A 54,436-nucleotide genomic window follows, 5' to 3' on the forward strand; every position below is an offset into this window, starting at 1 on the left:
CTCGTCGTTCGAGAACGTCCGTAGCGCGACCGGCCCCAGCTCGACGCCGAGCTCCGCCGCGATGGCGCCGGCCAGGGCCGGGTTGGCGCGGCCGGCGAAGAGCATGAGGCGCTTGTGGTACTCCACCGCCATGCTCGTCGTGCCGTGGTTCCCGGGATCACCCACCGTCGGCGTGGTCGTCGAGACGCTCATGAGGGCCGGCTCTCCGTGGTGGTGAGGGCAGCGCCGGCCGCCGGTGGCGGGCCGACCCGCGGTCGGTCCGCCACCGGCGGCGCGCTCGCCGCGCGGCGTCAGGCGGGGACGGTGACCGCGGTCTCCGACGAGACCGTGCGCATCGGGCCCACGTGGTCGATGTAGTAGGCCTCGGGGACCTCGCGCTCGCTGTTGGCGATCAGCTCGGTGAAGTCCCACTTCTTGAGCAGCTTGCCGTCGCGGAAGACGGGCTGGAGCACGTTCTCCGACTCGGGGATCGAACCCTTGGGCACGGTGGTGTAGACCCCGTCCTCGTGCTTGAGGGCCAGCCGGCCCCGCTTGGATGCCTTGAACGACGCCCCTGTCGGGGCCTTCGCGATGTCGCGCCACTCGCCGTCGACCATCACCGCGTTGGCCTTCTGGCCGAAGTTCATGGTGTCGCGGTTCCAATGCTGCAGCAGGCCGCCACCCATGCCGAAGACGGCGTTGTCCGCGGCCAGGCCACGGCGCTCCATCTCCATGTAGACCTCGGGCAGGCTGTCGAAGGTCACGCCGTCGCCCTGCACCACGCGGATGAACGGCGGGAGGACCTTGAAGCCCTTGCTGTTGACCTCGTAGCCGAAGGCGTCCATCAGCCACTCGGTGGTGTCCGAGGTGACCTTGACGATGTCGCCGGAGTCGGGTCGCGCACCGACCAGGCCGGGGAAGTTCTGGATCTGTTCCTTCAGCTCCCCGCCCAGGATGTGCTTGATGCAATGCTCGTGGTTGTAGGTGTCGGTGAGCAGCAGCATCGCGCCTTCCTCGGCGTAGGTGTCCAGCGCGTTGCGCAGCGCGTCCACCTCGTGCTCGCGGCCCCAGGCACAGAACCCCGCGTGCTCGGCGTTCGGCGCCGAGTTCGACACCTTGCCGGCGTTGTAGAAGTACTTGGCGGCGAGGATGCCGGGCACCGTGTCGCTCTGGTCGAAGTTCACCAGGTGAGCCAGGCCGCCGAGCGCCGCGGACTGCTGGGAGCTCACGCCCCGCGCGCCGTAGTCGTGCAGGGTGTTGCGAACGAGCTCGGGGTGGTCCGAGGTCCGGGCCAGGGCTTCCTTGATGACCTGCTTGGACAGCCACGAGACCGTGCCGATCGTGGTTGGGTACCAGACGGCGCGCAGCAGGGCGGTCTCGAAGAAGCTGGTCGCCCAGTAGTACTTCGGGTCGGTGTTGATCACCTGGACCAGCACGTTGCGGGCCGGCAGGACCGTCCCCTCGGGCACGGCCTCGATCTCGACGGGCAGGAAGCCGTCGTGGTCGTTGAGGATGCCGAGCCAGTTCTCGCGGTTGAAGTGCATGCCCTGCTCGCGGACCACGAACTCGGCCTGGTCGATGTCCTCGAGGGTGATCGGACGCATCAGGTACTCCCGCAGGAACGCCTGGAGGCCGACGAACTGCGTGACCGGCCACCGGCCGCCGCGGGACTCGATGTAGCTCGAGACGTACTCCGTCCCGGGCGGGTAGAGCGGGTAGTGGCAGTGCTTGTAGTTGTCGGTGTTGATGATCAGGTTGTCCAGGTAGCCCATGACTGGTCACCTTCCGCGAGAGTCGTTTCTACCCAGCAGCCGCGTCAGCACGCGCTCCGACAGTGGTGCTCCGTGCGGGACCCCGGTGGGAGGTCCGGGCGGGGAGGGCACCAGCGTCACCCACCAAGGGAGCGACCCTCTACGGCTCGGACGACCTGGCAACAGGATATTAACGTTTCTAGCAGATTGGATCCGTGATGCGCGGCGCTCGGGCCACGCGTTCTCGCCGCCTTCCCACGCCCGGGGCCTCGCAGCATGGCCGGCCGCGCCGAGCGTCCGGTCGCGAGCACCAGCCTCTGGAGGGGCCCGTGACGACCGACCCTCGGCCGCTCTCCGGACAGGGTAGAAAGCTTTGGCGCATGTGAGCGCCGACACGAGGAGTCAACGCGTCTCGACTCCGGACTCCGGGTTGAGGTGCGCGGTGGCCGAGACCCTGGCACGACCACGCGGTGCTCCGAGCGAAGGTGGGGCACGTCGAGAGGCACCAGGGCGGACCTCGGTGAGGTGGTGCCGCCTTCGGTTGACCGGGTCGGTGCCCGCGTGGACACGCACCCGCAGCGCGCCGCTCGGGAGCGTCTCGATCTCACCGCGCGGCCGGCGGCGACCCCTTAGCTAGGCTTCGTGACCATGGAGCCGAGCTCGTGCCGCATTGGTCAGGGTTGGCCGGCCTGGTGCCGACGCCGCAGGAGGGGTGCGCCGGCGAGGTCCTCCTCGTTGCAGAGGATCTTTACCTCGAAGTACGGCGAGCCGGCCCGATTGTCGTAGTCGAGATGGATCGCGGACACGTCTATGGCCTCGCCGAGCCACGCTTCAGCGCTGCGTAGCCAACTCGCCGAGCGCTCCAGGGCCGATGCCAGGTCGTTGTCCCGGAAGCCGACCGCGCGGTAAGGCACGTCCGCGATCTGATCAACATCTGAGACGGGGCGCGGGAGTCCGACAGCGACACCCGAGTCGTCCAGCTGCAACTCGTTCGACAGCTCACTCACGCCGCTAGCTTCTCGCGATCACCGGGGCCGCGGCAACTCGTGGTGGGGCCAGCCGCATGAAGGGGCAACCTCGCCCCTCTGTCCCAGCCCGGTTCGGAACCGCCGGCGACATCGTATGCGCCGATGGGACTCATGTGGCCTGGGAGTGACTGATCGACCGATGGATCTCGATCTGCGAACGCATCCTGATGATGCCGATCGGCCGCATCGTCCGCGGCCATGGTCCTGGACGGCGGTGTGCCCGACCGCACCGCCGGCGCCGGCGATCAGCAACCACTGGCCCGCTGCAGCGCGAGCCGGGTCGGCGCGGCCCCGAGCAGATCGAGGACCCCATCGCGGTCCAGACGCGGCCGAGCAGGCGTTCCAGGGCGGGGCGGCACCTGTCGGTGGTATCCGCGTCGCGGTGAAGTCGCGTTCGACCAGGTCCGGGGAGGGGTCGCTCGTGGGTCCGGCCGGGTCGAGGGCACCCGCGAGCGCTTGCGCAGGTAGGCGCCCTGCAGGCCGGCGGCGCGCATGAGCTGTTCGGCGCGCTTGCGCGAGACCCGCCGGCCGCGGCGGCGCAGGGTGGCGTGCACGCGCGGGGCGCCGTAGGTCTGCCCGGACCGGTCGTGCACCTGGTGGATCTGGGCGAGGACCTCGGCATCCTCGCGACGGCGCGCCGACGGATCGCGGTCCTGGGCGAGCCAGCCGGAGAAGGTTGAGGGCGCGATATCAAGCTGGCACAGGATCGGCTCTACTCCGAACTCCTCGCAACGGGCGTGCACGAACGCTACGACAGTCTCCTTGTCCGGTCGATCTCCTGGGGCGAGAAAGCGCACGCCGCCTTCAGGATTTCGTTGAGCCCAGTGCGCATCGCCCCGTGATGGACGCCCAGCTGCTCGGCGAGCTGGCGGAACGTCGAAGCCGTCGACGGCGAGTTCACGGACCAGCGGACATACTACTTTGGGAGGACGTTCTCCCGGGCGAAGTAGGCCGCGGCACGCTTGAGGGTTTCGTTCTCGACCTCGAGACGGCGCTTGTCTTTGCGTAGCTCGGCGAGCTCGGCACGTTCCTTGCTCGACAGTCGCTCGCCGCCGACGCCGCCCACTGCGCTGTCATCGACGGTCGGCCTGAGCCATCCGGTTCCGCAAACACGACTCGGAGATGCGCAGGCTCGTCGCAATGTCCGCGATCGGTTGCTTGCGTTCGCGGGCGAGATCGACCCCGCGCTGCCGAAACTCCGGCGGGTGAGGTGCGGGCACGAACGACATCCTCCCGGCGGACCGGGTCCAGCTCAGACGAGGTGTCCGGTGCGGGGGGCCGACCTCACCCTCGAGCGTGGCGCACCGGCAGCTCGCTGGTAGCGCCCTCCGTCCTACGCCATGGGGTCTGGTGGCGGCCGGTTGATCGTCCTGGTCACGACCACGGTGTTCCTGCTCTGTGGCTCGTGCGCTACTCCCCTCCTCCCTCGAGCATGGGCTGCTGGCCGGCTGGGCCAGCCGATCCGACGGGTCCGCGCCTCGGACTACATCCGGACAACCCTCTCGTGGCGAACGTCTCCGAGAGCTGCTTAGAGCAAATGATTGTCGTTATCGTTATGCCTGTCCGGCCGCATCACCTCGTCCTGGTCGGGCGCCCCACACCGAGCGGAGGAACGCGTGCGCTGTGCCTCGATCCTGGACGCGATCGGCGGGACGCCCCTCGTCCGCCTGAATCGGCTCGGCGCCCCGGCGGACGCCACGGTGTGGGTCAAGCTCGAGGGCGCCAACCCCAGCGGTAGCGTCAAGGTGCGCCCCGCACAGGGCATGGTCACCCAAGCACTCCGGGACGGACACCTCGCCGCGGACGGGACGCTGATCGAGGCGACGTCGGGCAACCTCGGGATCGCCCTGGCCATGGTCGGAGCAACGCTCGGGCACCCCGTGAAGATCATGGTCGACCCGCGCACCCCGCGGTTCAGCGTCCGCGCCATCGCGGCGTACGGCGCCGACCTCGTGCAGGTCGACGAGCCCGATGAGCACGGCAAGTACCAGGTACCCCGCATCCGTGCGGCCGAGGCCGAAGTCGCTGGCACACCGGGGGCGTTCATGCCCGACCAGTGGAACAACCCGGCGAACCCGGCCACCCACCACGACACGACGGCCGCCGAGATCATCTCCGACCTCGAGGGCCGGGTGGACGCGGTCGTGTGCACGACGTCGAGCTGCGGGCAGATCACCGGTATTGGCCGTGCGTTGCGCGAGACCCACCCCGACTGCCTGCTCGTCGCCGTCGACGGGCGCGGGTCCACCGCGATCGGTGGCCCCATGGGCAACCACCTGCTCGTCGGGCTCGGCTCCGGGTTCACCCCGGCCAACTTCGACGGCGACGTGATCGACCACGCGTACTGGTGCGGTGATGCCGAGGCGTTCAGCACCTGCCGGCTGCTCGCGACCGAGGAGGGCATGCTGCTCGGCGGCTCGTCGGGTGCGGCGGTGTTCGCCGCGCTGCGGGTCGCCCGCGACCTCGGCCCCGAGGCCCACGTCGTCGCCGTGGCCTGCGACGGCGGCGACCGCTACCTCGACACGATCTACGACGACGACTGGTGGACGGAGAAGGGTCTCACCCGCTACGCCACCCGCGAGACACTCCGGGCGCGTCTCGACCATTACCAGCCGACACCCGGCGAGGCGCTCGACCCGTGGCGACGCTACCCCGACCGGCTCGACGCCACCCAGCCGGAGCATTTCGACCCCGCGGTCGAGCGCGCCTTCGCGGCCGAGCGCGCTGCTGGCGGGTCGGGGGCCTCGTGACGGTGCACGACCCGCTCCGCGCCGCCCGGCCCTCCCCCACGAGCCCGCCCGCCGCAGTCACGTCACCGCCCGCACCCCTGCAGAACGCCGCAGGGCTGATCGGGAACACACCGCTCCTACAGGCGAGCTCTCTGCTGGGTGAGACGGTCGGCATCTCCTTCTGGGCCAAGCTCGAGGGCGGGAACCCCGGCGGGCTCAAGGCCCGTGCGGCGCTCGCGATGGTGCTGGGCGCCGAACGACGCGGCGAGCTGCGCCCCGGCGGCACGATCGTCGAATCCACCAGCGGGACGCTCGGCCTCGCGCTCGCCTTCATCGGGGTGATCCGCCACTACCAGGTGGTGCTCGTCGGGGATCCGGGGCTCGAGCCGATGGTCCGCACCATGCTGCGGGCCCAGGGAGTCGAGCTCGAGGTGGTCACCGAACCCGAACCGGTCGGTGGCTGGCAGGAAGCCCGGCGTCGGCGGGTGGCGGAGATCTGCCGCACCCGTCCGGGCACGTTCTGGCCGGACCAGTACCACAACCCCGACAATCCCTCGGGCTACGCCGGCCTGGCCGCCGAGCTCGGCGCCCAGCTGGAGCGGCTCGACGTGCTGGTCTGCAGCGTGGGCACCGGCGGGCACAGCCGTGGGCTCTCGCGTGCGCTGCGCGAGCGGTGGCCGGGGCTCCGGTTGGTCGGGGTCGACTCGGTGCGATCGACCCTGTTCGGCCAGCCCGCCGGTCCTCGCCTGATGCGGGGGCTCGGCTCGAGCTTCCACCCCAGCAACGTCGACCACGACGCGTTCGACGAGGTGCATTGGGTCAGCGCTCCCGAGAGCGTCTGGGCGTGCCGGGCGTTGGCGCGCCGCGCCGGGGTCACCGGAGGCTGGAGCACCGGTGCCGTCGCTCTGGTCGCGAGTTGGGTCGCCGAGCAGACGCGCCCCACCTCCGTACCCGGCACCCCGGTCGTCGCCGCCGTCTTCCCCGACGGTCCCGAGCGCTACTGGGACACCGTCTTCGACGACGACTTCTGCACTCGCCACGGCCTGCAGGACGCCCCACCCCCGACGGAGCCGGAAACGATCCACGACCCCGACGAGCACGTGATCACCAGCTGGACGCGCACCACTGCCGACCCGGGGTGGCCGCAGTGACCGCCGTGCACTGGGTGGGTCATTCGCTCTGGGACGGCGCGTCGAGCGACGCGGACCTCGACGACCGGAACTCGGGCTGCTCGCGCGCCGCGGCGCGCGGGGTCGGTGCGCCGGTGGTCCCCACTCGCCTCGGCCCGCCGCCCCCGCGCCCGGCGCCGCGGCCGCCGCCGGGGCTCGGAGCCATGTGGCGATGGGCTGCGCACCTGGTGCCGGTCGGGCGGCCCGCCAGCCTCGGTGAGGGCGGGACACCGTTGGTGGACCTGCGGTGCCCGGAGGTGCCCGGCCGGGTCCTCGTGAAGGACGAGCGCGCCAACCCGACGGGCTCGTTCAAGGACCGGCTGGCCGCCGCTGCGGTGTCACGCGCCCGCCACCTCGGCGCGACGACGGTCGCCGCCGCCAGCAGCGGGAACACCGGGCTGGCGGTCGCGGCGGCCGCGGCGGCCGCGGGGTTGCGCGCCGTCGTCCTCGTGACCGGCTCGCCGCCGGCGCCGACCGCCGCCGAGCTCGCCGCGACGGGCGCCATCGTGGTCGCCGTCGACCGGCCCGAGGACCGGTGGCGGGCGCTGCGCACCGGGGTGCACGAACTCGGGTGGTTCCCCGTCAGCAACCACGCTGAGCCGCCGGTAGCGAGCCACCCGGCCGGCGTGCACGCCTATCGCACCATCGCCTACGAGATCATCGAAGCGCTCGACGGGCGCGCGCCCGGGCACGTCGTGCTGCCGGTCTCGCGCGGCGACGGCCTGTTCGGGGTGTGGGCGGGGTTCGTCGAGCTCGCCGAGCTCGGGTGGGCCGACGCGGTCCCGCGGATGGTCGCCGTCGAGCGGCATCCAAGCCTTGGGCGCGCCCTGGCGGCCGCAGACGTGACGCCCCGCCCCGTCGACGGGACGTCCGAGCCCGCCGTGTCCCGCTCGATCGGCGACCCCTGCGGCACGTTCATGGCCCTCGAGACCCTGCGCGGCAGCGACGGGATCGCGGTCACCGTCGACGACGACAACCTGCGCGACGCCGCGGCCGGCCTCGCACGTACCGGGCTCGTGCTGGAGAGCTCGTCGGCCGCGGTCCTGCCGGGGTTGCACAGACTCGCGGCCGACGGCTTCCTCGATCCCGACGGCACCACCGTGCTCGTGGCGACCGCCGGGGCCCGCGCGCAGGCGACCCTGCCCGCTCCCCCGGCTCCGAGGACCCTGTCCGACCCCAGCGACGCCGAGGCGTTGCTGGCCCTCACCGACGAGAGGAGACCCTCGTGAGCGACCTGACCGCCGGCACCGACGCCGTCCTCGAAGCGCTGCCCCCGATGCTCACCCCCGGCGAGATTCGAGCGGCGAACGCCCGCCACGTCGACCCGCAGACCGTGCGTCCGTTCTCGTTCGAAGGCTGGGATTTCGCTGCGCCGCCCGGCGTCCACCTGCCCGGCAAGGCTAGCGTCTCGGTGTTCGAGCGGCTGCACGACGGGCGCATCGCGGTGGCTGGGCGCCGCTACGGCACGGTCGGCTGCGGGCTCGGCGTGGAGGCCGTCGTCGCCGCGCACGCCGGCGCGGCGGAGATCCTGGTCTGCGACGTCCACGCCCCCAGCGTCGAGGCCGCGGCCGAGCACCTTCACCGGCACGCCGGCGGGCGCATCGAGCGCGGGGACCTGGTCGTCCGGTCCGTCGTGTCCGACGTACTTGCCGACATCCCCGCCGACGTGCGCCTCGACGTCGTCACCTTCAACGCCCCCACCATCGCGGTACCCGTCTCCGAGGACCCCGACGTGGTGCGCAGCGTGTCGGTGGGCGACGGCGTCGCCGAGCGCTTCTTCCGCCAGCTCGCCGAGCGCAGGCTGCTAGCCCCCGGAGGTGAGGTCTTCCTGCTCGCGTCGAACACCTCCGACCTCGCCGCCATCGTGCGCCACGGCGCGGCCGCGGGATTCCGACCCGAGATCGTCCACGTCCGGCGGCGCCCCGACATCAAGCTCGAGGGTCACCTGTTCCGTTTCACCCCCGAGGACGGCTGAGCGGGCGTGCTCGCCTCGTTCCGTGCCCTGTCCGCCGCCAGCCGGCTGCTGGTGATCAACCAGCTCGGTGTCAACCTCGGCTTCTACCTGGTCCTGCCGTTCCTCGCCACCTACATGGGGTCGCTGGGGTACGCCGCGGCGACCATCGGTCTCGTCCTCGCCCTGCGCAACCTCTCCCAGCAGGGGCTCTTCCTCATCGGCGGGTCGGCCGCCGACCGGCTCGGCTGCCGGCCGGTGATCACCCTGGGCTGCTCGCTGCGGGTCGTCGCGTTCGGGTTGTTCGCGGTGTTCCAGACGCTGCCCGGGCTCGTCGCCGCGGCGGTGCTCACCGGCCTGGCCGGCGCGATCTTCAACCCCGCCGTCCGCGCCTACCTGATGCAGGACGCCGGTGACCGGCGCGCCGAGGTGTTCTCGGTCTTCCAGGTCTTCGGCCACGTCGGCGCCCTCACCGGGCCGCTGCTGGGCGCGCTGCTGCTCTCGGTCGACTTCCGCCTCGTCGCGGTGGTCGCCTGCGCGGTGTTCGCTGTGCTCACCGTTGCCCAGATCGCGGTCCTGCCCGCCAATACGGCCACCGCCGACAGCTCGGTCGGTGTGCTGCGCAGCTGGTGGGAGGTCGCGCGGAACCGACGTTTCCTCGCGTTCGCGCTCGGAGGCTCGGGCTACTTCGTCCTGTTCAACCAGCTCTACCTGATCCTGCCGGTCGAGGCCGAGCGCGTCACCGGTGCCGCCGCGGCGGTCAGTGCCGTGTTCGTGGTGTCGACCGTGATCGGCATCGGCGCCCAGGTCCGCCTCACCGCCTGGTGCCGGGCCCAGTGGTCGGCCGGCACCACGATGGCGGTCGGGCTCGTCGCGATGGGCACCGGTTTCGTGCCGGTCGCGGTGGCCGCACCGCTCCTGCCGACCGCGGCGCCAGGTAGCTCGCTGCTCGCGGCCGCGCCCGCCGTGCTCCCGGTCCTCGCCGGCACGGCCATGTTCACCATCGGGATGGCCATGGTCAACCCGTTCTCGATGGTGCTCATGCCGGTGGTCGGCTCGCCGCGCCTGGCCGGCACCTACTACGGCTTCTACTTCATGGTCGCCGCGGTCGTCGTGGCGATGACCAACACCGCGATCGGCGCGCTCCTCGACGCTGCCGACACCCCCGCCACGCGGTGGCTGCCGGCGACCGCACTCGTGGCGGTCGGGCTCGCCGCGGCGGCCGTGATCGCCACGCTGGAGCGCCGCGGCCTCCTCGACGGCGAGGGGACCGCGCCGACACCACCGGCTCCACCGGCTCCACCGACACCACCCGCCCCCGATCACCGATCCGACCAGGAGGCGTCGCGATGACCCCGGACCCCGGTTCCCTCACGCCCGCGACGGCGGCCCGACGGGCCTTGAGCCGGCGCGGGTTCCTCGTCGGGGCGGCCGCCACCACGGGCGCACTCACGCTCGCCGCCTGCGCCGGCGGCGGCGGAGGTGGCGGCGGTGAACGGCTGCGCGTCGCGTTCACCGGCGGCGGCAGCAGGGAGAACCTCGACCCGCACGTCGCGGCACAGTTCATCAACCAGGCGCGGTCGAAGGCCGTGTACGACACCCTCGTCGGCTGGTCCCAGGAGATCACGGCACAGCCGCGCCTGGCGCAGTCCTGGGAGTCCGACCCGACGGGTACCCGCTGGCGCATCCGGCTGCGGGAGGCGCGCTTCCACGACGGGCGTCCGGTCACCGCCGACGACGTGCTGGCCTCCTTCCGCCGCATCGCCGATCCCGCCACGGGAGCGACCGCCGCGGCCTCGTACGCCGGGATCGACTTCGCGGCCAGCCGTGCTGTCTCGCCGACCGAGCTCGAAGTCGTCCTCGGCGCCCCGAACCAGTTCTTCCCGCTGTCGTGGGGCTCGGCAGGATCGGAGATCGTGCCGCAGGGCTTCTTGCCCGACGCGCCGCCGAACGGCAGCGGGCCGTTCCGCTTCGTGTCCTTCACCCCGGGCGGGCCGGCGCTCTACCGGGCCCACGACGCGTACTGGGACGGGCGCCCGCCGTCGGACGAGCTCGAGATCGTGCCGATCAACGAGGACACTCCCCGACTCGGCGCTCTGCTGTCGGGGCAGGTGGCCTACGCCCACGACCTGCGGGCAACGAGCGCGCAGCAGCTCGAGGGCGACAGCCGAGTGCGGCTGCTCGCGGCGCACGCCGCCAACCACCAGTTCGTCAACCTGCGGGTCGACCGGCCACCGTTCGACGACCCACGGCTGCTCGAGGCCTTCCGGCTCGGCATCGACCGTGAGGCGCTGGTGCGCGTCGCGCTGCTCGGCCGCGGCACACCCGGCGGGGACGTGTTCGGCGTCGGCCAGGAGTACTTCCCCGCCGACCTTGCGGCAGTCCCCCGCGACGTGGCGCGCGCCAGTGCGCTCGTCATCGAGGCCGGGGCGCGCGGCCGCGCGGTCGAGCTACTGACCTCCACCACGGACGCGGCGTTCCAGCCCGCCGCTCAGCTCATGGCCCAGCAACTCGAGGAGATCGGCCTGCGCCTGACACCTCGCGCGTTGCCCTCGGCGAACTACTACACGGAGGTCCGCGAGGCGCAGCTGGCGTCCCAGAGCCGCTCCGGCCCGATGCCGATCCCGGAGTTCGTCGGCCGGCGATTGGTCACCGCCGGCTCCCCGAACTACACCGGCTACCGCGATCCCGCCGTCGACACGTTGTTGGCCACGGCGCGGGCCGCCACCGACCCGGCCGTGCGGGCCGCGAGCATCCGCGACGTCCAGCAGCGAGTGCAACGCGCATCCGGTTACGTCGTCTGGGCGGCCGGGGCGCTCAACGTCGGGTTGGCCGCCGAGCTGCGGGGCCTCGAAGCGGCCCGGACCAACACCGACGCGTGGGCGCGGTTCGACCGGGCCGTGGTGGGCTGATCGTGGCCCACACGGACCCGACCGGCCCGACCACTGCGCTCCACCCTGCGCGCGATCCGGACGTGGGCGGTCCCGCAGTACGCGGACCGCGGCGCGGACCATCGGTCCCGTGGCGCGTCGCGGTCGCACTGGTCCAGCTCGCTGCGGTGTCGGTGCTCGTGTTCGCGCTGACCAGCCTGCTACCGGGCGACACCGCCACCGCGATCGCAGGGCCCGACGCCTCCGACGCCCAGATCGAGGCGCTGCGCACCCAGCTCGGCCTCGACCGTCCGCCCCTGGAGCGCTTCCTGGACTGGGCGGGCGGCCTGCTCACCGGCGACCTCGGCACCTCGCTCGTGAGCGAACGCCCGGTGAGCGAGATCCTCGCCGACGAGGCCGGCGCCACCGGGCTCCTCGCCGCCTGTACGGCCGTGGTCCTGGTGCCGCTCGCCGTCGGCCTCGGGGTCGTGGGTGGGCGCCGCCCGGGCTCGGTGCCTGACCGGGCCCTCACCCTGGTCATGGTCGTCGGGCAAGCCGTCCCGGAGTTCGCCCTCGGCGTCGCCCTCGTCACGGTGTTCGCGCTGCAGTTGAGCCTCCTGCCGGCGACCGCGGCCGGTGCCGGCGGGCTCGACCCGACCCTGCTGGTCCTGCCGGTAGCGGTCATCGTCCTGGCACAGCTCGGGCGCCTGGCCCGCCAGGTCCGCATCGGCGTGGTCGAGAACGACCGGGCCGAGCACGTGGTGCACCTGCGCCGGTTGGGGATGCCCGAGCCGGTGGTGCTGTGGCGTCACGTGGTACCCGGTGCGGTCGCGCCGGCCGTACAGCAGCTCGCCCGCGTCGTCGACGGCTTCGTCGGCGGCATCGTCGTCGTCGAGGCGCTGTTCGCGATCTCGGGAATCGGCTCGGGGTTCGTCGCCGCCGTACAGGAACGCGACCTGCCACTCGTCCAGGCCTACGCCCTCGTCCTCGCCGTCTCCACGATCGGCGTCAACCTCTTCGCCGACCTGGTGACCGCGCGCCTCGTCCCGCAACGGGAGGACCGATGAGACCACTCACGGTCGTCGCCGCCGTCCTCACTGCCGTACCGCTGGCCGCCGCGCTCCTCGGCCCCCTCGCGGCCCCCGTGGCGCCGCCGGGCACACCCGCGCTCCTCCCCCCCGGCCGGGAGTTCCTGCTCGGCACCGACGCGCTGGGCAGGGATCTGCTCGGGCTGCTGCTGACCGGCGGCTCCTCGGTGGTGCTGCTCGCGGTGGCAGCCCTGCTCGTGACCACGGCGGTCGGCGTTCCCTTGGGGCTGCTGCTGGCCGCCACCCGCAGCCGGCTGCTCGACACCGTCGCCCTGCGGACCCTTGACGTGATCCTGGTGCTGCCCTCGCTACTCGTCCTGCTCGTGCTCGCCTCGACCGGACGTCGGGGGCTGGGATGGCTGATCGTCGCGATCGCGATCGCCCAGCTGCCCGCCCTGGTCCGCCTCGTACGCAGCGCGGCCTCGGCGCCCGCGTGCCGCACGGCCCTCGAGGCGATGACGATGGCGGGCGAGCCCTGGTGGCGGGTACACCTCGTCGAGACCGGGCGGCGCGCGACCGGCCCGGTCGTGGTCGACGCGGCAACGCGCGTCGTGCTCGTCATCGGCCTGGTCAGCACCGCGAACTTCCTCGGGGTCGGGCTACCGCCCGAGGCCGTGGACTGGGCGGTGCTCGTCCAGCAGAACCAGACAGCGCTGTTCCTGGCCCCCCTCACCGTCATCGCGCCGGTGGTGCTCATCGCCTCACTGTGCGTAGGCATCACGTTGCTCGCCGACACCCTGCTCGAACGGAGGGCCACGACATGAGCGCCGCCGTGAACGCCACCGCACCGCTCGCCCTGCGCGTGCACGCCCTGCGTGCCGTGACCGGTGAACAGGCGTTGCTCCGCGACGTCGACGTCGACCTTGCTCCCGGGCGTGTCCTCGCCGTCCTCGGCGCCTCGGGCGCGGGCAAGAGCACCTTCGGGCTCGCCGTCCTCGGCGAGAGCGCACCCGGGGTGACGCTGTCCGGGCAGGTCACCGTGACCGGGGACGACCTGCTGCCCGCACGCAGCACGCACCCCTCGGCAGGACGGGTCGCGTACGTCCCCCAGCATCCGGGCGGCGCCCTCGACCCGGTCCGCCGGGTCGGTGCCGTTCTCGACGAGCTCGCGGCGACACGGCGCGGCACCGGGCGGTCGGCGCGAGCCGCGCGCGCGGAGGCGGTCGCGAGTGCGCTGGACGCGGCCCGGCTCGAGCCCGGCCTGGTCCGCCGCTTCCCCCACGAGCTCTCGGGCGGCCAGCAGCAGCGCCTCGCCCTCGCGCTCTCGCTGGTCGTGGCGCCTGCGGTCGTCGTGCTCGACGAGCCGACGACCGGCCTCGACCCCGTCACCACCGCGGAGGTCGTACGTACCTTCGCCGACGTGGCCGCTGGTGGCACGGCGCTCATCGTGCTCACCCACGACCTCGACGTCGCCCGGACGCTGGCTCACGACGTGCTGGTCCTCGACCGCGGGGCAGTCGTCTCGCGGGCACTGCCCCGCGAGGGGGTCGACACCGCCGACACGCAAGGGACTGACGACGACCCGCCCGGTATGGCGCCGCACGAGCGGTTGACCGTCACCGGGGTCGGCGTCACCGTGCCGGGTGCCACGCTGCTTGACGGCGTGGACGTCACCGCGGGGGCCGGCAGCTGCCTGGCCGTCGTGGGTCGCTCGGGGGCCGGGAAGACATCGTTCGCGCGGGCGCTCGTCGGTCTGCGCGCGCCCACCCGCGGTCAGGTCCTGGTCGACGGGCAGGAGCTCCCACCCGCGTTGGGCTCGCGCGACCGCGAGCAGCGGCGCCTCGTCCAGTACGTGCACCAGGACCCACGGGCGTCATTCCTCGAGCACGTGACGGTGCGCGCCCAGGTCGCCCGCCCCGGGGTCCTGCTGCGCGGGCTCGACCGCGCGACCGCACAGGCCGAGGCCGACTCCCTGCTCTTGCGCCTCGGACTCGACCACGCAACCTGCGGACGGCGCCCGGACGGGCTCTCGGGCGGCCAGCTGCAGCGCGCGGCGCTCGCCCGCGCCCTCATGGCGCGGCCGGCGGTCCTCGTCGGCGACGAGATCACGTCGGCGCTCGACGCCGATCACCGAGCCGGTCTGCTCGACGCCCTCGACCGGGTGCGACGGGAGGAAGACACGACAGTGGTGCTGGTCAGCCACGACCTCGCGCTGGTCTCCCGGGTGGCCGACACCGTGGCCGTGCTCGAGGCGGGCCGGCTGGTCGAGCATGCGAGCGTCGTCGACCTGTGGCGGCGTCCCGCCTCGGAGGCAGGACGGCGTCTCGTGGCGACCTCGCGCGAACCGATGACCGCCTCGTGAGCGGCACCACGACCGACGGCCGGACGACACGACGGCCCCCGACGGAGCCGGCGCCCGGGCGGGCACACGCACCGATCCGGGACCTGGGAGGAGCAGCATGACCGAGGACACGACAGACGGGGGTCCCGGGTCGCTCTCCATCGTCGGACTGGCCTATGCCCTCGACGCGGTCCCGCAGGCGAACTTCGACCGTTTGCGCGAGGCCGACCTCGTAGTCGGCCACCACGGCTTCCTCGAGCTGGTCGCACCGCTGCTCGCTCCGACGACCGAGACCGCCGACCCGCCACGCGGACCCGAGGACGCCGGCGACTTCCGCGCCCCCCGCGTGCGACGAGCCCTCGCGGCGGCGGCAGCGGGCCGCCGTGTCGTCATCGTGTCCGACGGCGACCCCGGCATCTGGGGCATGGCGTCGTACGTCTTCCGTCACCTCGGCGAGCAGCCCGCGCTGTACGGGCCTCCCGGCGCCGTCCCCGTACACGTCCTGCCGGCGGTGTCGGCGCTGCAGCTCGCGGCGGCCGCGGCGGGAGCCCCGCTCAACAACGGGTTCGTGACGTGCTCGCTCTGTGACGACATCACGCCGGTCGAGACCGTCGACCGCCGGCTCGAGGCCGCGGCGTCGAGCGGGATGGCCACCGTCGTCTACAAGCCCCGCTTCAACGCCGAGATCGCCCCCGAGCGCTACCCGGAGCACGACTACCCCTGGTTCCATCCGCCCCGCGAACGCTCCGACGAGCGGCTCGCGCAGCTGCTCGACCGTTTCCTGCGCCACCGCCCCGCCGGCACGCCGACGGTGCTGACCCAGCACCTCGGGACACCGGAGGAGAGCACGACGATTCCCTCGCTCGGCGAGCTGCGCAGGAACATCGACCTGGTGTCCTACTACTCGGTGATCGTCATCTGTAGCGAGGAGACCGTGCGCGTCGGGACCTACGTGACCGTCGACCGCTGACACAGGACGTCGGGTGAGCACGCCGACCCACGTCGCCCTTCCCCCGCTGCCCTCGAACCATCACTCGTCGAGAGCGTGGCCCGCGACCACGATGGCGGTCGTCCACGTCGTTCCAGAAGACCGGCTTGCGCAACCGAGATTCTTGGGCTATTGCAGGATAATGGCATCGAGGGCAGAGAGCGTCGCCCGGACGTGGTCACGGCGGTCGGCGGCCTACGAGCGCTTCTACGCCGGGTTCGCCGCGGACCGGCGGGCCGACTGGCTCGCCGCCACGGAGCGGTGGCTCGGTCGGGCACCACTGCGCGTCCTCGACGTGGGGACGGGGACAGGGTTCCTCGCCGCCGTCCTCGCCGAGCTGGGGCACGAGGTCGTGGGCGTCGACCTGGCGGCGGGAATGCTGCCCCGTGCCGCAGCCGAGGCTCGCCGACGCGGGGTGTCGGTGACGTTGTACCGTGGCGGTGCCGACGAGGTCGCCGAGCTGGGTCCGTTCGACGCCGTCACCGCGCGGTTCGTCCTCTGGACGCTGCCGGCACCCGCCGCCGCGCTCGCGTCGTGGCGCGCGGCCTTACGGCCAGGAGGGGCGCTGCTCGTCGCCGACGGCGTCTGGCGACCGCGTCGGTGGCGAGGCGCTCGCGCGGCCGTGCGGCTCGGGCTTGACCGAGTCGCGCTCGGTCGGCACCTGCCCCACTGGCGCGGCCTGGAGCCGCGCACGGCCTCCCACCTGCTGACCGCAGCCGGGTTCGCCACGCCCGCCCGGGTCGAGAACGTCCTGCCCCGCGGAGCCTGGCCTGCGGCCGACCCTTTCTTCGCCCTCAGGACGAGCCGACCAGCTGGGCCGGGCCGCGCAGGGCCGGCACCGGTGAAGGTCGGCGTGAACCCGACGAGCACACGGTCTCCGACCGGTGTGACCTGCCGCGAAGGGACGGTCAGGTCGTCGACCACGGCCAGGAACCTCTGGCGCCCATGACGTGGACGTCCACTGACCGGGCTCCCGAGCGGATCGCCCACCACGTTCCGCCGGGTCGCCGGCAAGCACTTCGGTTTCGTCTGAGCGACTGACCGAGCCACCCCCACGTCACCACCCGACCAGCCGGCCCGGCGATTGGGCCGAGCCCGGCGGGCGGTCCCGCTCGTGACTCTGGTTGACCGGCCCTAATCGCACGCTCATCGCACGCGCGGGTTCGTGGTGTGGTCGTCGGATGGCGCATCCAGCGCGACTCTCGCCGCGGTTGAGTTCTATGTATGGTGTACTCGATCCTAATTAAGTACTAGGAGGTTGGATGCTGCTGGTCGGGAAGAACGCCGTGATCTACGGCGGTGCGGGCATCATCGGGGCCGCCGCAGCTCAGGCGTTCGCACGCGAGGGGGCGAGCGTCTACCTCGCAGGTCGGACCGCGGAGCCGGTCGAGCGGGTCGCCTCGAAGATCACGGCACAAGGTGGTCGGGCCTTCGCCGCCACGGCCGACGCGACCAATGAGGTCGCCGTTGAAGGCCACGTCCGCGATGTCGTCGAACGCGCCGGAACCGTGGACATCGTCCTCAACGCCGTGACCTACGCCGACGTCCAAGGCACCCCCCTCCTCGACCTGCCGACGAGCGTCATGGCGGATGCCCTCGTGACAGCGGTGCGTGCGCAGACGATCACCACGCGCGCCGCTGCGAAACGGATGGTTGCCCAGGGATCGGGCGTCGTCCTAACCATCGTCGGTCACGGACCACCGTTCCCCGGCATGGGGACTACAGCCGTCAGTTGGCAGACGATTGAGGCACTGAATCGCCAGTGGTCGGCGGAGCTCGGTCCACACGGCATCCGGGTCGCCTGGGTCCGGATCGGCGGCACCGTCGAGGGCATCACCGATGCGCCCGACTATGGCACCAGCTACGCTGGCAACGCTGGGGCTCACGACGTGCTCGCCGAGCTGGAAGCGGGCACGATGCTCGGGCGCCTCCCCGCGGCGGGAGAGATCGGCGACGCTGCAGCGTTCCTGGCGAGCGACTACGGCCGCTCGATCACGTCCGGCGCGCTCAATCTCACTGCTGGAGCGGTCTCTGATTGAGAGTCGTTGTACCTTGTTCACAGCGCGTCGCGGTACACCTCTGTGCTCCCGTTCCCGTGCTGTTCCTGGCGCTCGATGGCCGCGAGGTGGTCCCGGCGGGCCTGCTCGCCGCTGACGCCGGTTGCCTACCCAGCCTCCTTCCAAGTCGCTCCGGCGACGCGGAGGAATCGTCAAGAGTTGTGGATGGCGTGTCCTGGGTTGATTGCGCGGCGGTCTTCTCTGGCTCGGTGTTGACGGCCTCGGTGGTCTTGGTGGGCCGTTCGACGAGTAATCCCTTCTCGAAGGTGGCGCCGGCACGGACCAGCGCGACCAGGTGGGGTCCGTTGACCGCGCGCCAGCGGGTTTCGGCGGCTTCGAGCAGCTTGAACGCCATCGCCAGGCTCGCGGCGCGGCTGCCAGGGCCTTTGGTGACCTTGGTGCGCAGCCGCACGGTGGCGAAGGTGCTCTCGATCGGGTTGGTGGCTTGAGGTGGATCCAGTGCTCGGCGGGGAAGTCGTAGAACGCCAGCAACGCCTCCTGATCCTTGACGATCTTCTCGACCGCCTTGGGGTACTTCGCGTTGTAGTCGCGTTCGAAGGCCGCGATGGCGGTCTCGGCGTGACCGCGCTCTTCGGCGTCACGGATCTCGGCCAGCGCGCGGCGGGCGGCGGGCTGGGCGGACTTGGGCAGGCAGTTGACCACGTTGGCCGCTTTGTGAACCCAGCAGCGCTGCTCGCGGGTCTCGGGAAACACCTTCCGCAGCGCGGCCCAGAACCCCAGCGCGCCGTCACCGACGGCCAGCGCTGGGGCGCGCATCCCGCGGCGGCGCGCGTCGCGCAGCAGGTCGGCCCACGATTCGGTGGACTCGCGGTGTCCGTCGGCCCGGGTGATCAGCTCTTGCGGCCGTCAGCGCGGACCCCGACCAGCACCAGCAGGCACAGCCGGGCCTCATCGAGCCGGACGGCGACATGGATGCCATCGGCCCCCAGACGTAGACGGAGTCGACCTCGCAGAGGTCGCGGTCGGCGAAGGCGCGCGCCTCGTCCTGCCACTGGCGGGTCAGCCGGGTCACCACCGAGGCCGACAGACCCGCCGCGGAGCCGAAGAACCCCTCCAGCGCCGGGGCGAAGTCGCCCGAACTCATGCCGTGTAGTAGAGCAGCGGCAACACCTCGGTGACCTTCGGGCTCTTGCGGCACCACGGCGGCCCGATCTCCGACCGGAACGTGTACTTCTGGCCGGTGGCCTCATCGACGCGGCGGTCGTCGACCCGCGGCACCGCGACCTCGACTTCACCTGCGGCGGTGGTGACCGTGCGCGGGCGGGCGTGCCCGTTGCGGCGCACCAGCCGCCGGCCGGACTCGTCGACCTCGCCGGCCAGGGCCTCGATCACCGCGGCCACCTCAGCCTCCAAGGCCTGCGCGAGCATCCGCCGCGCGCCCTCGCGCACGATCTCGTCCAACCCGGCGGCCAGGTCCTGCCGCACGTCGTCATGGTCGGGGACTACGCTCAACATCGGCGTCCTTCCTCACCGGCGTTGGCCCGCCGGCATCCTCAGTGTGATCACCGAGGAAGGTACGCCGCGCCCAAGATCAGGTCCCGCATCCACAACTCCTGGTCATACCTCGCGCCTGGGACGGTACCGCCCACCGACCGCACCAGGTGGTCGGCACCGGCGACATCGCCGCCCACGCGGTCCTGCTCGAGGACCTGGTGGCCGAGATGGACCGCCGGCTGGAGACCATCCCGCCGCGTCGGGACACGATCGAACCCACGACGGCCACGCCGACCGTGGTCGTCACCCTGGAGGAGTTCCCCGGCCTGCTCCGCGCCGCGGATGCGCTGCCGAAGCCCACGCGCGGTGAGGGCGTGCCGGTCGGCGATCGCATCCGCTCCGCCGTCCTGCGGCTCCTCAGTGAGGGACGCAAGGCGGCGTTCCGGGTCTTGATGCTGGCCCAGCGGTTCGAGGCCACCGCCGTCGGCGGCGGCTACGCCCGCGACCAGTTCGCCCTGCGCCTGTCGTTCCGGGTGCCGGCGGACTCGCTGGAGATGCTGCACGGCGCCGACGCCCGGCACCTGGGCCAGGAGCACGCCAACGCCGCACCGGGCGTCGCCTACCTGTCCGGGCTCGGCCGCGACTGCGAACGCATCCGCGTCCCTTACCTCGGCGAGTACGTCGACCGCATCCAGGCCCACGAACGGCGGGCCGAGTCGTGAATCTCATCGCCATGGTCGTCATCGCCGGCCTCGTCACCGGCCTGCTGATCAAGAGCCACCGCGCCGCACCGGCGCTCGTGTCCGGCGTCGTGACCCTCGTCCTGCTCTTCGCCGCCTTCCCGACCCTCGGACCCGCCGTGTCGAGCAGCGCCGGCGAGTTCGCCCGCCAGCTCGGCGCCGCCACCGACCGCGCCGCCGACGTCCCGGAGCACACCCGATGATCACCATCTCCCAGCACCTCGACGCCGCCGCAGAGAACGTCCGGCAGGCCAACCACGCCAGCCGCGGACCGGTGATCGGTCCCGACGCCTACGCGGTCGTCGGCTCCCTGGCCGAGCTCGTCCACCGGCTCCCGCAACTCCTCGACTACCTCGCCCGCGGCCTGCGGCGAGCCGACCCCGCCGAGCACTACGACGACCGCGGCCACGACCCGATCCGCGCCCTGTTCGCCGTCCAGGACGACCTCCGAGACGCCGACACGGCCGCGCGGGCCCTCGCCGGCCATCTCGACCACGCCCACAACCACCTCGCCCACCTCGGCCGACACGTCACGGAGGACTGAACGATGGGACCGCACGATCACCAGGAGTGGTTCTCGACCAACGAACTCGCCGGCTTCCTCGGCGTCGATCCCTCGTCGCTGCGCCGGTGGCGGACGGCCAGGCCACCCCAAGGCCCGCCGTGGGTGAAGGTCTCCGACCGCGTCACGGTCTACCGGCGGGCCGACGTGGACGCCTAGCTCCGGAGCCGGCGCACCGATCCGGAGGCGGCGTGCTGAACCAGATCATGCCACCGCACGGGGTCAAGCTCACCGAGGACGTCGAGCACCGGCCGGGTGCCGGCAACGGCGGTCACCGGGCACATGTGCGCTGGCTCGACCCGACGTCGGGGAAGCGTCGGTCCAAGTCGGACAGCTTCGCCACGGCAGCGGAAGCGCTCGCCTGGATCGAACCGCATGAGGGGCTACGCCGCCCGCGGTATCGACCCCGCGGCCGCGAACCAGACTCTCGCCGCCTACGGCACGGCCAACATGCGCCTGGTCCTGCGCGGTCTGGAGGCCAAGACCACCGACCCGTACCTCGCCGGCTGGCGCAAGCGCGTCGTTCCCTCGCTGGGCCACCTCGCCGTCCGGATGATCACCTACGGCGCTGCGGACAGGGTTGTCTCCGGCTGGATCGCCGACGGCGTGAGTCGGTCGACGGTGAAGAACAGCCTCGCGATGCTCGTGCGGGTCATGGAGCAGGCCGTCCGCGACGGGATCATCGACCGCAACCCGGCCCGGATCACTGGCTGGCAGGACGAGTTCCGACGAGTGGAAGACGAACTCGACGATCCACGGTCACTGGCGCTCCAGGATTCGGCCACGCTGACCCGCCTCGCCGACGCCCTCGTGGCGCGCTCGCACCAGCAGTTCGCCGGCTGGGGCCACGTCGTCACCTTCGCCGGCGCGACCGCGGCCCGGATCGGCGAGGTGTCGGGGCTGCCGCGCCCACGACATCGACACGACCACGTGGACCTGGAACGTCCGCCGGCAGACCACCCCCTCCCCCGGCGGCCTCGTCAACAAGGCCACGAAGGGCAAGCGCGCCCGGCTCGTCCCGCTGATCGAGGAAGTCCGGCCGATGGTCGCCGAGCTGGTGGCTCGCTCCTCGGTCACCGACGGCCGGCTGTTCGTCGGCCCTCGTGGCGGGCGCATCAGCACCGCCGTCCTGCGCGATGCCACGCACTGGGACGAGGTCGTGGAGTCCATCGGGCTCGGCTACCTGCGCCACCACGACCTCCGGCACACCGGGCTTACGTGGATGGCCGACGCCGGCGTCCCGTCCACATCCTGCGCAAGATCGCCGGGCACGGCTCGCTGTCAACGACGCAGCGCTACCTGCACCCGAACCACGACGCCGTCCTCGGCGCCGGCGAGCTGCTGACCAACTACCTGCGCGGGTCCCACCAGGGCTCCGTACTACGTGCCGTCTAGTACTCCAGCCGTAGATCGTTATCTGCGTGCGAGGGCGTTGTCCTGGCGTTGGTAGTGGCTGGTATGGGCGCGGTGTTGGTGGCGTCGTCGCCAGCGTGACCAGCGCAGGGGGCAGGCCTGGCGGCGGGCGGGGTCGATGACGAGGATCGTGAACAGTCGGCGGATCTCGTTGCAGGTCAGCGCGATCAGTCCGTCGGGTCCGGGTCGGTGGGTGTGCTCGGCGACGGCAATGACTGCGAGCAGGGCGTGGGCTGCCATGGCGAGCAAGGTCCAGCACTGCCAGGAGATCCAGCGGCGGACCTGGTGTTCGTCGAGCCCGGCCAGACTCTTACCGGCCTGGAAGGACTCCTCGATCGTCCAGCGCCTGCCTGCGATGCGGACCAGCTCGCGCAGCGGCGCCACCTCGGGTGCGTAGCAGCGGTAGAACGCCAGCTCGCCGGTGTGTCGGTGGCGCCGCACGAGTAGCCACCAGCACTGCGGGTCGCTTGGATCGGAGCCGCCGGTGGGGTCGGGGTGGGCGATCAGCGCCCAGTCGTAGTAGCGCAGTCCCTTCGCTCCCGACCCAGCGCAGAGCCGCTGCCAGGCCCGTCGCGGCAGGGTCTTGGTGATCTCGTCGGCGCGCACCAATCCGGCCGCGGTCGGGATACGGCGGTCGCAGCCGATGGCCAGCACGTAGCCGACCCGGCGCGCCTCCAGCTCGGCGCGCAGGGCGGGTCGGCGCCGTAGACCTCGTCGCCGGCACCCACCGAGCCTCGACGCCGGCGTTCAGGGCGCGGGTGACATCCCGGTGGCCAGGGCGGGCTTGGTGGCGAACTCGATCTCGGCGGGGACTCCGGCCTCGTCGAGCCGGTCGGGATCGCTGGTCCAGGAGCGCGGCAGGTAGAGCTCGCGGTCGATCATCGCGTGCCCGGCGGCACCGGCGTAGGTCAGATACACCGCGACCTGGGCGTTCTCGATCCGTCCGGCGGTGCCGGTGTACTGGCGCTGCACCCCGACCGTGTGGAACCCCTTCTTCAGGTCCCCGGTCTCGTCGACCACCAGCACCGCGTCGGGGTCGCGCAGCGCGGAGGTGACGTAGTCGCGCAGATCGTCGCGGACTCCCTCGGTGTCCCAGCTCGCCCGGGCCAGCAGGTGCTGCATGCCGTGCGGGTCCGGGTCGCCGGCGTGTTCGGCGATCGACCAGCAGGTCTTACGCGGAAGATCGGCCAGCAGCCCGAGCACGAACCCCCGGACCCGCCGGCGAGTCTCGACCCGGGCAAACCGACCGGCCATCCAGTCGAGCAGCCTGTCGGTCTCGGCCTCCCAGCGAGCTGGCTCTACCCTGTGGCCCACGGCCACCGCTTGATCTTCTGATGTCGACACAACTGATGATCATCAAGCGGTGGCCGTCTCACCTCCGGGACCGCCACGCCAGCAAGATCACGATCTACGGCTGGAGCACTAGGGAGTGGACGGAAGACAGGGCTTGTCAAAGACGATTCGTGAGCCTTCGGCAGGCACCAAAGGCTTCTTGCGAAGCTCAGCTACGCGACCCACGGGTACGCAACCTGTCCGACTGACAATGTCATCAGACCTCATATAGATAATTGTTCTGTCCTCCTCTCGTAATACGATGTGCCAATTGACATCCTGCTGAAGAGTGTAGCCAACTTGCAAGACGCCGGATTTCAGGAGAATCTCCTCGGGCGGCAGCCACGGTCGCCTGCCAATTTCGGAGACAATACTGTAGTTGAAGGGGACTTGGTAGGTCACGTAGACCGCCAACGTCAGAAATGCGGAAGCGGAGGCCACGATGGCCAGGTACGGCAACCCAGCCAAAAGGCGGAGAACGAAGCCTACAGTGGTCCGGCTCGCGTTGAGGAGACTTGGCGCCACGAGGAAAAGTACCCCTACTCCAACACCTGCCGAGAGGGTAGCTGCAGGATAGGTCGCCCAAATTTCTTCGAATTGCTCGGCTCTGAGCATGGAAACGAGCGACTTGACTTGCCTATACGTCTCATCCCACGACACCCGTAAACCGGGCAAGTATGCCGGCGAGAGAACCAGCGCCGCAGCCAGGAGGATAACGGATAACACCCACTGCCGAAAAACTGCCGCCACAATGGCAGCGACCGGGAGATAGGGAGGGATAAGCGGAATGAGCGTCCCTAGGAGAGTCCCACTAATGCCAACTTCTGACGCTATTGTCGACGCGTTCGTAGTGCTGTAATCCGTAATCAGCAGCAATCTGGTCGCAGAAGCCAATAGGACGATTGCCGGCGAGAATAGAAGCGCTCTAGTTCTTCTCGCCCTTCGATGGACAAAGCTGTTCTCTGCCCCATCTGCCACGTGTGCCCCCCTTGATCAGGAGACACATCGGTGGCAGCTGTTTGTCCGTTACGAGCTCCGTGGTGCGCACAGCCCAGTCCCGGCTCCGCGAGGAGGTTGGAGTGGGTCAGTGCCCAGCCTGGTCCCAAAGTGGTCCCAACGATCGGCAGGGAGAACTACTCGATGATCGAGCCAGACAGACGAGAACCCCGTTGACCTGGGCTCTACCCTGGTCAACGGGGTTCTGGTCCTCCGTCGGGACGACAGGATTTGAACCTGCGACCCCTTGACCCCCAGTCAAGTGCGCTACCAAGCTGCGCCACGTCCCGCACCGTCGCCTCGTGCCCGCGACGTGACCACGGTACCCGACCGGCCCGGCGCCGCGGTGTCCGGGGAGGCACTCGCCCGGCCCCCTCCCCATGATCGCTCCCGCTGCTCCGTCCACCCGACGTGACCAGGCGGGAGGAGCACCCGGAGCGATCTTCACCGTCGAGTCTGCTGCATCAACCCCGTGGTCCACGTCATAGTGGGCCTCGTGGCTGCGACGACGCTGACGGCGACGAACCTGACGCAACTGCCCGCGGAGGTCCCGGGCCCGACCTACGACCGCAGCGCGGTGTCGGTCGGGATCGTGCACTTCGGAGTGGGCGGCTTCCACCGGGCGCACCAGGCGATGTACCTCGACGACCTGATGCAGCAGGGCAAGGCCCTGGACTGGGGGATCTGCGGGGTCGGCGTGCTCGAGGCCGACCGGCGGATGGCCGAGGTCACCGAGGCCCAGGACGACCTCTACACGCTCGTGCTCAAGCACGCCGACGGGCGGCGCGAGGCGCGCGTCATCGGCTCGATCGTCGACTTCCTCTTCGCCCCCGAGGATCCCGACGCCGTCCTGGACCGCATGACCGACCCGGCCACGCGGATCGTCAGCCTCACCGTCACCGAGGGCGGCTACCACAAGAACGCGAGCACCGGGGAGTTCGACGACCGCGACCCCGCCATCCGCGCGGACATCGACGCCCGCGCGGGCACCCCGCCGACGACCACCTTCGGCTACATCGTCGAGGCGCTGCGCCGGCGCCGCGACGAGGGCACGGGCCCGTTCACGGTCATGTCCTGCGACAACATCCAGGGCAACGGGCACGTCGCCCACGCGATGATCACGGCGTACGCGCGGCGGCGCGACCCCGAGCTCGCCGACTGGATCGAGGCGAACGTCCCCTTCCCCAACTCGATGGTCGACCGGATCACCCCGCGCACCACCGACGAGGACCGCCAGGAGCTCGAGGCCAGCACCGGCGTCGTCGACGCCTGGCCGGTCGTCTGCGAGCCCTTCACCCAGTGGGTACTCGAGGACGGGTTCGCCGCCGGGCGCCCGCCCTTCGAGGACGTCGGCGTCCAGGTCGTCGCGGACGTCGAGCCCTACGAGCTGATGAAGCTGCGCCTGCTCAACGCGAGCCACCAGGCGATCGCCTACCTCGGCTACCTCGCGGGCTACCGCTACGCCCACGAGGTCGCGGGCGACGAGCTGTTCGCGGGCTTCACCCGCGCCTACATGGACCGCGAGGGCACCCCGACCCTCCAGCCCGTGCCCGGCGTCGACCTCGACGACTACAAGGCGACGCTGATCGAGCGGTTCGCCAACCCCGCGATCCGCGACACCCTCGCCCGCCTCGCGGCCGAGAGCTCCGACCGCATCCCGACCTGGCTCGTACCGGTCATCCGCATCAATCTGGAGAACGGCGGGGAGATCGACCGCTCGGCCCTGGTCGTCGCCTCCTGGGCCCGCTACGCGGAGGGCGTCGACGAGAGCGGCGACCCGATCGAGGTCGTCGACACCGGCCGCGCCGAGGACCGCCTCGCCGCCGCCCGCCGCTACCCCGACGAGCCACTGGCGTTCCTGGCCGACCGCGACCTGTTCGGCGACCTGATCGACGACGAGCGATTCACCACGGCCTACCGCGCCCACCTCGACGCGCTCCACGAGCAGGGCGCGCGGGCCACCGTCACCGACGCGGAGTCGCGACTCCCCCGTTGAGCAGGCCCTGGCTTCACACATTCAGGTCTATTGGGGCAGACTTTTCGGGCTCACCATCTCCGTCCCCGGAGGGACCGCGGTGCCCGACCCGAGCCCTGGACCGGCTCGGTCCTGGCCGTTCACCGGCCGCGACGTCGAGCTCCGGGCCGTCGCGGCGGGGCTCGCCCGCGACGGTGTCGTGGTCGTCGCCGGCCCGGCCGGTGTCGGCAAGAGCCGCCTGGCGCGCGAGTTCGCCGCCAGGAGCGGCGCCGCCGCCAGGGCCGTGACGGCGTCGGCCTCCTCCGCCGACATCCCGCTGGGGGCGTTCGCGCCGTGGCTGCGCCTCGACGGCGACGAGCCGGTCACGGCGCTCGCGCAGGTGGGCGCGGCGCTGCGGGCCGCCGGCCCCGAGGCGCTGCTGCTGGTCGACGACGCGCACCAGCTCGACACCGTCTCGGCGACGCTCGTCCACCAGCTCGCGGTCGAGCACGCGCTGCGCCTGGTGCTGACGGTGCGCACCGGCGAGCCGTGTCCCGAGGCGATCACGGCAGTGTGGAAGGACGGGCTCGGCGAGCGGGTCGAGATCGAGCCGCTGGGTCCCGACGCGGGGGGCGCCCTACTGGGCGCGGTGCTGGGCGGTCCGGTGGACGCGCAGGCGTTGCGGCGCCTGCACGACACCACCCGCGGCAACGTCCTCTGGCTGCGGCACCTCGTGGACGGGGAGCGCGCGGCCGGCCGGCTCGTGGTCGTCGACGGACGCTGGGAGTGGCGCGGGCCGGCCCGCCTCTCCCCCGCGCTGGAGCACCTGCTCGCCGAACGGATCGGCACCCTCGACGACGACGAGGCGCACGCACTGGAGCTCGTCGCGCTCGGCGAGCCGGTCGGGCTCGGGCTGCTCATCGGGCTGGCGCCCGAGTCCGCCGTCGAGCGGCTCGCCGAACGCGGGCTGGTGCGCCTCGTCGAGGACGGGGCACGCGAGGAGGTGCACCTCGGGCACCCGCTCTACGGCGAGGTGACGCGCGCTCGCCTGAGCCTGCCGCGCGCCCGCCGCCGGCGTGGCGAGCTGTCGGCGGCGCTCCGGACGGCCGGCAGTCGCCGGGCCGGCGACGACCTGCGGCGCGCCGTGCTCGACCTCGGCAGCGACAGCCCGCCGGACGCGACCCTGCTGGTGCTCGCCGCCGAGCAGGCGATGAACATGACCGACTTCGCCCTCGCCGAACGCCTCCTGCGGGCCGCCGTCGCGGCGGGTGGCGGCTTCGAGGCGCGGCTCGGCCTGGGGTTCATGCTGGGCTGGCTCATGCGCCCCGACGAGGCCGAGACCGAGCTCGCCGAGGCGACCGCGGCGGCGACCACGCAGGCCGACCGGGCGCGGGCCCTGCTCGCCCGGTTCCACGTCCTGGTGTTCATCCTCGACCGACCCGAGGACGGTCGGGCACTCGTCGAGCGCGAGGGCGTCGACGCGGCGGGCGAGCCGTTCCCAGAGATGACCGCGCTGGACGCGACGCTCGAGGTGGCGAGCGGTGACGTTGTCGTGGGCCTCGGGACCGCGAGGTCCGTGCTGGCCCGACCCGGCGTGTCCTCGCAGGCGACGACGTGGGCGGCGTGGGCGGCGGCCTACGGCACCGCGTTCCGGGGCGACGACCGCGTCCGCGAGCTGGTCGCGCGCGGGATGGACGCGGCCCGCCAGGCGCCGGAGACGGTGGCGATGCTGGGCAACCTCGGGTTCGCCGACATCCTCGAGGCGGGGTTCCGCGGCGCTCCCGAGGACGCGCGGACGCGGCTCGACTGGGTCGAGGCCCTGCCGGGCGGGCACGGGGCCACCTGGTCGGCGCTGTACCACGGGCGGCTCGCCCTGGAGGCCGGTCAGGTGGCGACCGCGGCACGCTTGCTCGACAGCATCCTGCCGTCGTTCCCGGGGCACGGCGGCGGCTGGACCGCCTGGTTCCACGGGATGATCGCGCAGGCGCTGGCGGCGGCGGGCGACACCGCCGCGGCGACCGCCGCGCTCGAGGCCGCCGAGGCCGCGCGACACCCGGTGATCCGCGCCGGCGACAGCGACGTCGAGGTCGCGCGCGCCTGGATCGCGGCCTCGCGGGGGGCCGACGACGAGGCCGTCTCGCTGGCGCGGCAACTGGCCGGCGACGCGCGGGCGCGCGGACAGCGGGTCCTCGAGATGACCGCCCGGCACGCCGCCGTCCGCTTCGGCGACCGCGACCAGGCGGAGGCGCTCACTGAGCTGGCGCGCGTGCTCGACACCCCCCGCTCCCGGGCCGCCGCGCGACACGCCTCCGGGCTGGCCGCGCGCGACCCGGACGCCCTCGTCGGCGCGGCCGACGAGCTCGAGGCCGCCGGGCAGTTCCTCGCCGCCGCCGACGCCGCGGCCCATGCCGCCGTCGCGGCCCGCGACCGGGGCCGGCTCGCTGACGCGACCGCCGCCGCGGAGAGGGCCGTCGCCATCGCGCGCCGGCGGTGCGAGGACGCGTCGACGCCCGCCCTCGACCTGGCCCGTGCCCCGCTGCCCGTGAGCACCCGGGAGCGCGAGGTCGCCGTCCTGGCCGCCGAGGGGCTGACCAACCGCCAGATCGCGGCGCGGCTCCACGTCTCGGTGCGCACGGTCGAGAGCCACATCTACCGCGCCTGCACCCGCCTCGGACTACCCGACCGCGCCGCCCTCGCCGCCGCCGTGGCACCTCGTCACACCGCGCGCTGACCGTCCCGTGTCACGGACGGGCGCGCCCGCTCGTCACCGGGGCATGAGAACCGCATCCACCGCCCGCCTGCAGGTCCTGGTCGTCGGCGCGGGATACGCCGGCGCCACCGCCGCCGTCCGCCTCGTGGGCCGGGCCCGCGACCGCGTCGAGGTGACCGTCGTCAACCCTCGGCCCCGTTTCGTCAACCGGCTCCGCCTGCACCACGTCGCGATCGGGCGCCCGGTCGCGGCACCGTCCCTGCGCGACATGCTCGGCGCCGACGTCACCCTCGTCGAGGGGTCCGTCGCCGAGCTCGACCCCGACGCCTGCCGCGCCACGATCGCCGGGCCCGAGGGCGTCCGGGACCTCGGGTTCGACCGGGTCGTCGTCGCCGCCGGGAGCACGACGACCGTCGCCGTCCCGGGGGCCGAGCACATGCACGCCGTGGGGGATGTCGAGTCCGCCCAGCGTCTGCGTCCGGCGTTCGCCGCGCTCGACCCGGGCGCACAGGTCTCCGTCGTCGGCGCCGGGTTCACCGGCCTGGAGACCGTCGCCGAGCTGGCGGAGAGCCGCCCGGACGTCGCGGTGCGGTTGCTGACCGTCGGCGACGTCGGCGGCTGGTTCACTCCCGACGGCCGCGAGCACGTGCGCGGGACCCTGGAACGACTCGGCGTGGAGATCGTGGACGAGGCGCGGGTGAGAGCCGTCGAGCGGAGCCGGCTGCTGCTCGACGGCGGCCACGCGATGCCGACCGACCTGACCGTCTGGTGCGGCGGTTTCGCCGCGCCGCCCCTGGCTCGCGAGGCGGGGCTCGCCGTCGACGACCGGGGCGCGGTGCTCACCGACGGGACGCTGCGGTCGGTGTCCCACCCCGCGGTGCTCGCCGTGGGCGACGCCGGGCACACGAAGGCTCCCGACGGCGACCGGTACAGCATGTCGTGCCAGTTCGCGTTCCCCTCGGCCGCGCACGCCGCCGACGTGCTGCGCGCCGAGGTCCTGGGCCTGCCCGGACCCGCCCCTCTCGACCTCGGCTTCACCGCGCGCGCCGTCAGCCTGGGGCGACGTCACGCCGTGCTGCAGCCGACCACGAAACAGGACGTCGCACGGGGCCGGGCGTGGACCGGGCGTGCCGCCGTCCTGGCCAAGAGCGTGCAGGTCCGCGGCACCGCGCGGGCTCCGCGGGTCGAGCGCCGCCTGCCCGGGGCCGTCCGCTGGCCGCACGCCGACCCCACGGCGCGGCCCGTTCGTGATGAGCTGACGGCGTGAGCCGGGCCGAGGAGTTCACCGAGCTGCGCCCGCTGTTGTTCGCGATCGCCTACCGCATCCTCGGCAGCGTCGGCGAGGCCGAGGACGCCGTCCAGGAGACGTGGCTGCGCTTCGCGGCCACGCCGACCGAACCGGACTCGGTGAAGTCGTTCCTGTCGGCGGTGGTCACGCGCATCGCGATCGACGTGCTGCGCTCCGCCCGGTTGCGCCGCGAGTCCTACGTCGGACCGTGGTTCCCCGAACCGCTGCTGACCGATCCGTACGACGACCCGGAGCGGTCGGCGGAGCTGGCGGACTCGGTGTCGATGGCGGCCCTGCTCCTGCTCGAGCGGCTCAGCCCGCTGGAGCGCGCGGTGTTCGTGCTGCGCGACGTGTTCGCGTTCGACTTCCCGGAGATCGCGGCGGCGGTGGAGCGCTCGGAGGCGGCGTGCCGCCAGCTCGCCGTCCGCGCCCGTCGGCACATGGCCGCCGGCCGGCCGCGGTTCGAGGCCGACCGGCGAGCACGGGAGGAGCTCGCCGCCCGGTTCGTGGACGCCCTCACCCGCGGTCACCTCGACGGCCTGGAGGAACTCCTGGCCGCCGACGTCCAGGCGGTCGCGGACGGCGGCGGCAAGGGCCCGGCGCTCACCCGACCGGTGGTCGGGGCGGCGAAGGTCGCCCGGCTGATCGGCGCGTTCGCCGGGATGCTCGACGACACCGTGCGCGTCGAGTCGCGCGAGGTGAACCACCAGCCCGGGGTGCTCGTCGCCGACCACGACGGCAACCTCGTCGCCGTCATGGCGCTCGACGTCCTCGACGGGCGGATCCAGGCGATCCGCACGGTGATCAACCCGGACAAGCTCGACCACCTGGGTCCGGTGGCCGACGCCTGGCGTCTGCGCGACGAGGCGATGGCGCGGCGCGCGGCTAACCGACCGGCTGCCCCGGGTCGCGGCCGGCGAGGGTGAGGACGCGGTCGAGCTCCGTCTCCGCGGGCGCGTGCACGACCGGGCCGTAGAGACCCTGACGCTGCTCCGCGGGGGCGTGCTCGAGCTGGGTGACGAACTCCGCGACGGCGGCGAGGTCCTCGTCGCGCACGGCGAACTCCGCGCCCACCGACTGCGCGAGGTCCCAGCCGTGCAGGACGAGCTCCTCGAGCGCGACCACGCCGAGCTGGGCGTTCGGCATCGTCAGCCCGCCCGCACTGCCCTCGCCCTCCCACGCCGCGGGCTCGGACCACGCCTCGGCAAGGCTCGTCAGACGACCCCGGAGCACCGCGTTCCAGTCGCTCGGCAGGTCCTCCGGCGCCCCACCGGCCCCACCCGCGTCGTGGCGGGCGACGCGGATGAAGTGCGCGGAGAAGGCGAGGAGGTGGCCGACGAGGTCGCGCACCCGCCAATCGCCACACGGCGTGGGGCGGTCGAGCCGGTCGTCGTCGACGAGGGCGACGACACGGGCCATCTCCTGTGCGGCAGGACCGAGATCGATCACGGCGATCACTCCTCAGGACGGCGAAGTCCTAGGAATGTATCAGCGTTTGCGGCCCCCGCGCTTGCCCTTCTCGCGCACGCGGACGTTGATCTGCACGGGCGTGCCGGTCAGCGGGAACGTCTCGCGCAGCATGCGCTCGAGGAAGCGCCGGTAGCCGGCCTCGAGGAAGCCCGAGGTGAACAGCACGAACGTCGGCGGCCGGTTCTGCGCCTGGGTGGCGTAGAGGATCTTCGGCTGCTTCCCGCCGCGCACGGGCGGCGGCTTCGCGGCGACGACGTCGGACAACCACTGGTTGAGCTGCCCGGTCGGCACGCGCCGGTCCCAGTTCTCCAGGGCCGTGCGCATGGCCGGCGCGAGCTTCTGCACCGCCCGTCCGGTGCGCGCGGAGATGTTGACCCGCTCCACCCAGGGGAAGCGCACGAGCGCCCGCTCGAGCTCGCGGGACATGGCGTGGCGGCGGTCCTCGTCGACGAGGTCCCACTTGTTCATGGCGAGCACGAGCGCCCGGCCCGCCTCCGCCACCTGCGAGGCGACGCGGAGGTCCTGCTCGCTGATCGGCTCCGAGGCGTCGAGCAGCAGCACGGTGACCTCGGCGGCCTCGATGGCGGCCTTCGTGCGCAGCGACGCGTAGTACTCGGTGCCCGAGGCCTGGCCCACCTTGCGGCGCAGGCCGGCGGTGTCGACGATCTTCCAGGTCTCGCCGTCGATCTCGACGAGCGAGTCGACGGGGTCGGTGGTGGTGCCCGCGACCGCGTCGACCACCGAGCGCGTCTCGCCGGTGAGCTGGTTGAGCAGGCTCGACTTGCCGACGTTCGGCTTCCCGACCAGCGCGACGCGCCGGGGTCCGCCGTCGAGATCGACGTCGTCGCGAGGGCTGTCGGGCATCGCGTCGAGCACGATGTCGAGCAGGTCGCCCGACCCGCGCCCGTGCAGGCCCGAGACCGGGTGCGGCTCGCCGAGCCCGAGGCGCCAGAGCGCCGCCACCTCACCCTCGCCACGTGAGTCGTCGATCTTGGTGGCGGCCAGGATCACCGGACGGTCGGAGCGGCGCAGGGTGCGCGCGACGGCCTGGTCGACCGCCGTGGCGCCGACCTGACCGTCGACCACCAGCAGGATCACGTCCGCCGTGGCCATGGCCGTCTCGGCCTGCGCCGAGATCGCGGCCTGCATGCCCTTGGCGTCGGGCTCCCAGCCGCCGGTATCGAGGAGCGTGAACCGCTTCCCGTTCCACAGCGCGTCGTACGCGACGCGATCGCGGGTCACGCCCGAGACGTCCTGCACCACGGCCTCGCGGCGGCCCAGGATGCGGTTGACCAGCGTCGACTTGCCCACGTTGGGGCGCCCGACCACGGCGAGCACCGGTTGCGACGAGCGCACGTCGCCCTCGGAAAAACTGCCCGTTCCTGCGTCGCCGTCGGCGAGCACAGCGGGCCCTTCCTCGTTCAATGTCTATCCCTTGTGAGAGCCGACTCCCGCGTCGGCGAAGCCGACGATCATATCGCGGTCCTCGGCGAGGTCCTGCAGGCGGTCCAGCACGCCGTCGATGTCCAGGGCCGAGGTGTCGACCTCGACCGCGTCGTCCGCGGGCCGCAGCGGCGAGGTCGCCCGCGAGGAGTCCAGCTTGTCGCGTCGGGCGAGATCGGTGCGGGAGTCCGGGCTGTCGGCGCGCCCCGCGGCGGTGTTCTCCGCGTCGCGGCGACCCGCCCGCACCAGCTCCGAGGCCGTGAGGAACACCTTCAGCCCGGCGTCCGGGAGGACCACCGTGCCGATGTCGCGGCCCTCGACCACGATCCCGGCCCCGTCCTCGATCGCCTCGGCGACGATCCGGCGCTGCTCGGCCACGAGATGGCTGCGCACGGCGGTGAGCGCCGACACCGCCGACACCGCGCCGGTGACGTCGGACCCGCGGATCTCGGCGGCGACGTCCTCGCCGTCGAGGCGGACGCGGGGCTCGGCGGGATCGGTCGAGACGGTGACGTGGGCTCCGAGGGCGACGCCGACCACGTCGTCGTTGCCGTCCGCGCTGGCGGCGGCGACGTCGAGCGGCAGCCCCGAGCGCAGCACCGCGAGCGTGGCCGCCCGGTACATCGCGCCGGTGTCGAGGTAGCGGGCGCCGAGCCGGATCGCGAGCCCGCGCGCCGTGGTCGACTTGCCCGTCCCGGAGGGCCCGTCGACGGCGACCACCCCGCGCAGCGTCCCGTCCATGACCCGTGTGCCTCCCGAACGTCGACCACTCTGCGTTCGGAAGACCATTGTGCCTTGGCGGGCGTGCGACATGTCAGCGGCGTGGCGTCGCTGACGCTGAATGTCCGTAGCGCCACGCGCTCACGGGCTCAACGGCCCCGTCAGAGGCCGACGGCGTGGTACAGCGAGGCCACCTCGTCACGGCCGAGCTTGCGCAGCGTGCCCGGGCGCTGCTCGCCGAGGCGGACGTCGCCGACGGCGGTGCGCACGAGGCGCTGCACCGGCTTGTCGACGGCCTCGAGCATGCGCCGCACGATGTGCTTGCGGCCCTCGTGGAGCACGAGCTCCACCAACACCCGCGCACCCGACCGGTCGACCACCCGGAAGCTGTCGACCGCGACCGGACCGTCGTCGAGCTCGACACCCTCGCGCAGCCGGCGGCCGAGGTCCTTCGGGATCGGCGCGCGGACCTCGGCGAGGTAGGTCTTGGGCACCTCGTAGGACGGGTGCATCAGCCGGTTGGCGAGCTCGCCGTCGTTCGTCAGCAGCAACAGCCCCTCGGTCGCCGCGTCGAGCCGTCCGACGTGGAACAGCCGCTGGCCCTCGGCTTTCTCGAGGACGACGTCACCGACGCAGCGCCGGCCCTGGTCGTCCCACATCGTCGAGAGCATCCCCTCGGGCTTGTTCAGCGCGAGGTGCACGGTCTCGGTGTCGGTGACGATCCGGGACCCGTCGACGTGGATGACCGCCGTGTCCGGGTCGACGCGGATGCCCATCTCCTTGACGACCTTGCCGTCGACCTCGACGCGCCCGTCCCGCATGAGGATCTCCGCCTGCCGCCGCGAGGCCACACCCGCCTCGGCCAGCACTTTCTGCAGGCGCACGCCCTCGGACCCGCTCACACCGCTCCCCTTGGTCGATCGCTTTCTCCAGCCTACGCAGGCCTCCTCGTCACATTCACGGGCCGTGGCGCGACCACACGGTGAGGACGCCGAACCAGGAGGGCCGCGCGATGCTCGGACGCAAGACGTTCACCGCCGACGAGATCGACCGGGTGCGCAGCGGACGGAGGTCGCGGCGCTGCGGAGTCACGACGACCCGGCGCCCGAGAACGCCTGCTGCTCGCGCTCGACCGCCGGTTCGTGCACCGCATCCGCGCGGCGTCGGGTAAGGACACGAACCCGGTCACCGAGCGCGCGCGTTCCGGTCCGTCCGGGGTGTCGAGGAGGTCGTCCGTGACGTCGAAGCGCCACGTCGTCGGGGCCGCGGCCTCGTCGGACGGCCGGCCCGGATGGTTCCCCGCTCCGCACGATCGCGCGGCGGAACGGTCCGGACGGGGCGGCGGCGAACAGGTCGGCGAGGCCGAGCGCCCCCGCGGACCCACCGAAGACCGTGACGCCGGTCCTGCTGCGCATCGCTGGCATCGTCACTCGTCGATGTCGTCCACGTCGGGCAGCAGGGGCGCGATCGGCGGGAGCTCGTCGATCGACTGTAGGCCCAGGCGCTCGAGGAACAGCTCCGTGGTGCTGTAGAGCGTCCCGCCCCCGATGTCCGTGCCCGCCTCGATGATCAGCCCGCGCGCGGCGAGGGTCCGCATGACGCCGTCGACGTTGACGCCACGCACCGCCGCGACCCGCGAGCGCGTCACGGGCTGGCGGTAGGCCACGACCGCGAGGGTCTCCAGAGCGGCACGGGTCAGGCGGGTGCGCTGGCCGTCGAGGACGAAGCGCTCGACGTAGGGGGCGAAGCGGTCGCGGCTGTAGAGCCGCCAGCCCTCGCTGCCGACGCGTAGCTCCATGCCGCGCTCGCGCGAGGTGTACTCGGCCGCGAGGCCCTCCAGCGCCTCCTTGACGCGGGCGACGGGCTGGCCGAGGACGTCGGCGAGCTGGTCGGTCGGCGCCGGCGCGTCGACCACGAGCAGCACGGCCTCGAGCGCCGCGACCAGCTCGGTGTCGGACGCGAGGGACTCCTCGATCTCCTCGAGGGGATCGTCCTCGTCCTCGCCCTCGCTCACTCGTCCTCCCCGGTCGCACTGGCGCTGCCCGCGTCACCCCCGGGCGCCCAGCGGACACGCAGCTCGGCGAACGCCTCGGCCTGGTCGAGGGCGACGTCGCGGGCCCGGTACAGCTCGAGCACCGCGAGGAAGCGTCCCACGACCTCGATGCCGTCGGAGCAGTCGGCGACGAGCTCGGCGAACGTCGCCGCGCCCTGCACCTGGAGGCGTCCGGCGAGGATCGTCATCTGCTCGGGCACCGACACCGTGGCGGCGTGCAGGTGGTCCAGACCGACGGTCGGGGGCGGCTTGGGCCGGAAGACGGCGGCGGCGAGCTCGGCGAACCCGTCCGCGTCGACACCCAGCTGGACCGGCGGCAGCATCTCGGCGAACCGCGGCTCCAGCGTCACCGCCCGCGGGTAGCGCATGCGCGCGGCGCCCTCGAGCTCGCGGAACAGCGCCGCGACCTGCTGGTACGCGCGGTACTGCAGCAGGCGCGCGAAGAGCACGTCGCGGGCCTCGAGCAGCGCCAGGTCGTCCTCGTCCTCCACCTCGGCCTGCGGCAGCAGCCGCGCGGCCTTGAGGTCGAGCAGGGTCGCCGCGATGACGAGGAAGCCGGTGGTCTCCTCGAGGTCGGCGTCGTCGCCGAGCGCCGCGGTGTAGGCGATGAAGTCGTCGGTGACGCGGGAGAGCGCCACCTCGGTGACGTCGAGCTCGTGGCGCCCGATGAGCTGGAGCAGCAGGTCGAAGGGCCCGGTGAAGTTGTCCAGGCTGACCTGGAACCGGGACCTCTCGGGTGCTTCGGGAGCCAGCGTCACCGGGCGATGACCTCGCGGGCCAGGGCGCGGTACGCCTCGGCACCGGTGGAGCGCGACGCCCAGCGGGTGATCGGCTCGCCGGCCACGGTGGTCTCCGGGAAGCGCACCGTGCGGTTGATGACGGCGTCGAAGACCAGCTCGCCGAACGCCTCGACGACGCGGGTCATCACCTCGCGCGTGTGCAGCGTGCGCGGGTCGTACATGGTGGCCAGGATGCCGGTGATCTCCAGCTTGGGGTTCAGCCGGTCCTGCACCTTCTCGATCGTGTCCATCAGCAGCGCGACCCCGCGCAGGCTGAAGAACTCGCACTCCAGCGGGATCAGCACCCCGTCCGCGCAGGCCAGCGCGTTGACCGTCAGCAGCCCGAGCGAGGGCTGGCAGTCGACGAGGACGTAGTCGTAGCGATCGAGCACCGGGCCGATCGTGCGCCCGAGCGTCTGCTCGCGGCCGACCTCGGTGACCAGCTGGACCTCGGCGGCCGAGAGGTCGATGTTCGACGGGAGCAGATCCATCCCCTCGACCGTGGTCGGGCGGATGACGTCGTCGATCGTGACGCCCTTCTCCATGATCAGGTTGTAGATCGTGGTGTCGAGCTGGTGGGGCTGCACGCCCAGGCCCACCGACAGGGCGCCCTGCGGGTCGAAGTCGACCAGCAGGACCCGCCGGCCGTACTCGGCGAGCGCCGCGCCGAGGTTGATGGTGGACGTCGTCTTGCCGACGCCGCCCTTCTGGTTGCACATCGCGAGGACCGTCGCCGGTCCGTGCCCGTCGAGGGGCCCGGGGATCGGGACGTGCCGGCGCGGACGGCCCGGTGGGACCTCGCCGGACGTCTCGACCGCTCCGTCCGCGGCGCCCCCGGGAGGCTGCTCGCCCGGTGACCAGAGGACCGGCTGCGGGTTCGACATCGCGTGTCCCTCCCTCAACGTGCCCGGCCGTGTGCTCGTGCGATCAGCCTAGGAGGCGCGTCGGGCACGCCGTCGCGCGACTCGCCGGGCTTCGTCGGTCACGAGACGCACTCGTCACCCACGGCCACGGCTTCTGTCCGTTTCCGTCACGAACTCCCGGTCAGCGGAAGCCATGGCGACGCCATGGTGTGACCACTCGCATACTCCCCGCTCATGTCGACCCCACCCGTCGACCGATGAGGACGTGAGCGATGACGACCGAATCCTCGACCGCCACCCCACCCCGCGCCGCCGGGGCGGGGTGGGTACGCCCGCTGTGCTGGTCGGCCGTGGCCCTGGAGGGCTTCGATCTGGTGGTGCTGGGCGTGGTGCTGCCCGTGCTGCTGCGTGACCCGACCTGGGACCTCGACCCCGCGGGAGCGTCGGTCGTCGTCACCGTCGGGCTGCTCGGCGTGATGGTCGGCGCGCTCGCCGTCGGACCGATCGCCGACGTCATCGGCCGCCGGGCGACGATGATCGCGACGGTCGCCGGGTTCTCGGTGCTCACGCTCGCCTGTGCCTTCGCGCCGAACCCCGAGGTGCTGGGCGTGCTGCGCTTCCTCGCCGGGCTCGGGCTCGGCGGCGTGCTGCCGGTCGCGCTCGCGCTCGTCGCGGAGTACGCCCCCGTGGGCCGGGGCAGCAGCGCCACGACGATCCTCATGACCGGTTACCACGTCGGCGCGGTGCTGACGTCACTGCTCGGGATCCTGCTCATCAGCCCGCTCGGATGGCAGGCGATGTTCGTCGCGGGCGCGCTCCCGGCGGTGATCCTCCTGCCGCTCATCGTGATGCGCCTGCCCGAGTCGGCGGAGTACCTCGCCCGTCGCGGCGGTGGGAGGGACTCCAGCTGGCGCAGCGAGAGGCGCAACCCGCTGGCCACCCTGTTCCGCGACGGTCTCGCGCGTCCGACGATCGCGTTCTGGATCGCCTCGTTCATGGGCCTGCTGCTCGTGTACGGACTGAACACCTGGCTGCCCGAGATCATGCGCTCGGCCGGCTACGAGCTCGGCGCCGCGCTGGCCCTGCTGCTCGTGCTCAACGTGGGCGCGATCCTCGGGCTCCTCCTCGCGGGCAGCGTCGCCAACCGGACCGGCGTGCGCCCGGCGACGATCGCGTGGTTCGCCGCGGCGACGCTGTTCCTCGCGCTCCTGTCGATCCGGCTGCCCGGGATCGGGGTGTACGTGAGCGTGCTGCTCGCGGGCATCTTCGTGTTCTCGGCGCAGGTGCTGGTCTACGCGTACGTGTCGCAGCTCTACCCCGCGGAAGCGCGCGGCACGGCGCTCGGCACGGCGAGCGGCGTCGGACGCCTCGGGGCCATCACCGGCCCGATCCTCGGCGGCGCCCTGCTCCAGGCCGGCGTCGCCTACCCCTGGGGCTTCTACGCCTTCGCCCTGGTCGCTGCTCTCGGCGCCGTCGGCGTGGCCCTCGTCGGCCGAACTCCCTGACTGCCCTCGTGAGTGCTTTCCGGGCCTATAGGCCCGGAAAGCACTCACATGCGGGCGCGGGGGTGTGCCATCGCGAAGACCTCGCGCAGGGTGTCGACGGTGACCTGCGTGTAGATCTGCGTCGTCGTCACCGACGCGTGGCCGAGCAGTTCCTGCACGACGCGCAGGTCCGCGCCGCCGTCGAGCAGGTGGGTCGCGAACGAGTGCCGCAGGGTGTGCGGGGAGATGTCGCCGGTGATGCCCGCGCGGTCGGCGGCCTCGCGCAGCGACGCCCACGCGCTCTGGCGCGACAGCCGCCCACCCCGCGCGTTGACGAACAGCGCCGGCGTCCCCCGCCCCCGACTCGCGAGCCCCGGCCGCGCCCGCACCCGGTACGCCTCCAGCGCGGCGAGCGCCGGGCGCCCGATCGGCACGATCCGCTGCTTGCCGCCCTTGCCCGCCAGGCGCACCGCGCGCTGGGTGGAGTCGACGTCGTCGACGTCCAGGCCGACGGCCTCGGAGATCCGCGCGCCGGTGGAGTACAGCAGCTCGAGCAGCGCGCGGTCGCGGACGCCGGCGAGGTCGTCGGCTTCGCCGCCGCGGGACTCCAGCAGTCGCCCGACGGTCGCGACGTCGAGCGCCTTGGGCAGCCGGCGCGGCGGGGCCGGTGGGTGCACCTCGCGCGCCACGTCGACCGCCACCATGCCCTCGGCCAGCGCGAACCGGTGCAGACCCCGGACCGCGACGACGGCCCGGGTCGCCGACGCCGTCGCGAGCGGCGCCCGGCCGTCGGCGCCGGTGCGCAGGGCGACGAGGAAGTCGCCGACGTGCTGCTCGGTGACGTCGGCGAGGTCGCGCACGCCCGCCGCCTCGAGATGCTCGAGGTATCTGCGCAGGTCCCGCCGGTAGGACGCGAGCGTGTTCTCCGCCGTTCCCCGCTCCACGAGCAGGTGGTCGAGGTAGACGATGACCGCTGTCTCGACGGTGTCCGGCGCCGTCACCCCGGCAGCACCCCGGCAAACACCTCGGAGACCGGCCGCACCGGCAGGTCGTGGGCGGCGCCGACCGCCTCGGAGGTCAGCTCGCCGTCCACGACGTTCACCCCGCGCGCCAGCGCCGGGTCGGCGGCCACGGCGTTCGCGAGCCCCTTGTCGGCGAGGGCCACCACGTACGGGAGCGTGACACCGGTGAGCGCCCGCGTCGACGTCGTCGGCACCGCGCCCGGAACGTTCGCGACGCAGTAGAAGATCGAGTCGTGCACCCGGTAGGTCGGCTCGGCGTGGGTCGTCGGGCGGGTGTCGGCGAAGCAGCCGCCCTGGTCGACGGCGAGGTCGAAGAGCACGGACCCGCGGCGCATCTGCGCCACGAGGTCGTTCGGCACCAGCACCGGCGCCTTGGCCCCCGGAACCAGCACGGCTCCGATGACGAGGTCGGCCTCGCGGCAGGCGCGCTCGACCTCGGGGGTGCTCGACAGGACCGTGCGGACGCTGCCGGAGAAGATCTCGTCGACCCGCCGCAGGGCGCGGACGTTGACGTCGAGCACCTCCACCGAGGCCCGCAGCCCGACCGCGATCGTCGTGGCCCCGAGCCCCGAGGTCCCCGCACCGATCACCGCGACGCGGCCCGGGCGCACACCGGGCACGCCGCCCAGCAGGACGCCGCGCCCGCCCTGGGCGTTCTCGAGGTGATGCGCGCCGACCTGCGGCGCCATGCGGCCGGCGATCTCGCTCATCGGCGCGAGCAGCGGCAGCGCCCCGTCCTCGGTCTGCACGGTCTCGTAGGCGACCGCAGTGGCGCCCGCGTCGAGCAGCGCCCGCGTGCACTCGCGCGACGCCGCGAGGTGCAGGTAGGTGAACAGCACCTGGTCGCGGCGCAGCCGGTGGTACTCCTCGGGAACCGGTTCCTTGACCTTGAGCAGCAGGTCGCTCGCCGCCCAGACGTCGTCGGCGGTGTCGATGACGGTGGCCCCGGCCTCACGGAACACCTCGTCGGTGATCGCCGATCCGACGCCGGCCCCGGTCTCGACGAGGACCTCGTGACCTCGGCGCACCAGCTCGGTGACCCCGGTGGCCGTCAGCGCGACCCGGTCCTCGTGGTCCTTGACCTCCCGCGGCACACCCACCTTCATGGCGGGACCATAGCCGCACCGAACGCCCCAGTCGGCCCGCCGCGCGCGGGAGGGACAGACTGATCACCGTGCGACTCGGGACCACGCTGCCGCAGTTCGGGGACGCCGCCGACGAGGTGGCGAGGATCGGGGAGTTCGCCGCCCGGGCCGAGGAGGTGGGCGCCGCGAGCCTGTGGGTCGGCGACCGCCTGCTCGCCGCCGTCGACCCGCAGGTCGGCTACGGCGGCCGCGACACCGTCCCCGTCGAGTTCCGCCGCGCGCTCGACCCGTTCGCGCTGCTCGCGGTGGCCGCGACCGCGACCACGTGGGCCACGCTCGGCACCAGCGTGCTCGTCGGGCCGCTCTACCCGCCCGCGGTGCTGGCCCGGTCGCTGACGACGATCGGCGCGCTCGCGCCCGGGCGGCTGCTCGTCGGGCTCGGCATCGGCTGGTCGCCCGAGGAGTACGCCGGCGCCGGGCTCGGCTTCGACGCCCGCGGCGCCCGGCTCGACGAACTGCTCGACGGGCTCGACACCCTCTGGTCGGGCGCGCCGGCGCCGCTCCCGGGTCCGCGCTTCCCGCTGCCGGCGGTGCACGTCGAGACCCCCTCACCCCGCCCGTCGGTTTACCTCTCGGCGTGGACCGACTCCGCGCTGCGCCGGGTCGGGCAGCGGGCCGACGGCTGGCTGCCGGTCGGGCGACTGCCCAGCACCGACCTGGACGGCCAGGCGCGGGCGCTGCTGACGTTCCGCGCCAACATCGACGCCGCCGCGAAGGAAGCCGGACGGGATCCCGCCGAGGTCGCCACCGCACTACGGGTCAACGTCGCCGCCGGCCTCGGGGCCGCGGAGATCGCCGACGGCACCCGGCGCCTCGTCGAGATCACGGGGTTCACCGACGTGTTCGTCGACCCGATGTACGCCGCGCCGGGCGTCGACGCGAGCCTGGATCTGCTGGCGGACCTGCTCGCCCAGATCGCCTAGTCCGCGGCCGCCCGCCAGGTGATCAACGGGGAGTTCGCGCGCCTAGAAGCAGCGAACAAGGCGTTCGCTGCCATCACCCCGGGGCTCTAGCGGCGCGCGGCGCGCCGGGCCGCGAACTCGCCCGGGCGGTCGACCCACTCCGCGTCGACGGGACGCGGGGCCGAGCGGCCGTCGCGCACCGCCGCCGCCGCGAACACGCCCGCCACGCACGGCCCGTTGACCAGCGCGCCCGACATGGCCCCGGTGACGAGGTCGTCGAGCGGGATCCGGCGGATCACGAGGTCCGCCTCCTCGTCGTCACCGCCCACCGGGCGCTCCACCGACCGCAGCCCGCGCGCGAGGAACACGCGCACCGACTCGTCGGCGAACCCCGGGCAGCCGACGATGTCGACCAGCGTCGACCAGTCGTCGGCCTCGATCCCGACCTCCTCGACCAGCTCGCGCTGCGCCGCGACCACCGGGTCCTCGGAGGGGTCGTCGAGCAGCCCCGCCGGCATCTCCCAGATGCGCCGCCCGAGCGCCGGCCGGTACTGGTAGATCATGACGAGGCGGTCGTCCTCGTCGAGCGCCGCGACCGCGACGGCGCCGAAGTGCTCGACCTTCTCCCGCCCGGCGATCCGGCCGCCCGGCATCCGCACCTCGTCGCGACGCAGGGCGAAGATCGCGCCCTCGTAGAGGGTCTCGCGCTCGACCACGGCGAAGTCGTGCGGATGGCCACCCGAGCCGTCGTACGGGTCGGCGAGTGAGTCGGGGGTGCGCGGCGCCGTCACCGGGTCGCGCCGGCCGGCTCGTCGAGAACGTCTTCCACCGACCCCACCGAGTCCGTCTCCAGGTCCAGGCGCTGCGACGCCACGTGGCGCAGCGCCGCGGCGACGAACGCGCGGAACAGCGGGTGCGCCCGGGTCGGGCGGCTCTTGAGCTCCGGGTGCGCCTGGGTGCCGACGAAGAACGGGTGCTTGTCGCGTGGCAGCTCGACGAACTCGACGAGCGCGCCGTCCGGCGAGGTCCCGGAGAAGACCAGGCCCGCCTCGGCGAGACGGTCGCGGTAGGCGTTGTTGACCTCGTAACGGTGGCGGTGCCGCTCGGTGATCCGGCCGGTGCCGTAGGCCGCACGCGTGATCGTCTCGGGCGCCAGCACCGCGGGCCAGGCACCGAGGCGCATCGTGCCGCCCATGTCGCGCTCGCCGGCGACGACGTCGGTCTGGTCGGCCATGGTCGAGATGACCGGGTGCGGGGTGTCCTCGTCGAACTCGGCGGAGTTCGCGCCCTCCAGGCCGGCCATGGACCGCGCCGCGTGGATGACCATGCACTGCAGGCCCAGGCAGAGCCCGAGCGCCGGGATGTCGCGGCGGTGGGCGTGGTCGAGCGCGCCGACCTTGCCCTCGATCCCCCGGATGCCGAAGCCGCCGGGCACGAGGATGCCGTCGACGCCCGTGAGCGCCGCGGCCGCGCCGGCCGGCGTCTCGCACTCGTCGGAGCCGACCCAGCGCACCGCGACGCGGGCGCGGTGCGCGAACCCGCCGGCGCGCAGCGCCTCGGTCACCGAGAGGTAGGCGTCGGGCAGGTCGACGTACTTGCCGACGATCGCGATCTCGACGGTCTCGGTGGGGTGGTGCACCCGGTCGAGCAGGTCGCCCCAGACGGCCCAGTCAACGTCGCGGAACGGCAGACCCAGCCGGCGTACGACGTAGGCGTCGAGACCCTCGGTGTGCAGCACCTTCGGGATGTCGTAGATCGACCGCGCGTCCGGGCATGCGACGACGCCGTCGTCCTCGACGTCGCACATGAGGCTGATCTTGCGCGTCATGTCCTCGGGGATGTCGCGGTCGGCGCGCAACACCAGCCCGTCGGGCTGGATACCGATGTTGCGCAGCGCGGCCACCGAGTGCTGTGTCGGCTTGGTCTTCAGCTCACCCGACGGCGCGAGGAACGGCACCAGCGAGACGTGCAGGAAGAAGCAGTTGTCGCGTCCCACCTCGTGGCGCAGCTGCCGCGCGGCCTCGAGGAACGGCAGCGACTCGATGTCGCCGACGGTGCCGCCGACCTCGGTGATCACCACGTCGGGCGCGGGATCGTCCGTGCGCATGGCGAGAACGCGCGACTTGATCTCGTCGGTGATGTGCGGGATGACCTGGACCGTGTCGCCGAGGTACTCGCCGCGCCGTTCCTTGGCGATGACGCTCGAGTAGACCTGCCCGGTGGTCACGTTGGCCCGCGCGGACAGGTCGCGGTCGAGGAACCGCTCGTAGTGCCCGATGTCGAGGTCGGTCTCGGCGCCGTCCTCGGTGACGAAGACCTCGCCGTGCTGGAACGGATTCATCGTCCCGGGGTCGACGTTGAGGTACGGGTCCAGCTTCTGCATGGTCACACGCAGGCCGCGCGCGGTGAGCAGCTGGCCGAGACTCGACGCCGTGAGCCCCTTGCCGAGCGAGGAGGCGACGCCTCCGGTGACGAACACGTGCTTGGTCGTCCGCGCCGGCTGCACGGTCAGGACCCCGCCGGCGATACTCCGTCACTCACGGGGCTTCAGGGTAGCGGACCGCGCCTGCTACCCACCCGAGCGACCCTCAGCCCGCGGCGGGCTGCGGCGTGAAGGTGCCCGCGGCCGGGCCGTACACGCCGGTCCGCCCGTCGGCCTGCTCGCGCAGGGCCAGCACGGTGGCGACCCGCGAGGCCGGGCCCTCGAGCGCGTCGACCGTCGACAGGCCCGTGCGCAGCGCAGGGTCCGACCGGACGGCGGTGACCGCCCCGGACCCGGTGCGCCCGGCGAGCACGGCGCCCGCGCCCACGCGGTCCATCTCGCCCGCGATCCGCGCGAGCACGGTGTCGCGGGCAGGGTCGGCGCCGCTGCCGGTCACGACGAGCGCGAGCTCGCCCGGCGCGGCCCCGAACGCCTCGGGCGACCGGACGTATCCGGCTTCGGAGAGCGCGCGCAGCGCCGTCGCGACCTCGGGGCCGGTGGTGCGGTCGCCGACGCCGCCCGGGCGGGCGACCAGCAGCGACCCGAGCAGCGACCCGGTGAGCGTGCCGGTGTCGGTCGTGGTCGGCAGCTGCGCCCCGGCGGGCAGCAGCCGCGGGACGAGCGCGCGCAGCGCCTCCGCGCGGTCCGGGGCGACGGCGGCGTCGGTCAGCGCGACCTGGCCCGTGACGCGCCCGCCCGCGCGGGTGACGAGGTCGGCGACGGCGTCCAGGTCGGCGGGTTCCGCACCGGGGGCGGCGACCAGCGCCACGCCCCGGTCGGGCAGCACTCCCGCGACCGTCGACGGCGCGCCGGCACCGACCAGACGCTCGGTGGCCAGCAGCTGCGCGCCCACCGCGTCGCGCTCGCCGCGCATCTGCACGACCTCACCGGCGAGCTGGTCGCGATCCGAGGTCAGGGCCCCGAGCACCCGCCCGGACAGGGCCGAGGCCCCCAGTACGACACCCAGCGCGAGCGCCAGCAGCACCGCCGCGATCGACACCACGTGGTAACGCAGCGACATCATCCCCCGACTCCCGCCGCCGCGGCCGCGGCGGCCGCCCACCCCTCACGCACGAGCATCACGATGGCTTCGGCGAGTCCGCTCGCGAACAGCGCCGTCGCGCCGACCGCCATCACGGCCAGCAGCAGGAGCAGGACCGCTCCGGTGGTGACCCGGTGGCGGTGCAGCGCGGCCACCGCCGACGCGTCGACCAGCGTCGGTCCCAGGCGCAGCCGTGTGAGCAGTGTCGACGGGTTGCTCCCCGAGCGGCCGCGGTCGAGGAACCCCGACAGCGTCGCGTCGAACCCGCACGCGACCACCAGCGAGGCGCCGTGGCGCTGCGCGATGATCAGCGCCATGTCCTCCGGGTTCGCCGACGACGGGAACCCGACGGGATCGATGCCGGCGTCCTGCAGCCGCGCCAGGCCCGCGATGTGCCCGTCGGTGTCCGCCGGAATGACCACGTCCACGGCCTTGCGCGCGAGCTCCGGGTCGATCTCCAGCGCGGTGCCGACGACCACGGCCGGCGTGAAGCCCGCAGTCCGCAGGGCCGCGGCGCCACCGCCCACCCCGACGAGCACCGGGCGCTCCTCGCGCACGAAGTGCCTGAGGCGGCGCAGCTCCTCGACGCGGTCGGAGCCGCCGGCGACGACGAGCACCGTCCTGCCGTTCATCGCCGTCTCCAGCCCCGGGACGCCGACGCCGTCGAGCAGCATCGCCCGCTCGCGGCCCATGAACTCGGTGGTGTTCGCCGAGAACGCCTCCAGCTGCGCGGCGAGCCCGGAGCGGGCCTCGGCGAGCTGGTCGGCGACGGTCTCGGCGTTCTGCTCGAACCCGCGGGCGACCTCGTCGTCGCCGAGGTACACACCGCCGTCGTGGAGGCGGACCGAGGCGCCGTCACGCACACGGCGCAGCACGCCGTCGCCGACGTCGTCGACGAGCGCCACCCCGGCGTCGGTGAGGATCTCCGGGCCGAGGTTCGGGTAGCGGCCCGAGATCGACGGCGAGACGTTGACGACCCCGGCGACGCCCGCGTCGACGAACGCGTGAGCGGTCGCGCGGTCGAGGTCGACCTGGTCGATCACCGCGACGTCGCCGCGACCGAGCCGGCGCAGGAACTCCGGGGACACCTCACCGCCGGAGCGCCCACCGAGACGTGCCGTGCCGACGACGCCGGCCGGCGCCTCCTTCGTGCGTCCTCGTGGCCACTTCATACTCGCCACCCCGCACCCCTGCCGCGACCCATGCCTCGATGGTCGTCGGAGGGGCCCCGCAGACGGAGCCGACGCGCCGAGGCGACGTGCGGCGGTCACCCGGCCCGGCGACTCCGGCGGCGACCGTGACGCCGCGTGATCGCACCGCGCGTGATCGGTGTGGGGGCCTCGGCGGTCTCGTCGCCCGCCGACCGGTCCGCCGCGGCCGCGGCGAGCAGCTCCTCGGCGTGAGCGCGGCCGGTCTCGGTCTCCTCGGTGCCCGCGAGCATGCGCGCCAGCTCGACCGTGCGGTCGCCGTCGCCGAGCGTGCGGACGGCACTGCGCGTGACGCCGTCGGTGTCGTCGGCGTCCGCGAGCCCGCCTTTGTCGACCACCAGGTGACGATCGGCATACGCCGCGACCTGCGCCAGGTGGGTCACGACGACCACCTGGTGGGTGCGGGCGAGGCGCGCGAGCCGGCGCCCGACCTCGACGGCCGCGCGTCCGCCGACCCCGGCGTCGACCTCGTCGAACACCAGCGTCGGCGTGGTGTCCGCCCCGGCGAGCACGACCTCGACCGCGAGCATGACCCGCGAGAGCTCGCCGCCCGAGGCGCCCTTGTGCACCGGCAGCGCCGGCGCACCCGCATGGGGGGTGAGCAGCAGCTCGACCTCGTCGACGCCGTCGGGTCCGGCGACGACCCGGTGGCCCTCGACCTCCAGGGCTGTCGCGTCCGAGGCGGCGGCCTCCTTGGGCGCCACCTTGGGGGCCACCGCCATCTGCACCGACGCCGACCCCATGGCCAGGCCGTCGAGCTCGGCGGACACCGCGGCGCCGAACCGGTCGGCGGCCTCGCGGCGCGCCGCCGACACCGCCGCGGCGTGCCCGGCGACCTCGCCCGCGAGCTGCTCGGCCTCCGCCGCCAGCGCGGCGAGCGCCTCGTCGGAGGTGTCGAGGCCCGTGAGCTTCTCGCGCGCCGACTCCGCCCACGCCAGCACGCCGTCGACGTCCGCGGCGTACTTGCGGGTGAGCCCCTTGAGCGCGGCCTGGCGCTCGAGCACCTGCTCGAGGCGCTGCGGGTCGGCCTCGAGGCGCTCGAGGTAGTCGGTGAGCTCGGCGGCGGCGTCGCCGAGCAGCGCGGCGGCCTCGGCGAGCCGGGGGTCGAGCCCGGCGAGCGCCGGGTCCTGGCTACCCGAGCTGCCCTGCAGACGTCGGCGCGCCTCGCCCAGCAGCCCCACGGCGTCGACTCCCCCGCCCGACCCGTCCTCGCCCGCACCGTCGGGCGGGCCGGCGAGGGCGGCGAGGGCGGCCGACGCGGTGGCGCGCAGGTCGTCGGCGTCCGCAAGACGGCGCGCCTCGGCCACGAGCTCGGCGTCCTCGCCGGCCTGCGGGTCGACCGCCTCGATCTCGGTGAGCCCGTGGCGCAGCATGTCGGCCTCGCGGCTCATCTCGCGCGCCTGCTCGCGCCGGCGGGTCAGCTCGGTGACCGCGCGGCGCCAGGCCGTGCGCGTGCCCCGGTAGGCGGCCAGCGGCTCGGCCACCGCGGCGCCGGCGAACCGGTCGAGCACCGCCCGCTGCTCGGCCGCCCGCAGGAGCCGCAGCGCCTCGTGCTGACCGTGCACGGCGAGCGCCGCGTCGGTGACGTCGCCCAGCACGGCCATCGGCACCGAGCGCCCGCCCAGGTGAGCGCGCGAGCGCCCGTCGGCGGACACCGTGCGCGCGGCGATGAGGCTGCCGTCGTCGTCGAGTGCGGCGCCCGCGTCGGCGGCGAGGCGCAGGGCCGACCGGGGCCCGGCGTCGTCCCCGCCCTCCGGTGGGTCGCCCTCGGTGTCGGTGTCGGTGTCGGTGTCGGTGTCGGTGTCGGTGTCGGACGGAGGCAGCAGGAACCGACCCTCGACCATGGCGCGCGTGGCGCCGCGGCGCACACGCGAGGAGTCGGCGCGGCCGCCACCCAGCAGGTGCAGCCCCGTGACCACCATCGTCTTGCCGGCCCCGGTCTCCCCCGTGACCACGGTGAGCCCGGGGTGCAGATCGAGGGTGGCATCCTCGATGACCCCGAGGCCTTGGATCCTCAGCTCGGCGAGCACGGCCCTCACGGTAGCGGTCCGGTCCGACGCTCCGGGTCCGAACACGCCGATGGGATCGAACACGTGGTCGAACGGTCGGTGTCGGGCGGTCGGCGGAGCGGTGAGGGGAGCACGCCGATCGGGGAGCTCGGCCCGTCGACCGGAGCCCCTCGAGCTCAGCCCCGGCGGCCCCGCCACCCCTGCACCGGCAGCCCGAACTTGCGGACCAGACGGTCGGTGAACGGCTGCACCCGCAGCCGTGCGAGCAGCACCGGGTTGCGCCCACGGACGACCTCGACGCGCGAGCCCGGCGGCAGCTCGATCGTGCGCCGGCCGTCGCAGACGAGCACACCGGCGTCCCCGCGGCTCGACACCTCGAGCGCCACCGACGAGTCCGGCGAGATGACCAGCGGCTTCGCGAACAGCGCGTGCGCGTTGCTCGGCACCAACAGCATCGCCTGCACCTCGGGCCACACCACGGGCCCGCCCGCCGAGAAGGCGTAGGCCGTCGAGCCGGTCGGCGTCGCGCACAGCACCCCGTCGCAGGCGAACTCCGACACCGGGCGACCGTCGACCTCGAGCACGACGTCGAGCAGCCGCGCCCAGTTCATCTTCTCGACGATCGCCTCGTTGAGCGCCCAGGTCCGGCCCAGCTCGGTGCCGTTCTGGTGGGCGACGACCTCGACCGTCATCCGTTCCTCGACGCGGTAGGTGCGCCCGACGACGGCGTCGAGGACCTCGTCGAGGTCGTCGAGGTCGGCCTCGGCGAGGAACCCGACGCGCCCGAGGTTCACGCCCAGCATCGGCACCCGCGCGTGGCGGGCGAGCTCGGCGGCCCGCAGGAGCGTGCCGTCCCCACCGAGCACGAGCACGATCTCCATGCCGAGCGCGGCGTCGGAGTCGGGCGCGACGGTGCGCGGGCGCTGCCCCTCCGGGAGGTCGTCGAACAGGCCCTCGTCGGTCGAGTACTCGTCGGGGAGGATCCGCAGCGCGAACCCGGCCTCGGCGAGCCGGCGGGCGGCCTGCGACGCCACCTTCCGCGTCGCGTCCCGGCCGGTGTGCACGACGAGGAGCGCGTCGCGCGTGCCGCGGCCGTCGTCGTCCGCGACACCCGCCGCATCGGCCTCCGCGAGCCCGTCGGTCACCGGCGTCCCCTTGTCGTCACTGCGGACCTTCCTCCACGGCGCGCTCCACCAGCGTCTCGCTGTGCGCCCTGTCGTGCCCGCCGTCGTTCCCGTCGTCGTTCCCGGTCGCCCGGTGCAGCCAGCAGAAGTACTCCACGTTGCCCGACGGCCCCGGCAGCGGGCTGGCGACGACGCCGTGCAGCACCAGGCCCCGCGCACGGGCGGACGCCACGACGTCGAGCACGGCCGACGTCCGCAGCGCCGGGTCGCGCACGACCCCGCCCGAGCCGAGCCGGTCCTTGCCGACCTCGAACTGCGGCTTGACCATCGGCACGAGGTCGCCGCCCGGGACCGTGCACGCGACCAGCGCGTCGAGGACCAGGCCGAGGGAGATGAACGACAGGTCGGCGACGACGAGGTCGACCGGTCCGCCGATGTCGTCCGGCGTCAGGGAGCGCACGTTGACCCGGTCGTGCACCGCGACGCGCGGGTCGGTCTGCAGCGCCCACACCAGCTGCCCGTAGCCGACGTCGACCGCGACGACCTCGCGCGCGCCGTGTCGCAGCAGGACGTCGGTGAACCCGCCGGTGGACGCGCCCGCGTCCAGGCAGCGCCTGCCGTCGACGGTGAGACCCTGCGGGACGAAGGCCTCGAGTGCGCCGAGCAGCTTGCCTGCGCCCCGCGACGCCCAGCCCGGGTCGTCGACGTCCTCGCGCACGACGACGGCGGCGGCGGTCTCGACGGCCGTCGCGGGCTTGCTGGCCACCGTGCCGCCGACCGTCACCCGGCCCTCGGCGATGAGCCCGGCCGCGTGCTCGCGCGACCGGGCGAGGCCGCGTCGGACCAGCTCGGCGTCCAGGCGGAGCCGGCGGGCGGTGGACCGGGCCACCGCGCTCAGGTCCGGTCCACGTCGGCCAGCACCGCGACCAGCGCGTCGTGCACCGCCTCGAACCGGGTCGCGTGCTCGGCGGCGTCGAAGTCGTCGCCGTCCCCGGCACCGTTCGGGAGAGCCGCGACGGCGTCCCGCAGGCCGGTGAGCGCGTCACCCTGCTCGATCATGGCGCGTCCTTCCCCGGCGTCGGCCCGGATGCTGTCGCCGTCCACGCTAACCCGTCAGCCGCTGGCCAGCCCGAGTGCGCTGATCATCTTCTCGGCCGGTGCGCCGTCGGCGCGGACGCCGCCGCCGCCGCCGCCGGACGACCAGGCGGCGCGGCAGAGGGCGCGCAGGGCGGCGGTGGGTTCGTCGCCGTCCCCGTCCAGCACCAGATGCCCGTCCTCACGCCGGGCGGTGAACCCGGCGGTGTCGCCGTCGGCCACGGAGGTCGCGGCGAGGTCGGCGTCGAGAACGCGCAGGTCGGCGCCGAGGTACGTCGGGCGTTGCCCCGCCGGCGCGACCAGGAGGGCCGCGGGGGTCGAGACGCCGGTGAGGACGAGGAGGCTCTCGGCGTCGACGCTGTGGGCGCCGGCGATGTCGGTGTCGAGGCGGTCGCCGACGACCAGCGGACGCTGCGCGCCCACCCGGGCGATCGCCTGCTCGAGCAGGGGCGCCGCGGGCTTGCCCGCCACCAGCGGCTCGCGCCCGGACGCCGCGCGGAGGGCGGCGACCATCGACCCGTTGCCCGGCAGGAGGCCGCGCTCGTTCGGCAGGGTCGGGTCGACATTGCAGGCGACCCACACCACGCCCCGGTGCAGCGCCAGAGTCGCCTCGGCGAGGATCGGCCAGCCGGTGTCGGGCGAGTGCCCCTGCACCACGGCGACGGGTTCGTCGTCCTCGGCACGCACCGGCTCGAGGCCCACGAGGCGGATCTCCTCGGCGAGTGCCTCGGTGCCCACGACCAGCACCTTCGCCCCCGGCGCGACGTGCTCCGCGACCACGACCGCGCCGGCCTGCGCGCTGGTGACGACGGCGTCCGTCTCGAGCGTGAGCCCGAGGTGACGCAGGTGGTCGGCGACCTCGTCCGGGCCTCGCGAGGCGTTGTTGGTGACGTAGGAGACGGTCGCCCGCCCCCGCACGGCCTCGAGGCTCTCGACCGCGCCCTCGATCGCGTCCGGCCCCCGGTACACCGTGCCGTCGAGATCGACGAGCAGCGCGTCGTGCTCGCTCACCCGGAGAACCTCGGCGCCTCGACGGCGCTCGACGGCGCGTCCTCGCGCGCCTCGTCGGTGGACCTCTCGGCGGCCTGGACCTCGTCGTCGAGCACGTCGCGGTCGTCCGTGGCGGTCTCGGTGGCGGTCTCGGTGGCGGTCTCCGCGGCCGTCTCCTCGGCGGCGGCGTGGTCGCCGACACCGAGCATGATCGCGCGCTCCTCGGCGTCCGTCTCGCCCTCGAGGTCCGTACCGGCGGCCTCGAGGAACGCGCGGACCGCGTCGTCGGTGCGCCCGGCGGCCTGGAGCGCCTCGGCGTAGGCGTAGAAGAGCCGCGGCACCCACGGGTCCTCGCGCGAGGCGTCGAGCTCGGGCACCTGCAGCCCGACCACCGCGGCGTCGTTCTCGCCGAGGTCGCGCCGGGCGCCCGACACGACGATGAGGAGCTCCACGGCGTCCTCGGTCGTGAGATCGCGGGCCTCGGGGCTGCGCGACAGCTCGATCGCACGCTCCGGGCGGCCCAGGGCTCGCTCGGCGTCGGCCATCACGGCCAGGTGACCGTCGCCGCCCATCCGACGGCTCGCGCGGAGCTCGGAGAGCGCCTCGGCCCACTCCCCCGCGTGGTACGCCGCGAGACCCGAGGCCTCGCGCACGATGGCGACGCGGCTCGCCCGGTGGCGGGCGAAGCGAGCGTGGGCCAGGGCCTGCTCCGGGTCGTCGTCGACGAGCTCGCCGACCGCGACCAGATGGCGCGCGACGACGTCGGCCAGGTCCTTGGGGAGGCCGCGCAGGTCGCGACGCGCCTCCGGGTCGAGGAGGTCGGGCGTGATGTCGTCGGGCAAGGGCGGCGCCACGGGACGTGGCGCGGCGTCCTGGTGGCGCTGGATCGGCTCCGACGAGTGGTCGACCCTGTCGCCGGTCTCGACCCTGTCGCCGGTCTCGTCGCGGCGCGGGTCGGGGCGGCGGTCGTCGTGCGGTCCGCGCGCACGGTCGTCACGGGGCCGACCACGGTCACCACGGGCACTGCGGTCGCCACGCCCCCCGCCGTCACCACCCGCACCCGGGCGGCCGCCCTGCGGACGCGCGCCGTTCGGGCGGCCGCCCTGCGGACGCGCGCCGTTCGGGCGGCCGCCACCGGGCCCTTCGTCGCGAGAGCGATCCGTGCGGGGCCGGTCCCCGCCGGGCCGATCGTCCCGGGGCCGACCGCCTCGAGGCCCGTCGTGGCGGCGATCGCCCCGCCCGTCACCGCGGGGCCGGTCGTCGCGGGACCGGTCGTCGCGGGACCGGTCGTCGCGGGACCGGTCGTCGCCCTGCCGCTCACCACGAGGGCGGTCACCGGAGGGCCGGTCGTCGCGGCGCTGGCCGTCCCGCGGACGCGAGTCGCGCGGGCCACGGTCGTCGCGGCGGTCGTCCGACCGGCGCCGCCCGGAGCCGCCGCGGTCGTCGTGGGGGCCGCGGTCGGACGGGCGTCCGCTGCCGCGACGCTCCCCGCCCCGAGCGCCACCGCGGTCCCGGCCGGTCGCCCCGCGACCACCCGAGCCCTGCTGCTCGTCGCGGGAGGAGCCGGCGGTCCTGCCGCGGCGTGGGTCGTCGTCGCCTCCGCGAGCGCCGGGCCCCTCCGACGGGTCGGACGACATCACGGACCTCCTGTGGACATGCGAACGGGCAGGGCTCCAGCCGGAGTCCTGCCCGTCAGGTACTGCTCATTCTGTGGCGACCTCTGCAGGTCGTCGTCGGTGTGCCCACCCACGTGGTGTGGGGGTGGTCGGGTGTTCCGGCGGTGTCCTACTCTCCCACGACCTGTCGGTCGCAGTACCATCGGCGCTGGAGGGCTTAGCTTCCGGGTTCGGGATGGGTCCGGGCGTTTCCCCTCCGCTGTGGCCACCGGAACACCCCACCACCCCCACCGGGTATGGGCCCGTGGGGGGTGGGGTGTGTGGTCGTTGGGATATGCACAGTGGACGCGGGCATGTGGTTGTTCGTGACGCATTGGTCGCCGTGGCACGTCGTGATTGCTTGACGTGTGTGTGGGCAAGTCCTCGGCCTATTAGTACCAGTCCACTGAACGCCTTGCGGCGCTTACATGTCTGGCCTATCAACCCACTGGTCTGGTGGGGGCCTTAACCCTCGAAGGGGTGGGAGACCTCATCTTGGAACGGGCTTCCCGCTTAGATGCCTTCAGCGGTTATCCTTTCCGAACGTAGCCAACCAGCCGTGCCCCTGGCGGGACAACTGGCACACCAGAGGTTCGTCCGTCCCGGTCC

Annotated in this window: 47 protein-coding genes, 1 tRNA gene, 2 rRNA genes and 2 pseudogenes (1 of these 52 running past the window's edge); 23 read left to right on the forward strand and 29 right to left on the reverse strand. The window is 73.2% G+C overall.

What is annotated here, in order from left to right:
* The 5 genes from AC2A1K_RS18450 to AC2A1K_RS18470 form a co-directional block, all read right to left on the reverse strand.
* Nucleotides 1–192 carry the 5' portion of a ribose-phosphate diphosphokinase gene (locus AC2A1K_RS18450; RefSeq protein WP_483897767.1) on the reverse strand. 861 nt of this gene lie to the left of the window's left edge, so only the first 192 of its 1,053 coding nucleotides appear in the window; it begins with the start codon at nucleotides 190–192; its stop codon lies beyond the left edge, outside the window.
* Between the two features lie 98 nt (nucleotides 193–290).
* Complete coding sequence (locus tag AC2A1K_RS18455) at nucleotides 291–1,751, reverse strand: nicotinate phosphoribosyltransferase (protein WP_483897768.1); 1,461 nt, start codon at nucleotides 1,749–1,751, stop codon at nucleotides 291–293.
* Nucleotides 1,752–2,404: 653 nt separating this feature from the next.
* Complete coding sequence (locus tag AC2A1K_RS18460) at nucleotides 2,405–2,737, reverse strand: hypothetical protein (protein ID WP_483897769.1); 333 nt, start codon at nucleotides 2,735–2,737, stop codon at nucleotides 2,405–2,407.
* Nucleotides 2,738–3,003: 266 nt separating this feature from the next.
* Nucleotides 3,004–3,501, reverse strand: coding sequence for an IS3 family transposase (locus tag AC2A1K_RS18465; RefSeq protein ID WP_483897770.1), 498 nt, complete (start codon nucleotides 3,499–3,501; stop codon nucleotides 3,004–3,006).
* A 173-nt stretch (nucleotides 3,502–3,674) separates the two neighbouring features.
* Nucleotides 3,675–3,824 carry a transposase gene (locus tag AC2A1K_RS18470; RefSeq protein WP_483897771.1) on the reverse strand — a complete coding sequence of 50 codons (150 nt, stop codon included), beginning with the start codon at nucleotides 3,822–3,824 and terminating at the stop codon, nucleotides 3,675–3,677.
* Nucleotides 3,825–4,374: 550 nt separating this feature from the next.
* Between AC2A1K_RS18470 and AC2A1K_RS18475 the strand changes: the two genes are divergently transcribed.
* The 12 genes from AC2A1K_RS18475 (at nucleotide 4,375) to AC2A1K_RS18530 (ending at nucleotide 17,873) form a co-directional block, all read left to right on the forward strand.
* Entirely contained in the window at nucleotides 4,375–5,508 is a 1,134-nt protein-coding gene (locus AC2A1K_RS18475) for a PLP-dependent cysteine synthase family protein (RefSeq protein ID WP_483897772.1), read from the forward strand.
* A 2-nt stretch (nucleotides 5,509–5,510) separates the two neighbouring features.
* Nucleotides 5,511–6,638, forward strand: coding sequence for a PLP-dependent cysteine synthase family protein (locus AC2A1K_RS18480; protein WP_483897773.1), 1,128 nt, complete (start codon nucleotides 5,511–5,513; stop codon nucleotides 6,636–6,638).
* Nucleotides 6,635–7,885, forward strand: a complete 1,251-nt coding sequence (locus tag AC2A1K_RS18485; RefSeq protein ID WP_483897774.1) for a pyridoxal-phosphate dependent enzyme — start codon at nucleotides 6,635–6,637, stop codon at nucleotides 7,883–7,885. Before AC2A1K_RS18480 ends, AC2A1K_RS18485 begins: the two co-directional genes overlap by 4 nt.
* Entirely contained in the window at nucleotides 7,882–8,631 is a 750-nt protein-coding gene (locus tag AC2A1K_RS18490) for a class I SAM-dependent methyltransferase (RefSeq protein ID WP_483897775.1), read from the forward strand. The genes AC2A1K_RS18485 and AC2A1K_RS18490 overlap by 4 nt, the downstream gene beginning before the upstream one ends.
* Before the next feature lie 6 nt (nucleotides 8,632–8,637).
* Nucleotides 8,638–9,960, forward strand: coding sequence for an MFS transporter (locus AC2A1K_RS18495; protein ID WP_483897776.1), 1,323 nt, complete (start codon nucleotides 8,638–8,640; stop codon nucleotides 9,958–9,960).
* Nucleotides 9,957–11,519 carry an ABC transporter substrate-binding protein gene (locus AC2A1K_RS18500; protein WP_483897777.1) on the forward strand — a complete coding sequence of 521 codons (1,563 nt, stop codon included), beginning with the start codon at nucleotides 9,957–9,959 and terminating at the stop codon, nucleotides 11,517–11,519. Before AC2A1K_RS18495 ends, AC2A1K_RS18500 begins: the two co-directional genes overlap by 4 nt.
* A 62-nt stretch (nucleotides 11,520–11,581) precedes the next feature.
* Nucleotides 11,582–12,544, forward strand: a complete 963-nt coding sequence (locus tag AC2A1K_RS18505) for an ABC transporter permease (protein WP_483897778.1) — start codon at nucleotides 11,582–11,584, stop codon at nucleotides 12,542–12,544.
* Nucleotides 12,541–13,329 carry an ABC transporter permease subunit gene (locus tag AC2A1K_RS18510; protein ID WP_483897779.1) on the forward strand — a complete coding sequence of 263 codons (789 nt, stop codon included), beginning with the start codon at nucleotides 12,541–12,543 and terminating at the stop codon, nucleotides 13,327–13,329. Before AC2A1K_RS18505 ends, AC2A1K_RS18510 begins: the two co-directional genes overlap by 4 nt.
* The gene (locus AC2A1K_RS18515; protein WP_483897780.1) at nucleotides 13,326–14,867 is read left to right on the forward strand and encodes an ABC transporter ATP-binding protein; all 1,542 of its coding nucleotides are present in this window, start codon (nucleotides 13,326–13,328) and stop codon (nucleotides 14,865–14,867) included. The genes AC2A1K_RS18510 and AC2A1K_RS18515 overlap by 4 nt, the downstream gene beginning before the upstream one ends.
* A 97-nt stretch (nucleotides 14,868–14,964) precedes the next feature.
* On the forward strand, nucleotides 14,965–15,816 hold the full coding sequence (locus AC2A1K_RS18520) for an SAM-dependent methyltransferase (protein ID WP_483897781.1): 852 nt from the start codon (nucleotides 14,965–14,967) through the stop codon (nucleotides 15,814–15,816).
* A gap of 160 nt (nucleotides 15,817–15,976) precedes the next feature.
* The gene (locus tag AC2A1K_RS18525; RefSeq protein WP_483897782.1) at nucleotides 15,977–16,783 is read left to right on the forward strand and encodes a class I SAM-dependent methyltransferase; all 807 of its coding nucleotides are present in this window, start codon (nucleotides 15,977–15,979) and stop codon (nucleotides 16,781–16,783) included.
* Nucleotides 16,784–17,096: 313 nt separating this feature from the next.
* A complete protein-coding gene (locus AC2A1K_RS18530) occupies nucleotides 17,097–17,873 on the forward strand; it encodes an SDR family oxidoreductase (protein ID WP_483897783.1) in 777 nt (258 codons plus the stop codon).
* Between the two features lie 211 nt (nucleotides 17,874–18,084).
* Here the strand turns inward: AC2A1K_RS18530 and AC2A1K_RS18535 are convergent.
* Nucleotides 18,085–19,367, reverse strand: a pseudogene (locus tag AC2A1K_RS18535) (IS256 family transposase); the annotation flags it as partial.
* Between the two features lie 146 nt (nucleotides 19,368–19,513).
* Here AC2A1K_RS18535 and AC2A1K_RS18540 point away from each other — a divergent pair.
* The 5 genes from AC2A1K_RS18540 (at nucleotide 19,514) to AC2A1K_RS18560 (ending at nucleotide 21,993) form a co-directional block, all read left to right on the forward strand.
* The gene (locus AC2A1K_RS18540; RefSeq protein WP_483897784.1) at nucleotides 19,514–20,068 is read left to right on the forward strand and encodes a hypothetical protein; all 555 of its coding nucleotides are present in this window, start codon (nucleotides 19,514–19,516) and stop codon (nucleotides 20,066–20,068) included.
* An 11-nt stretch (nucleotides 20,069–20,079) separates the two neighbouring features.
* On the forward strand, nucleotides 20,080–20,289 hold the full coding sequence (locus AC2A1K_RS18545) for a hypothetical protein (protein ID WP_483897785.1): 210 nt from the start codon (nucleotides 20,080–20,082) through the stop codon (nucleotides 20,287–20,289).
* A complete protein-coding gene (locus AC2A1K_RS18550) occupies nucleotides 20,286–20,630 on the forward strand; it encodes a hypothetical protein (RefSeq protein WP_483897786.1) in 345 nt (114 codons plus the stop codon). Before AC2A1K_RS18545 ends, AC2A1K_RS18550 begins: the two co-directional genes overlap by 4 nt.
* A 3-nt stretch (nucleotides 20,631–20,633) precedes the next feature.
* The gene (locus tag AC2A1K_RS18555; protein WP_483897787.1) at nucleotides 20,634–20,807 is read left to right on the forward strand and encodes a helix-turn-helix transcriptional regulator; all 174 of its coding nucleotides are present in this window, start codon (nucleotides 20,634–20,636) and stop codon (nucleotides 20,805–20,807) included.
* Between the two features lie 757 nt (nucleotides 20,808–21,564).
* The gene (locus tag AC2A1K_RS18560) at nucleotides 21,565–21,993 is read left to right on the forward strand and encodes a tyrosine-type recombinase/integrase (protein WP_483897812.1); all 429 of its coding nucleotides are present in this window, start codon (nucleotides 21,565–21,567) and stop codon (nucleotides 21,991–21,993) included.
* A 284-nt stretch (nucleotides 21,994–22,277) separates the two neighbouring features.
* Here AC2A1K_RS18560 and AC2A1K_RS18565 read toward each other — a convergent pair.
* Nucleotides 22,278–23,315 (reverse strand): annotated as a pseudogene (locus tag AC2A1K_RS18565) (IS701 family transposase); the annotation flags it as partial.
* 1,290 nt (nucleotides 23,316–24,605) lie between these two features.
* A tRNA-Pro gene (locus tag AC2A1K_RS18570) sits at nucleotides 24,606–24,679 on the reverse strand.
* A 206-nt stretch (nucleotides 24,680–24,885) separates the two neighbouring features.
* Between AC2A1K_RS18570 and AC2A1K_RS18575 the strand changes: the two genes are divergently transcribed.
* From AC2A1K_RS18575 to AC2A1K_RS18590, 4 genes are all read left to right on the forward strand, one after another.
* On the forward strand, nucleotides 24,886–26,385 hold the full coding sequence (locus AC2A1K_RS18575; RefSeq protein ID WP_483897788.1) for a mannitol dehydrogenase family protein: 1,500 nt from the start codon (nucleotides 24,886–24,888) through the stop codon (nucleotides 26,383–26,385).
* A gap of 79 nt (nucleotides 26,386–26,464) precedes the next feature.
* Nucleotides 26,465–29,074, forward strand: coding sequence for a helix-turn-helix transcriptional regulator (locus AC2A1K_RS18580; RefSeq protein ID WP_483897789.1), 2,610 nt, complete (start codon nucleotides 26,465–26,467; stop codon nucleotides 29,072–29,074).
* A gap of 43 nt (nucleotides 29,075–29,117) precedes the next feature.
* Complete coding sequence (locus AC2A1K_RS18585) at nucleotides 29,118–30,320, forward strand: NAD(P)/FAD-dependent oxidoreductase (RefSeq protein ID WP_483897790.1); 1,203 nt, start codon at nucleotides 29,118–29,120, stop codon at nucleotides 30,318–30,320.
* Nucleotides 30,317–31,267 (forward strand): RNA polymerase sigma-70 factor, encoded by a 951-nt coding sequence (locus AC2A1K_RS18590; RefSeq protein ID WP_483897791.1) that lies wholly within the window; start codon nucleotides 30,317–30,319, stop codon nucleotides 31,265–31,267. The genes AC2A1K_RS18585 and AC2A1K_RS18590 overlap by 4 nt, the downstream gene beginning before the upstream one ends.
* Here AC2A1K_RS18590 and AC2A1K_RS18595 read toward each other — a convergent pair.
* The 7 genes from AC2A1K_RS18595 to AC2A1K_RS18625 form a co-directional block, all read right to left on the reverse strand.
* Nucleotides 31,227–31,790: a TIGR03086 family metal-binding protein gene (locus AC2A1K_RS18595; RefSeq protein WP_483897792.1), complete on the reverse strand. Its 564-nt coding sequence runs from the start codon at nucleotides 31,788–31,790 to the stop codon at nucleotides 31,227–31,229. The two genes, AC2A1K_RS18590 and AC2A1K_RS18595, sit on opposite strands and share 41 nt — an antisense overlap.
* 39 nt (nucleotides 31,791–31,829) lie before the next feature.
* A complete protein-coding gene (der, locus tag AC2A1K_RS18600; protein WP_483897813.1) occupies nucleotides 31,830–33,215 on the reverse strand; it encodes a ribosome biogenesis GTPase Der in 1,386 nt (461 codons plus the stop codon).
* A 24-nt stretch (nucleotides 33,216–33,239) separates the two neighbouring features.
* Entirely contained in the window at nucleotides 33,240–33,995 is a 756-nt protein-coding gene (cmk, locus tag AC2A1K_RS18605) for a (d)CMP kinase (RefSeq protein ID WP_483897793.1), read from the reverse strand.
* A gap of 140 nt (nucleotides 33,996–34,135) precedes the next feature.
* A complete protein-coding gene (locus AC2A1K_RS18610; RefSeq protein WP_483897794.1) occupies nucleotides 34,136–34,876 on the reverse strand; it encodes a pseudouridine synthase in 741 nt (246 codons plus the stop codon).
* A 524-nt stretch (nucleotides 34,877–35,400) separates the two neighbouring features.
* A complete protein-coding gene (gene scpB, locus AC2A1K_RS18615) occupies nucleotides 35,401–35,988 on the reverse strand; it encodes an SMC-Scp complex subunit ScpB (RefSeq protein ID WP_483897795.1) in 588 nt (195 codons plus the stop codon).
* Nucleotides 35,985–36,785 carry a segregation and condensation protein A gene (locus tag AC2A1K_RS18620; RefSeq protein ID WP_483897796.1) on the reverse strand — a complete coding sequence of 267 codons (801 nt, stop codon included), beginning with the start codon at nucleotides 36,783–36,785 and terminating at the stop codon, nucleotides 35,985–35,987. The genes scpB and AC2A1K_RS18620 overlap by 4 nt, the downstream gene beginning before the upstream one ends.
* Nucleotides 36,782–37,690: a ParA family protein gene (locus AC2A1K_RS18625; RefSeq protein ID WP_483897797.1), complete on the reverse strand. Its 909-nt coding sequence runs from the start codon at nucleotides 37,688–37,690 to the stop codon at nucleotides 36,782–36,784. Before AC2A1K_RS18625 ends, AC2A1K_RS18620 begins: the two co-directional genes overlap by 4 nt.
* Before the next feature lie 251 nt (nucleotides 37,691–37,941).
* On the opposite strand from AC2A1K_RS18625, the gene AC2A1K_RS18630 reads away from it, so the two are divergent.
* Entirely contained in the window at nucleotides 37,942–39,174 is a 1,233-nt protein-coding gene (locus AC2A1K_RS18630) for an MFS transporter (RefSeq protein ID WP_483897798.1), read from the forward strand.
* Between the two features lie 44 nt (nucleotides 39,175–39,218).
* Here AC2A1K_RS18630 and xerD read toward each other — a convergent pair whose 3' ends face one another.
* On the reverse strand, nucleotides 39,219–40,154 hold the full coding sequence (gene xerD, locus AC2A1K_RS18635; RefSeq protein WP_483897799.1) for a site-specific tyrosine recombinase XerD: 936 nt from the start codon (nucleotides 40,152–40,154) through the stop codon (nucleotides 39,219–39,221).
* Nucleotides 40,151–41,281 carry an alanine dehydrogenase gene (ald, locus tag AC2A1K_RS18640; protein WP_483897800.1) on the reverse strand — a complete coding sequence of 377 codons (1,131 nt, stop codon included), beginning with the start codon at nucleotides 41,279–41,281 and terminating at the stop codon, nucleotides 40,151–40,153. The genes xerD and ald overlap by 4 nt, the downstream gene beginning before the upstream one ends.
* A gap of 68 nt (nucleotides 41,282–41,349) precedes the next feature.
* On the opposite strand from ald, the gene AC2A1K_RS18645 reads away from it, so the two are divergent.
* On the forward strand, nucleotides 41,350–42,243 hold the full coding sequence (locus AC2A1K_RS18645) for an LLM class flavin-dependent oxidoreductase (protein WP_483897801.1): 894 nt from the start codon (nucleotides 41,350–41,352) through the stop codon (nucleotides 42,241–42,243).
* Nucleotides 42,244–42,329: 86 nt separating this feature from the next.
* Here AC2A1K_RS18645 and AC2A1K_RS18650 read toward each other — a convergent pair whose 3' ends face one another.
* The 12 genes from AC2A1K_RS18650 to AC2A1K_RS18705 form a co-directional block, all read right to left on the reverse strand.
* Nucleotides 42,330–43,013, reverse strand: coding sequence for an NUDIX domain-containing protein (locus AC2A1K_RS18650; protein ID WP_483897802.1), 684 nt, complete (start codon nucleotides 43,011–43,013; stop codon nucleotides 42,330–42,332).
* Complete coding sequence (locus AC2A1K_RS18655; protein WP_483897814.1) at nucleotides 43,010–44,734, reverse strand: CTP synthase; 1,725 nt, start codon at nucleotides 44,732–44,734, stop codon at nucleotides 43,010–43,012. The genes AC2A1K_RS18650 and AC2A1K_RS18655 overlap by 4 nt, the downstream gene beginning before the upstream one ends.
* Nucleotides 44,735–44,810: 76 nt before the next feature.
* Nucleotides 44,811–45,728 (reverse strand): copper transporter, encoded by a 918-nt coding sequence (locus AC2A1K_RS18660; RefSeq protein ID WP_483897803.1) that lies wholly within the window; start codon nucleotides 45,726–45,728, stop codon nucleotides 44,811–44,813.
* Nucleotides 45,725–46,918: a putative cytokinetic ring protein SteA gene (steA, locus tag AC2A1K_RS18665; RefSeq protein WP_483897804.1), complete on the reverse strand. Its 1,194-nt coding sequence runs from the start codon at nucleotides 46,916–46,918 to the stop codon at nucleotides 45,725–45,727. Before steA ends, AC2A1K_RS18660 begins: the two co-directional genes overlap by 4 nt.
* A 95-nt stretch (nucleotides 46,919–47,013) precedes the next feature.
* Entirely contained in the window at nucleotides 47,014–48,984 is a 1,971-nt protein-coding gene (gene recN, locus AC2A1K_RS18670; RefSeq protein WP_483897805.1) for a DNA repair protein RecN, read from the reverse strand.
* A gap of 155 nt (nucleotides 48,985–49,139) precedes the next feature.
* Complete coding sequence (locus AC2A1K_RS18675) at nucleotides 49,140–50,108, reverse strand: NAD kinase (RefSeq protein WP_483897806.1); 969 nt, start codon at nucleotides 50,106–50,108, stop codon at nucleotides 49,140–49,142.
* Between the two features lie 16 nt (nucleotides 50,109–50,124).
* Complete coding sequence (locus tag AC2A1K_RS18680) at nucleotides 50,125–50,976, reverse strand: TlyA family RNA methyltransferase (protein WP_483897807.1); 852 nt, start codon at nucleotides 50,974–50,976, stop codon at nucleotides 50,125–50,127.
* Between the two features lie 5 nt (nucleotides 50,977–50,981).
* Nucleotides 50,982–51,146, reverse strand: a complete 165-nt coding sequence (locus AC2A1K_RS18685; protein ID WP_483897808.1) for a hypothetical protein — start codon at nucleotides 51,144–51,146, stop codon at nucleotides 50,982–50,984.
* A gap of 54 nt (nucleotides 51,147–51,200) precedes the next feature.
* Entirely contained in the window at nucleotides 51,201–52,193 is a 993-nt protein-coding gene (locus AC2A1K_RS18690) for an HAD-IIA family hydrolase (protein ID WP_483897809.1), read from the reverse strand.
* Entirely contained in the window at nucleotides 52,190–53,014 is an 825-nt protein-coding gene (locus AC2A1K_RS18695; protein WP_483897810.1) for a hypothetical protein, read from the reverse strand. The genes AC2A1K_RS18690 and AC2A1K_RS18695 overlap by 4 nt, the downstream gene beginning before the upstream one ends.
* A gap of 930 nt (nucleotides 53,015–53,944) precedes the next feature.
* Nucleotides 53,945–54,061: ribosomal RNA gene (gene rrf, locus AC2A1K_RS18700) — 5S ribosomal RNA — on the reverse strand.
* A gap of 138 nt (nucleotides 54,062–54,199) precedes the next feature.
* Nucleotides 54,200–54,436: ribosomal RNA gene (locus tag AC2A1K_RS18705) — 23S ribosomal RNA — on the reverse strand; the annotation flags it as partial.

Source organism: Actinomycetospora sp. 2LY8.5 (assembly GCF_057180585.1).

Coding starts and splice junctions, on each gene's coding strand:
- AC2A1K_RS18455 (WP_483897768.1), bottom strand. CDS start 1,751: ATGGGCTACCTGGACAACCTGATCATCAACACCGACAACTACAAGCAC.
- AC2A1K_RS18500 (WP_483897777.1), top strand. CDS start 9,957: ATGACCCCGGACCCCGGTTCCCTCACGCCCGCGACGGCGGCCCGACGG.
- AC2A1K_RS18510 (WP_483897779.1), top strand. CDS start 12,541: ATGAGACCACTCACGGTCGTCGCCGCCGTCCTCACTGCCGTACCGCTG.
- AC2A1K_RS18515 (WP_483897780.1), top strand. CDS start 13,326: ATGAGCGCCGCCGTGAACGCCACCGCACCGCTCGCCCTGCGCGTGCAC.
- AC2A1K_RS18520 (WP_483897781.1), top strand. CDS start 14,965: ATGACCGAGGACACGACAGACGGGGGTCCCGGGTCGCTCTCCATCGTC.
- AC2A1K_RS18525 (WP_483897782.1), top strand. CDS start 15,977: ATGGCATCGAGGGCAGAGAGCGTCGCCCGGACGTGGTCACGGCGGTCG.
- AC2A1K_RS18530 (WP_483897783.1), top strand. CDS start 17,097: ATGCTGCTGGTCGGGAAGAACGCCGTGATCTACGGCGGTGCGGGCATC.
- AC2A1K_RS18545 (WP_483897785.1), top strand. CDS start 20,080: ATGGTCGTCATCGCCGGCCTCGTCACCGGCCTGCTGATCAAGAGCCAC.
- AC2A1K_RS18550 (WP_483897786.1), top strand. CDS start 20,286: ATGATCACCATCTCCCAGCACCTCGACGCCGCCGCAGAGAACGTCCGG.
- AC2A1K_RS18555 (WP_483897787.1), top strand. CDS start 20,634: ATGGGACCGCACGATCACCAGGAGTGGTTCTCGACCAACGAACTCGCC.
- AC2A1K_RS18585 (WP_483897790.1), top strand. CDS start 29,118: ATGAGAACCGCATCCACCGCCCGCCTGCAGGTCCTGGTCGTCGGCGCG.
- cmk (WP_483897793.1), bottom strand. CDS start 33,995: ATGGACGGGACGCTGCGCGGGGTGGTCGCCGTCGACGGGCCCTCCGGG.
- AC2A1K_RS18625 (WP_483897797.1), bottom strand. CDS start 37,690: ATGTCGAACCCGCAGCCGGTCCTCTGGTCACCGGGCGAGCAGCCTCCC.
- AC2A1K_RS18630 (WP_483897798.1), top strand. CDS start 37,942: ATGACGACCGAATCCTCGACCGCCACCCCACCCCGCGCCGCCGGGGCG.
- ald (WP_483897800.1), bottom strand. CDS start 41,281: ATGAAGGTGGGTGTGCCGCGGGAGGTCAAGGACCACGAGGACCGGGTC.
- AC2A1K_RS18660 (WP_483897803.1), bottom strand. CDS start 45,728: ATGATGTCGCTGCGTTACCACGTGGTGTCGATCGCGGCGGTGCTGCTG.
- steA (WP_483897804.1), bottom strand. CDS start 46,918: ATGAAGTGGCCACGAGGACGCACGAAGGAGGCGCCGGCCGGCGTCGTC.
- AC2A1K_RS18685 (WP_483897808.1), bottom strand. CDS start 51,146: ATGATCGAGCAGGGTGACGCGCTCACCGGCCTGCGGGACGCCGTCGCG.